A 55,935-nucleotide genomic window follows, 5' to 3' on the forward strand; every position below is an offset into this window, starting at 1 on the left:
GCTGCCGGGCATCGTCGAACAGACGCCGGTGTCCTACGCGGGCTCGGATTTCGAACGTGACACTCTCGCCGTGATCTACGGCGGGGCAACGGGAACCGCTCCGGAGGATGTTCCTTCCTGGGTTACTTCGGCGGGGGCGCCGGCATTGAGGGGTGTGGAGGTGACCATCAAATGAGGGGGCTACTCGCACCGCTCGTCAAGCTGATCGTGTTCGCTGTCGTCACGATTCTGGCGACCGCCACCCTGGCGTTCTCGATCGCGAACATCTCCGGGGGCGGGGGAAAGACGTTCAACGCGATCTTCAGTGACGTTGCATCGCTCAACAAGGGTGACGAGGTCCGCATTGCCGGTGTCCGCGTCGGCGACGTCAAGAACATCGAGATCGTCAACGAGCGCGAAGCCATGGTCGAGTTCTCGGTCGACGGCCGGGATTACCTGCCTGCCTCGGCGACGGCCAACCTCCGTTACCGAAACCTCGTCGGGCAGCGGTACATCGCGATCGAACAGGGTGCTGGTGACCAGGGCGGCAAGATCAACCCCGGTGAAACCATCCCGTTGAGCCAGACCAAGCCCGCCGTCAACCTCACAACTCTGTTCGACGGCTTCAGGCCGTTGTTCCAGACATTGAGCGCCGACGACGTGAACAAGCTGTCCTACCAGATCATCCAGGTCTTCCAGGGTGAGTCCGGAACGATCAGCGAACTGGTTCGAAGTACCGCAAGCTTGACCAATACGGTCGCAGACAAGGACGCGGTGATCGGCGCCGTCATCACCAACTTGAACACGGTGCTGCAGACGGTCAATCAGAACGACGACCAGCTGGATTCCCTGATCACCAACACTCAGGCGTTGGTGTCGGGACTGTCCTCCGACCGCGACGTCGTCGGATCTGCCGTCACGTCTCTCGCCGGCCTGACGGACGCTACCGCGGATCTTCTGGAACCGACGAGGCCGTCCATCCAGGGATCGATCGCCGCACTGAACACTTTGGCGACCACGCTGAACAACCGTGAAGCAGAGGTCACCAAGGTCATCCAGACCATGCCGAAGAAGCTCGACAAACTGATCCGAACGGCCCAGCAGGGTTCGTGGTTCACGTTCTACCTGTGCGGCATCGACATTCAGGCAGGCCCGGGCACGTCGCCCAACCTGAACTTGCCGACCGGGCTTCCGACGGTGAATCAACCGCTGTACACCAACGCGGCCGAGCGTTGCAAAGCTGGGGGGATCAAGGAATGAAAAAGCGTAGCCCGCTCGTGGCCGGCGCGCTCGGCATCATGATCGTGCTTCTGGCTACCGTGTCGGTGTTCTTTCTGGACAAGCTGCCGATCCTGGGAGCCGGCTCGACGTACACGGCGCAGTTCAAGGAAGCGGCCGGGCTCAAGCCCGGCAACGAAGTGAGAATCGCGGGTGTCAAGGTAGGGCAGGTCGATTCCGTCGAGCTCGACGGCGACAGGGTCAACGTCGACTTCCGCGTGCAGGACGCGTGGGTGGGCAACAACTCGTCGGCGTCCATCCAGATCAAGACCGTCCTCGGGCAGAAGTATCTGGCCATCGATCCTCGTGGTGACGACGTGCTCAAGCCGAAGGATCCCATTCCGTTGGAGCGCACGACTTCTCCGTACGACGTCATCGACGCGTTTTCCGACGCAGCATCGACGATCGAGGACATCGACACCACTCAGTTGGCGTCGAGCTTCGAAACTCTGTCGCAGGCGTTCTCGGAGACCCCGGCGGACATCCGTGCCTCGCTCGACGGTGTCAGCCGGTTGTCGCAGACCATCGCGAGCCGGGACGCCGAACTGCAGAGGCTGTTCGAGGCGACAGGTCAGACGTCGAAGGTGTTGGCGGACAGGAACGAACAGTTCACCAGGCTCATCGCCGATGCGGGGCCTCTGCTGGAAGAGCTGAACAATCGCCAGCAGGCGATCTCGCAGCTGCTCAGCGGAACCAGGCGTCTGTCGACGGAACTGACCGGCTTGGTCCGCGACAACGAAGAGCAGATCACTCCGATGCTCGAACAACTGAACGGCGTGATCGACATCCTCAACGAGAACAACGAGGCCGTCGAGCGCGGCCTGCAGCTGTACTCACCGTTCGTTCGCATGTATGCGAACGTGGTCGGTAACGGCCGCTGGCTCGACATCACCCTGGCGAACCTCACGCCTCCTGGTCTGCCGTTGATCCCCGGCTACCGTCAGCCCGCGCGTGATCTGGGAGGCAACTGATGACCGACAGCACAGCTGACGGAACCACGGAGAACACCAAGAAGACCGGTGGCACGCGCGCAGTCATTGCAGGCGTCGTCATCGCAGCGCTGGTGATCGCAGGCGGCCTCTGGTGGCTGTTCACCCGTGCGGGTTCGACCGACATCACGGCATACTTCGACAAGTCCGTCGGTATCTACGAAGGTTCCGACGTCCGTGTCCTCGGCGTCGCAGTCGGCAAGGTCACCTCGGTCGTGCCGCAGGGCGATCAGGTCGAAGTCAAGATGCGCGTCGAGCGCGGCGTCGACGTTCCAGCCGACGTGAGGGCGGCGCAGATCACGCCGTCGTTGGTGTCGGATCGATACGTTCAGCTCGCACCTGCCTACTCGGGTGGGGAGAAGATGTCGGGCGACGCGGTGATTCCGCGTGACCGGACCGCAACTCCCGTCGAGGTGGATCAGATCTATGCCAGCATCGACGAACTGTCCAACGCACTCGGACCCAACGGGGCCAACGCGAACGGGGCGCTGACCGATCTGGTCAACACCGGCGCCGCGAACCTCGACGGCAACGGCGAAGCGCTGGGCAACACCATCACTCAGCTCTCGGAAGCGTCGCGGACGCTGAGTGACTCCCGCGGAGACCTGTTCGACACGGTCAAGAACCTGCAGACGTTCGTCTCGGCCCTCGCGGCCAACGACGCGCAGGTCCGTGAGTTCAACAACCAGCTGTCCGATCTCACCGGATTCCTCGACGGGGAGCGGGAGAATCTCGGTGCGGCACTGAATCAGCTGTCGATCGCCCTGGGCGATGTGGCTGGATTCGTGGCGGACAACCGCGATCAGTTGGTGCGGGCGGCCGACGGACTGGTGCAGCCCACTCAGGCGCTGTCCGACAATCGCCAGCAGCTGGTGGAGACACTGACGATTCTGCCGCTCGCGATCAGCAACCTCGTCAACTCGTACGACGCCGAATCGGGCACTCTGGCCTCACGTGCCAACCTGCAGAACGAGACTCAGGACCCACTCGGAACGGTGTGCCGCCTGATCGACCTCGGCAAATTGGTTCCCGGTGACCCGAGGTTCGAACAGCTCGGTGCCCAGATCCAGCCGATCATCGACCGGTGCGGTGAGATCACGACGCTGATCCAGGGCCCGGTTCGCGATTCCGGACTGGTGCTTCCGTTCGGTGTGCTCACGAACGACACCCAGCAGGGTGACGTCGTGCCGGGGACCGTGCCGGGTGTCGTGTCACCGAGGTTGGGCGAGAACAACACGCTGCCAGGACTGCAGGAATCGCTTGGAGGGGGACGATGAGCGCGTCGATGAGAACGTGGATTTCGTCGAAACGGTCGTTGACGTCCGTCGTCGGCGCAGCCGTCGTGGTCATGTCGGCCACGGCATGCTCGCAGGGCGTGTACGGAATTCCGTTGCCCGGTGGTGCAGATGTCGGCAGCAACCCGATTCGTCTCACGATTCAGTTCCAGGACGTTCTCGACCTGGTCCCGCAGTCGACCGTCAAGGTCGACGGAGTCGAGGTTGGCCGGGTCGACTCGATCAGCGTTCCGGACGGTGAGTGGACCGCGAACGTCGATGTCATCGTCAACGACTCGACCGACCTGCCGGCCAACGCGACGGCGGCGGTCGAGCAGACGTCGATCCTCGGCGAGAAGTTCATTCAGCTGTCGGTTCCTGCGGGTGACGCGGATCCTCAGAAGCTGAAGGACGGGGACACCATCCCACTCGACCGGACCCGCGTGACGACGAACATCGAACAGGTTCTCGGCGCTCTGTCGCTGGTGCTCAACGGCGGTGGCGTCGGGCAACTGGCTCCGATCGTGAAGGAACTCAACGCAGCTTTCTCCGGTCGAGAGGGAACCACCAAGAGTCTTCTCCAGGAAGCGAACACGCTGATCGGTGGACTCGAAGAGCAGCGCGACGACATCACTCGGGCGCTCGACGGTCTCGACCTCCTGACCACGCAGGTCAGCGGGCAGACCGAGAAGATCGACCGGGTCCTGCAGGATCTGCCGATCGCGACGGAGGTCCTCGAACAACAGCGTCCGCAGCTGACGCAGATGCTCGGCCAGCTCGACAGGCTCGGCAGCGTCGGGACGGACGTGATCAACCAGTCCAAGGACAACTTGATCGCGGACCTGCGAGCGCTGCGTCCGACATTGCAGGCGCTCGCGGCGTCGGGTGACGACATCGTGACCACACTGCCGCTGATCCCGACGCTTCCGTTCCCGGACGGAATCGAGGAGATCACCCAGGGCAACTCGGCCAACTTGTATCTCTCGCTCGATCTGTCGATCGGCACCGCTCTGCGCAACTTCGGTGTCGGCGAGGGAGATCCGGTCTACATCCCGCCGAAGTACGGCGACACGCTCCCACTGGTGGATCCGTCGAACCCGTACTACAACGGGAACGGTCCGCGACCGGGGTGGCCCACCATCTCGCTGTTGCCGTTGCCCCCGATCATTCCCAATTCGTCGCCTCCTCCCGGGGTGCCGGTAGCGCCTGGGGCCGAACCGGACGAGGGTGAGACCGGCGCGCCGCTCACTCCGTTCGAGCCCCTGAACGATCTGCTCGAACAACTCGGAGGTGGGCTGTGAGATCGCGGCTGGTGAAGGTGCAGCTCATCTTCTTCGTCATCGTCGCAGTCGTGGGCGTTGTCTACGTCGGCGGAAAGTACGTGCGGCTCGACAATCTGCTCGGCTTCGGCCAGTACAGCGTGACCGGTCAGTTCGCCGATTCCGGTGGAATCTTCACCAACGCCGAGGTCACGTACCGCGGCGTGCCGGTGGGCACCGTCGGCGCGTTGTCGCTCACGAACGACGGCATCGACGTGGAACTGTTGCTGGACAACGGAGGTCCGCAGATTCCGTCGTCAGCGCGCGCTGTCGTGGCCAACCGCTCGGCCATCGGTGAGCAGTACGTAGATCTTCAGCCGACGAGCGACGAAGGGCCGTATCTCGAGAACGGTTCGACCATCGCCACGGCGGACACGCAGACGCCGGTGCCCGTCGAGAACGTCCTCGCCAGCACGGATCAGCTCGTCAAGACCGTTCCGCTCGAGAACCTGACGACGGTTGTCCGAGAGCTCGGGGCTGCGTTCGACGGAAAGGGTGACGACCTGCAGGTGCTCGTCGACTCTCTCGGTGCGTTGTCCGAGACGGGCAACGAAGCACTGCCGCAGACGCTCGCTCTGATTCGCGACAGCCGAACCGTGTTGGACACGCAGTCCGAGCAGTCGTCGGCCATCCGGCAGTTCAGCACGGATCTGGCGTCGGTGACCGCGCAGCTGCGGAGCAGCGATCCGGACATCCGGAGATTGATCAACACCGGAACCGCAGCGAGCGATCAGGTCGGTGCGTTGATCAACGAAGGTGGTGGATCCTTGACGACGGATCTGACCAACCTGCGCAACGTGTTCGAGCTGGCCGCTCCTCGCACTCTGGCGCTCAAGCCTCTGCTGATCTTCCTGCCTGCACTGGCAGCTGGTGCGCAGACATTGACGCCGGGCGATGGGACGATCCATCAGGGTCTGTTGCTCGAGACGAACAACCCGCCTCCGTGCACGTTGGGTTACGAAGGCTCGCAGGCGATTTTGGACGAAGAAAAGGCGAAGAACCCCAACTTCGACCTGACCGAGGAGAACTACCCGCTGAATCTCGACGCGAACTGCACGACACCGCAGGGCAGCGTCACCGGCGTTCGTAGTGCCAACCGGATCGTGTTCGCGGACCCCGATACCCCGCAGCCGTGGGACAGCAAGCCCAAGGTGGATCCGGACAAGCTCAACCTGAATCCGATCGCCTCGCAGCTCGCTCCCCTGATCGGAGTCACTCCGAAGTAACTGTGCACGCTCGTATCGTGTTCGTCGGCGGTGGATCTGCGGAATCCAAGCAGATTCACCGCCGTTTCGTGTTCCACGGTTACTCCGGCGTCGTCGATGCCGGTGTTACCGAAGAGTAAGGTTGAAGTGTGACGTCAAACACCGAGGCCGCAACACCGCGGCCGAAGAAGACACAGCGGCCGAAGAACAAGTCCCGGCCGGTCCTGGTAGCCCTCTCCGTCGTTGCCGTGGTGGCCCTGGCGGCCTGCGTGTGGTTCGGGATCGGATGGAAGAGCGCGTGGGACGAGAAGGCGATTGCGGACACCCGCGATTCGGCGCTGAACGACGCACGTCAGGCCGCGATCAATCTCAGTACCGTCGACTCCGCCGACATGGACGGGTCGCTGGATCTGATGCTCACCTCGGTGACGGGCGACCAGATGACCAGCTATCTCGAGGAGACCAAGAAGGCCGTCACCGACGAGCAGCGTAATTCCGGCCGTAAGATCACCGCCGAAGTGCTCGACGCCACCATCACGGAACTCAACGTCGACGACCGGACCGCCACTGCGATCGCGATCGTCGCGAACAACACGTCTGGGCCGGACGGATTCACCGAACGCACACGCAGTGTGATGCGGATGTATCTCGAAGAAGTCGACGGAACGTGGAAGGTCAACAACCTTCTGCCGGTCGGAGACCGGGTGCCGTTGAATCCCGTCGATGCACCGGCCGATCCGGGCGTGCAGCAGCCCGACGCAGGCGCGACCGACCCCAGCGTGACCGACCCCAGTGTGACGCCTCCCTCGGGAGAGCCAGCGCCTGCTGATTCCGGCGCAACCGAAGGTCCGTAGCCGAGGCCACGCCTTCCGTCCGTCGCACACGTTCCAGTCAGGAGTACCTCAGTGCCCCCACAGCGTCGCAAGATAGTTCCACCCGTCACCACCAGCAAGGTGCGTAAGAAGGTCGCGGGGACCAACCGCAAGCCCACCGATTCCAGTGCACCGGACTCGAGTGCTGTGGATTCGGGTGCGCCCGATTCTGCGGATCTCGACAGCCCCACGTCAGTAGAGGCTGCCAGCACGGTTTCCATCTCGAAGACGCCGGAGCAGAAAGCGTCCGTAGCCGAGACTGCTGAATCTGAGACTCCTGAATCTGAGACTCCTGAATCTGAGACTTCTGTCGCCGAGCCTTCTGTGACCGAGCCTTCTGCAGCCGAGGCAGGCTCATCCGAGGCAGAACCGGCCGGCCGGACCAACTGGGTGCCGACGATCGTGATCGGTGCTGTTGCTGCGTTGTTGGTTGCGTTTGCGGCAGTTGCAGCGCTGAAGCCCGGTACCGAGGTGGACAACGCTGCGTGGGTCGACCAGGGCGAAACGTCCGAGGTGACGCGAGCGACGTCGGACGCTCTGGTCGGGTTGTACAGGTACAACTTCGCCACGATCGACGCCGACATCGCGGCCGGGCTCGAGAAGATGACGCCGGCGTTCCGTGAGGAGTCACAGAAGTTCATCGAGGAGATCAAGTCGACTGCAAACGAGACGCAGACGGCAACGGACGTCGACGTTCTCGACATCGGTGTCGTGAGGCTTCAGGACGACAAGGCCGAGCTCTTCGCCAACATCAACGTGAGTGCGACGAGTGCCGGTGTCGCGTCGGGCAACGTCGTGTTCCCGCTCATCGCCAACATGGAGAAGATCGACGGTCAGTGGCTGTTGTCGGCGACGCAGGACAAATGATCGGTGTGATTTCGGCGACACGACATCGAGTAGATCTCGACATAAACCGACTGTAGGTGCGGTTTTACAGCTTTGATCTGTAGTCGAGGTATTTTCCTACGCTAACTTCGGTCCTCTCGGCAGCTACCATCGCGCTTGCGTCCCACCACGGGGCGAGCTCTGGTTGCGCGAGAACGCCTCCCGGCAGCTCGTGCCACCGGAGGCGGTTTCGCGAGAACACGGAGCTCACATGACCGACTTATCTTTTCGCCCGTCCGGTACTCGACACTCGCCAGGCCGAGAGGGGTTCGCGGAGAACGTCAATCCCGAGCTGCACAGGCTCCTGTCGGCGGTGGACGTGGACATCGAGTACGTGTCCGGCAAAGGTACCGAACTGCTCGATGCGTCGGGCCGCACTCATCTCGATTTCGCCGGAGCGTACGGAGCACTCCCCTTCGGGCACAACCCCGAGAACGTGTGGCGAGCAATGGAAGCCGTGCGGGACTCCGGCGAGGCGGTGTTCGTCCAACCGTCGGTGCTGTATCCCGCGGGCGAGCTCGCTCGGCGACTGGTCGCCGTCGCACCGTCCGGATTGACGAGGGTGACGTTCGTCAACAGCGGCGCCGAGGCCATGGAGGTAACCATCAAGATCGCTCGCGCCGCGACGGGACGCCTGGGCATTCTCAGTACGACCAACAGCTTTCACGGCAAAACACTCGGAGCGTTGTCCGCGACAGGGAACACCATGTATCAGGCTGGATTCGGTGCTCCGATCCACGGATTCGATACCGTTCCGTACGGTGACGCCGACGCACTCCAAGCAATGCTCGTCGCGGCGCCAGAGCAGTTCGCGGCGTTCGTCGTCGAGCCCATTCAAGGTGAGGGCGGCGTCGTCGTTCCTCCCGACGGATACCTGACGCGTGTGCGCGAGATCTGCACCGAGCACGGGGTTCTGCTGGCACTCGACGAGGTCCAGACCGGTTTGGGGCGTACGGGCACGATGTTCGCGTGCGAGAGGGAAGGCGTCGTACCCGATGTTCTCGCCCTGGCCAAAGCGCTCGGGGGCGGAGTGCTACCGAGCGGGGCGGTGTTGAGCAAGCCCGAATGGATGGGGGAGAGCTTTGCGTTGCGGCACACGTCGACGTTCGCCGGCAACGCGTTGACGGCGAGGGTCGGCATCGCGGTGCTCGACGAGCTCGCTGCGAACGGCGGTGCTCTGATCTCCCGAGTGCAGGAACTGGGGGATCTGCTTGTTCGTGAACTGAGGAGGCTCGCCTCCGAGTATCCGACGGTGGTGTCGGATGTGCGTGGTCGTGGCTTGCTGTTGGGTGTCGAGCTCACCGACGACATCAATTTCGTGGGGAGGCAGTCCATTCTGGGTTCGGTTGCGGACCAGGAGAACCTGGCGGTGATGATGTCCTCGTACCTGTCACAGGTGGAGGGGATTCGGCTGGCGCCCACGATGTTCGGGGCGCGAGTGCTGCGGGTGGAACCGCCCCTGACGGTCACCGAGTCCGAATGCATGCGGTTGGTCGAGGCACTCGGTCGCGCGTGCGCGCTCGCGGCGGCAGGTGACCTTGCCGGTTTGATCGGTCATCTGGTCGGACGGGATCGGTCCGGTGGGTTGCCGGCTCGGACCGAACCAGGCCGCTCCGGTAGTTCCGTGGGTGCACGACTCCCGCACACTCCGGTGCAACCTGGTGACAGCCGGTTCGGGTTCGTCGCACATCCGTTGGATCTGAGCATCTTCGAGGCATTCGATCCGTCGCTCGCCGAGTTCTCGCACCCCGAACGTGCGGAGCTCCTGGAGAGGTTCTCCGCGGCGACGTCGGAACTGAAGCCTGCGTCGTACATCATCGGTAGCGGGCGGATCGTGACCGAGCACGACGGCGCAGCGCACGGCAACTTGATCGGGCTTCCCTTCACGTCGAAGGGTCTGCTGACGCTGCCACCGCACGCTGCGGTAGCAGCAGTAGGAGCTGCGGCGAACCTCGCGTTCGAGCGAGGCGCCACCGTCGTCGGACTGGGCGGATACTCGTCGGTCGTCACGGCGAACGGTCTGGCCCTCGGTTCGATGGCGGGCGTTCTCACCACCGGAAATTCCTTCACCGCAGCGGCCAGTATCCGCGCGGTGCACCGAGTGTGCGTGGAACGCGGAATCGATCTCGGGGCAGTTCGGGTGACCGTTCTGGGTGCGGCCGGTGCGATCGGTAAGACCATTGCGCGTGCGTTGGCACCCGACGTCGGCGCGATCGCTCTCGTCGGGCGGCCCGGTGAGCAGGGACGGATCGCGCCGAAACTGTGGGACGCAGCGGGGGAGATAGTCGACGCTGCCGGCGGCGGTGAAGGCGCGCTCGCTGCGGCGGCGAACGGGCGAACCGTCGACGATCTCGTGGCCAGTGGGCACATCGAGTTCTTCGACGATCCGGCCGCCGGCGTCGCTCGAGCGCAGGTGGTCATCGCTGCGACGTCGGCGCCGCACTCGTTGATCGACGCCGCCGATCTTGCGCCTGACGCCATCGTCTGCGACGTGGCGCAGCCACCGAACATCCCGCACGACGTCGGCCTGACGCGGCCCGATGTGACGGTATTCGACGGCGGAATCGTCTCGATGCCCGCAGGATCGGATTTCGGTCTGACGTTCGGTCTCGCGCCAGGGCTCACCTACGCATGCATGGCGGAGACGATGCTGCTGTCGTTGTCCGGCGAATTCGAACTGCGAAGTATCGGAACAGCGTTGAACGGTGCGAACGTTCGACGCCTCGGCGTTCTGGCGGATCGGTACGGGTTCGAACTGGCGGAGTCCACTCGGTGGCGCGAGGGAAAGTAACTGTGCACCGGCACCGGACTCAGTACTGACGTCTCGGCAGGGGCCTGCGGAACCCGGTGACGGAGTTCTGCAGGCCCATGGCGGTGTCGCTGCGGACGCGGCTACGGCCGTGCGATCGGACGGCGATTCATGCGGTGGACGAGTGGCCCGCCCGGACCGATCGTGTCCGTTCCGACTTCCTCGAACCCCATCGCGGTCCAGAAGGGAATGTTGCCCTGCTTGCAGATCCCGAATGTCGTTCGGCCCTCGCGGTCCACTCGTTCGAAGAAGGATCGCGACAGTGCCGCGCCTACCCCGGATCGATGAAGCGTCGGCTCCACCCCGAGATACACCCACAGCACCGCGTCGTCGTCGGGTGCCCCGGCGTCGAGCATCTTGTCCATGTGTATGCCTGCTCGGACACCACTGCGCATGGCCCACAACAAGTGTGGACCGGCGACCAGGATTCGCCACCATGCGGGTGACGCGTCGTGTGGATGCCACAAGCTGACGCCGACAATTCTTCCGCCGAGCACTGCGAGCTCTGCACCTCCCGTGGGCAGGTAGCGGTGCCTGATCAGCGCCGACATCATCCGCCGCTGCATCTTCGGCCGCCGTGCGTCCTTCGGGAAGAAGTAACTGCTCACAGGGTCGTCGGATTGGAAGGCGCGTGCCATCAGGTCGGACATCTCGCGGATGTCGGTTCTCTGTGCGGCTCTGATCTCGACCGTGCTGACGTCAACCGGCATGTTCGATGTCCTTTTCCAGTCGTGTGTCGGGGGGACTGTCGCGCGGAGGCGCTTTCGGGTGCAGCCACCAGTTCGCCTCACCCATCAATGCGACGAGGGCAGGGACCAGAAGCATGCGAACGACCGTCGCATCGATGATCAGCCCGACGATGACGCCTATCCCGAGCAGCCGCATCATCGACAGTTCCGAGAGCGAGAACGCCGCGGTGACGGTGATGAGCAGCAGGGCGGCGGCCGTGACAACTCGGCCGGTGCGTGCAGTGCCGATACGGACCGCGTCGCGGGTCGACTCTCCCCGATCGTGTGCTTCGACCATGCGGGAGAGCAGAAAGATCTCGTAGTCGGTCGAGAGCCCGAAGACGACAGCAAGGATGAGGATGCTCATCGTCGCCTGAAGGGGGCCAGGTGTGATTCCGAGAAGCCCTGCGCCGTGACCGTCGTGAAAGATCCAGGTGAGTACGCCGAACGTCGCGGCGAGGCTGACCATCGCCATGCCGATTGCTTTGACGGACAGTACGACAGAGCGGAAAGCGGCAGTGGTCACGACGAACGTCGACGCGATCATGATCGCGAACATCCAGGGGATCGTGCTGTGGATGGCGGCGATTCCGTCCTGGCTCAGCGCGGTGGGGCCGCCGAGCGATATTCGGGTACCGTCCGGCACGGGAAGGTCGCGTAGTGAATCCACTGCGGCGAGTGCACCTTCCGTTCGGTCGGGCGAGGACAGGATGGCTCGCACGACTGCGTAGTTTTCCGCCGAACCGCCTGGCGCCGCGGCCGCGAATCCGTCGAGTGCGCCGATGTCGTTCGTGATCCGTTGGACCGCACGGGGGTCGGGCGCTGCGCCGTCGGTGGACCGGACCACGACGGTGACTCCGGAGTTGGCGAGCGGGAAGTCCGTGAACAGTGCGTCGGTCGCGATCCGCGCCGGTGAGTCCGACGGAAGCCCGCGGTGGTCGAGATCGCCCAGGGCGACGCCGAACACCGGGGCGCTGAGCAGGGCGAGCAACGCGAGGATGGCGCCGGCGACGATCAACGGCCGCTTCATGACCGAGGTCGCCACCGCGCCCCAGAAGCGTTCGGCGCGTTCGTCTCCGCGTTCGGCGGCGCCCGTCCTCCAACTCAACGAGTCGATCCGAGGACCGAGAAGCGCAAGCGCGGCCGGAAGTGCGGTGAGCGAGACGAACGCGGCGGCCGCAACGGCTGCCATACCGCCGAAACCGAGCGACCTGATCATCGCCTGCGGGAAGATCAGCATCCCGACGAATCCACACACCAGCAGCAAACCGGAGAAGGCGACGGTCCGACCGGCGGTGGACATGGTCGCTCGGACCGCGTCCGGTGCGGTCGATCCGCGCCGAAGCTCTTCCCGGAAACGAGTGAGTACGAACAGGCTGTAATCCACGGCCATACCCAGACTCACGAGAGTAGCGATGTTGGTGGCGAACACACTCACCTCGGTGAACGATGTGAGAATGCGCATCACGGCGAGCGATGCGAGTATGCCGAGACCGCCGATGCACAGCGGAACAGCCGCCGCCGTCACCCCGCCGAAGATGATCAACAACAGCACCATCAGCACCGGGAAGGTGATGAGCTCCGCACGGATCAGGTCGGCGCGAGCCTCGGCGTTGTAGGCGTCGATGATGGTCGAGAAGCCGCCGAACTGCACGTCGACGCCGTCGATCGCGCGTGCATCCTTGATGCTCAGGTATGTCTTGACGCGGTGATCCTCGCTGCCGTTCAGCGTCAGAACGGCGATTGCCGATTTCCCGTCGAACGACCTCAGGCCCTGCTGCAGTGCGGGGGCGATGTTCCAGTACGTCGTGGGAGGGCGCGTCAGCAGAGCCGGGTCGATATCGGCGAGGTCGGCTGCAACGTCGTCGCCGATCTCGTCGATCGACCGCCCGTCGTGTGGGGTGTACAGAACGACGACGTCGGGGACGGTTCGTCCGAACTGTGCGTCCACGATGTCGTCGACGCGAGCAGCCTCGCTCGACGGATCCGAGTATCCACCGAGGCTGAGGTCCTCGATGACGCCGATACCCCAGACACCGGCGGCGACGATCACGACGAGACACGTGGCAACCACCGCTCTGGCATGCCCGATGACGAACTCCATCAGAGGTTTACGAGCCGTAGGGTCGATCAGCGCGCTCTCACGGTTCGATGAATCCTGGGTCAACGGCCGTCCTGTTCGATGCGAGAACGCGAAGCGAATGGGTGAAAGACGTGCTTGATCACAGCAGGGGGTCTTCTCGATGTTGCCGTGACCCTACACCGATAAAATTGCTCCGTCGAGACTGTTCGATCGACTGGTGCGAGGCTACGATACAGCTCGACTCACCGCGCCTGTCGATGCCAGTGAAGTCGTTCTCCCGCTTGTAGTTTCGGGCTCCATCTCTGGTCAAGAATTCAACTTCTGTCGAGCGAACGGACACTCGTGAACATGCCCCCAGTCCCCAGCGTCACCGTCGGTCACTTCACGGACGCCGTGCCACCTCGAACCGTGGACAACGTCGAACTGTGCGCCACCCTCGACACCGACGATCAATGGATCGAAGAGCGCACCGGAATCCGGTCCAGGCGGTTCCTCGACTCCGCACTCGCTGCCTCCGACCTCGCCCTCGACGCTGCCCGAAAGACGCTGCGCTCCAGCGGATCGGTGGCGGCCGACATCGACGCGATCGTGCTGGCGACCGCCAATCCGGATCAACCGTTCCCGTCCACGGCACTGACCGTCGCGCACGGGTTGGGAGCAGCACGCGCAGTGCCGATCGACCTCACCGCAGCCGCGTGCTCCGGTGGGTTGCTGGCCATCGAAGTCGCGTCGTCGATGATCGGCCCCCGCTACCGCACCGTCCTCGTACTGGCGGTCGAGGTGTTCTCCCGGCAGACCGACCCGAACGACAGGACCACGCGAATATTCTTCGGCGACGCAGCCGGAGCTGCCGTGGTGACCGCGGCCCCGGCGTCGGGACGCGGTATCAGGTCGGTGGTTCTGTCGTCCGAACTCGACATGTCCGTCGGGATTCGAGCAGGGGGTTCGCGGCATCCGGTCGACGCCGACTCGGTGGGGCGCGGGGAGCAATACATCTACATGGACGGGCCGCGGGTGTGGACGCTGGCGACGACACTGCTGCCCGAGGTGGTGCGGCAGGCTGTGTCCGACGCGGGAATGTCGTTGAGCGACATCGACAATTTCTGCTTCCATCAGGCGAATCGAAACATCGTGCACGACGTCATGGACACCCTCGAGATCGAGCGATCACGCGCGCCGATCACGCTCGATCGGCTCGGAAACACCGGTGCCGCCAGTATTTTCACCGTGTTGGCGTACCTCGAGCGGGAGGGGCGGACGCTACCCGGCCGCACGACCGTCATCGCGACGATCGGGGCCGGGTTCATCTGGGGTGCGATGGTCGTCGTCCACTGAGTTTCGTCGTCCACTGAGCTGCGTCGGTCACATCCTGTCGAGTACGGACGCCACCGTTGTCAACGCCGTGTCGATCTGCTGCTCGGTGTGCTCGCTGGACACGAACAGACGCAGTCTCTCCTCGCCCAGCGGCACCGATGGGTAGGTGATCGAGTTGACGTTGATTCCTGCCTCGAGAAGCGACACTCCGGCCAGAACTGCCTTCTGAGTGTCTCCGACGATGATCGGCAGAATCGGCGTTCCCTCGGCGAGTCCGGTGCGAAGACCCAGGCGCTGTGCGTGATCGAAGGCATACCGTGCGCGCGCATGCAGGCGAGCAATGCGTTCGGGTTCGGCATCGATGACGTCGAGGGCCGCGGACGCCGCGGCGATGGAGGCCGGGGCTGGTGCGGTGGCGAACATGCTCAGCCCCGGTGCCGAGTATTTGAAGGCTCGGATCAGTTGTCGGCTTCCTGCGAGGAATCCGCCGACGCTGCCGAGCGCCTTGGACATCGTGCCCATCCATACGTCGACGGCATCGCCCGGCAAACCGTACAGGTCCCGGATGCCGTGGCCGTGCTCTCCGAGTACACCGAATGCGTGTGCCTCGTCGATCATGACCGCGCAGTCGTACCTACGTGCGACCTCGACGAGTTGCGGAAGCAGCGCGACGTCGCCGTCCATGCTGTAGTGGCTTTCGAGAATCACCATGGCACGATCGAAACTGTTCCTGGACATCTTCAGAATTGCCTCGAGCGCTGCAGGATCGTTGTGTCGGAACGTTATTCGTCTGGTCCCTGCCCATTCGGTGCCGGAGACGATGCTGCTGTGCACGAGGGCGTCGCACACGGCCAGGTCTCCTTTGCCGAGCAGATATCCCACGGCTGCCGCGTTGGTCAGGTAGCCACTGGTGGTGATCACCGCGTCGTCGACGTCGTAGATGTTCGCGATCCTCGACTCGAAGTCCGCGTACAGCGGGATCTGGCCGGACACGATCCGGCTCGCGGACACCGACGTGCCGTACTCGTCGATCGCGGCCTTCGCCGCCTCCGCCACTCGGTCGTCGTTTCCGAGGCACAGGTAATTGAACGCCCCGAAGTTGATCATGTCGCGACCCTGCTGCCGAATTGTCGCACCGCTCTTGCCGTGGTGCTCCAGGTACAGCGGATTGGTGACACCCAACGACTCGAACATCGAGTCGACTCCGTCGAACTGCGCAACCGTGGACACGATGTCCGGGTGGTCGAGCAATCCGCGTCCACGAACCTTCGCCGCAGGAGTGGCAGGACGAGGTGCCGTGGGTCTCTGCGGGGGCGTCGGGCTGGAGGCGCCGTCGACCTGGACCGTCGAATATCCACTGCGAGAGAGAAGTTGACGTGCAATCTCCCGTGCTTCGTCGGTCATGTCAGACGGCTCCGGACGTGTCGGTCGAGGCCAGGACGGGTTCGGCATCCGTGGGCGCGGAGATCACGTCGGTGACCACCGTGTCCGTTCCGCGTGCGTGGTCCGGGACGGTCGCCTGGCCGACGGTGGGGTCCTGCTCGGCCGGGTCCTCGTCGGCGGGGGTTGTTGCAGGCGGGTGTGCGGGAGTCCGGTCCTCACCGTGGGCTCGTGCGGTCAGTCCTGCGGCGAGCTTTCCTCCGATCGCGGCGAGGCCGAGCCCACGACCGAACTCGAGTACCGACAGTTCCAGTCCGACGGTCTTGCCCACGCGGGCCGCGAACTCGACGGCCATCAGCGAGTCGAGCCCGAGCTCGGGCAACGGTGTCTGCACGTCGACTGCCTCGGCGTCGATGCCCATCACCAACGCCAATTGCTCGGCCAGGATGAACGTCAGCACGTCGGCACGTTGGTCCTCGGGTAGCGCGAGGATTTCGGCGTGCAGCGCGGTGATGCCCGACCCGCCGGTGCTCGCTGCGGCGATGTGTGCCGCGAAACGCGGAATGGTTGCCGACGCCGGGTTGGCGATTCCCCACTGCTCCCAATCGATTCCGACGAGAGCGACGTGCGGAACGTCGAACGTGAGAGCCTCGCGCAGCAGGAGCGTAGCTTCGTCCATGTCGATGTTCTTGAAGCCGAGCATGTCCAGATACCGCACCACTTCTTGTTTGGCCTCGGCCATGCCACCGCCTGCCATCGATCCCCAGCTGACGGTGAACGCCGCCTTTCCGCGCCGACGCCGAGTCCACGCCAGCGCGTCGAGCACCGAGTTGGCGGCCGAGTACGACACCTGCGGCGCACCTCCGGTGAGGCTGCTCATCGACGAGAACATGACGAACACCGACGGGTCGGCACCTGCCTCGTCCAGTGCTCGGTCGAGGTTCACGGCACCGGTCACCTTGGGCAGGAAGATGCTGCGCAGGGAGTCGTCGGTGATGTCGTTGACGGCGTAGTTGTCGACGAGGCCCGCCGTGTGGAAGACACCCGCGATCGCGACACCGCGTGCGTGTACTCGTTCGATAAGGCCGTGGACGGAGGCGTAGTCGGAGATGTCGAGCAGTTCTTCCCCGACCGTCACGCCCTGCGCGGCGAATTCTGCGAGCGTCTGCTTGGCGCGGTCGGTGGTGGCACCGCTGCGGCCGACGAGCACCAGATCACGTGCGCCTTCGTCGACGAGCCATCTGGCCACGGCGGTTCCGAAGGCTCCGAAGCCGCCGGTGATCACGTACGACGCCGCCGGATCGATGTCGACGGTGGGGATCTGTGGCCGTACGACGGGAGCATCGTCGGCCAGCGACAGCACTACACGTCCGGTGTGCGAGGACCGGACGACCGAGTCGAAGGCGTCGCCGACTCGGTCCATCGAGAACGTCGTGTACGGCAACGGTGCGTAGTCACCGGCCGACATCTTGTCCAGAACCTCGCGGGTCACCTGCCGAGCCAGGTCGGGTTTGTGCTGGAACATCCGGTCCATGTCGACGGCGTAGAACGTCAGGTTTCGGTCGAACGGTTTCAGGTCCATGACGCCACCGAAGTAGATGTCGGCCTTGCCGATCTCCACGATCCGGGCGAATTCGCCTGCCACGTTCAGGTTCTGCGCCATGATCTCGCCGGGGGAGGAGTTGAAGACCACATCGACACCCCGGCCGTCGGTCAACGCCATGACCTCGTCCGAATAGTTCAACGACCTCGAGGCCAACACGTCGTCGGCACCGGCATCCCGGGCAACTGCGCGGCGTTCCTCGGTGCCCGCCGTCGCGATGACGCGTGCTCCCATCAGCTTCGCGACCTGCACTGCGGCGAGGCCCATCCCACCTGCGGCACCATGGACGAGCACCGTCTCACCGGGCAGAACGCGTGCGAGGTGCACCAATCCGTACTGCGCGCACAGGAACGGCAGTATCGAAGAGCACCAGCCCGTCTCCCAGTCCGACGGAATGGGCATCGTCCCGCCTTCGTCGATGCCGACGGTGACGTACCGGCGCATCATGTTTCGAGCGCACACACCCATATGGTCGCCCGGAGACACCTCGGTGACTCCCGGCCCGACCCGGGTGACGATGCCCGCGCCTTCGAGCCCGAGCGTGGTCCCGAAATAGGTACCGGCCAGTTCCTTGTCGGTGAGGACACCCATGACTTTGAGCGGATCCTTGTAGTTCACCCCTACCGCTTCCATCCTGACCTCGATCTCACCCGGACCGGGATCGCGACGGGCATGGGCGCGGAAAGTGAGGTCGGACAGCAGTTTCGACGCAGGAACCTCGATGGCGAACGACTGCTCCGGATCGCGCACGACAGTCGGCTGATCGCGAACTGCGAGATGCTCGTCGGCGTTGCTCTGCAGCGTCACCACCCATCGTGACCCTTGCCGGAGAGCGACCTCGTCGACGACGTCGTTCTGGAACGGACCGAACGCGAACGTCTCGGTCGTGATGTCCGACAACGGTGTCGACGGCTCGGTGTCGACGAAACGCCACGCTGCCGGCGATTGCTCGTTGCGCAGCGACCTGCGTGCCCCGACGAGTCCCGCGTGCGCGAGATCGGCACCCCCGGTGTCGCCCGGCATGCAGAACGCTCGCTCGGTGACGATGACGGCCGACACCGATCCGGGATCCGTCGCAGGACCGGTTTCGTCGCCGTAGATCGCGATGTGCACGGCGCGAGCCGCGACGAGCGCCGAGCCGACGGCGGACGCCGGATCGGTGAACGCCCCCGCGACCGCGACGACGGTGGCCCGGTCGACGCCCGGTGTGGCCAACCCTGCGCGGAGAGCGGCCACGATGTCACCCAACGGCGTCTCTGCGGCGTCGAGAACGATCGACGACGGTCGGGATGCGGCGATGGCGTCGGCGCGCGTGCGGGTTGTCGGGGTGGCGTCACCGAGGGTGAGGACGAGGGCGAAATCGCGCGCGGCCTCGTCACCGATCGCCGCCGAGTCTCGGTTGTCACGTAGCTCCCACACCGGCTCGTAGAACACCTTCGACAGGCGCGCATGCAGCGACTGCGGGGGAGCGATGGGCCGGAACTCGACGTTCCCGAGCGTGACGGCTGCGCGTCCCTCGGAGTCGGTCACGGCGATGTCGGCACGCATGGGCTCCGTGCTGGTCCTCGTGACGACGACGGTCGCGTCGTCCGGAACCGGCCCGTATCGCCTGACCGTTCCCACCGAGAACGGGACGACGGCCCCCGACGGCCCGGTGGCCAGCGTCGCGACGCTCTGCAGCGCGGTGTCCAGGACGGCAGGGTGCACGAGGTGGCCCGAGCCTGCGTGGCGCCCGGCGTCGATGGAGGCGACGACGGTGTCCTTGCCGATGCGCGCGGACCTGATGCCCTGGAATGCCGGCCCGTACCGGAGCCCCGCCGACGCGAGCAGCGGGTAGAGCACGTCGCCGGTGATCTCGGTGCTGGTCTCGTCGATCTCCGACGCCACGAACGGAGCGTCGAACTGTCCTTCGACGAGCCGTCCGGTTGCGTTGATCGTCCACACCGAGTCCGTCGCCGACCTGGACCGAATGACGAAGCGCCTCGTGCTGTTCTCGACGGCGACTTCGAGCACGGGCACGTCGTGCTTGTCGACGACGAGAGGCGCGACGAACTCGACGTGTTCGAGGCCGACTTCCTGGCGCCCGGACCGGACTGCGGCGGCGCTCATCGCCGCGTCGAGGTAGGCGGTACCCGGGAGAAGCACGAGTCCGTCGACGACGTGGTCCTGTAGCCACGGCAGTTGCGATACGGCGAGTTCGGCGTGCCATTCCGACGCCAGTGCCGAGGTTCTGTCACCGAGCATCGGATACAGAGTGTCGGTTCCCATCCGATCCGCGACGGTCTTCTCGTCCTCGTGCCAGACGCGCGACTTCTGCCACGGGTAGGCGGGAAGCGGCATGTGAGGTGACGGTTCGGTCCTGCCGCCGACGAACGAGCCGGCCGCGTACAGCGCGGACACCGTCGTGATCAGCGACTCGGCATCGCTCTGCTTGCGGATCAACGTACCGATGGACGTGCCGGGATCACCGGTGCGGATCAGGATCTCGCGAATGTTGCCGGACAGGACAGGATGCGGGCCGACCTCGAGGAACACCCGGTGGCCCCGACCGATCAGCGCAGTCACGGTGTCGGCGAACCGCACCGGCTTGCGCACGTTGTCCACCCAGTACCCGGCGTCCCAGCTCGCGTCGGTGACCTCGCCGGCAGTGACGGTGGAAAACAGCGTCAGGTCGGGTTGCCGCGGGTCGATCGACGCCAGGCTGCCGGCGACGTCGTCGAGAATCGGGTCCATCAGATGACTGTGGTACGGCACCTCGACCTGGAGACGTTTGGCGAAGAACCCTCCCTCGGTGAGGCTTTCGGCCAACTCGGTCAGGTGCTCGGCGTCGCCGGCCAACGTCACCGCGGTGGGGCTGTTGACCGCTGCGATCGACACGTGCGCGACCATGTCCTCGCCTGCTTTCGCGAGGTAGGCCAACGCGTCGGCCTCGGACAGGCCCACCGCCAACATCGACCCCGTGCCTGCGGTCGTCGCCTGCAGCCTGGCGCGATGGCAGCTGACCAGCAACGCGTCGTGCAGGCTGAGGGCGCCGCTGACGTATGCCGCACTCACTTCGCCCACGCTGTGCCCGACGACGGTCTCCGGTTCGATACCCAGTGCTTTCAACTCCGCGACCAGAGACACCTGGACGAGGAAGTTGGCAGGCTGAGCTACCTCCGTGTTCGTCACCCGCGAGTGTTCCTCGTCGCGGCTCAGTTCTTCGATGATCGACCACCCCGCGATCTCGATGAACGCGTCGTCGACGATGCCCGCCGTGCGGGCGAACTCGCCGCCTGCCAGCAGTAGTTCACGCGCCATGCCCCACCACTGCGGACCCATACCGCTGAACACGAACACCGGCGCGCGTCCGCCGGCATCCACGACGTGGGACGTCTGCCCTGTCCCGGACGCGAATTCCCGAAGTGTCGCGGCCAGATCCTGTGCGTCGGTGTAGGGAAACGACGCGCGGACGGGATGGTGGGCACGCCTGGTCCAAGCAGCCGCCGTGAACGCCTCGAGCGCACCGTCGGACCCGTCGAGTCGCTCCAGCGCGTCGGCAAGGGACGTTGCCACGGTGCGGACCGCGGCATCGGTGCGCGCCGAGAGCGGGAAGATCCGGGCCGGGCGAGGCGCGGTCGGGGTCGATGGGGCGGCCGATGGGCAGGCGGGAGCGGCGTCCATCAGCACGTGAGCATTGGTGCCGCCGTAGCCGAAACCGTTGATCGCGACGATGCGGCGGTCGTACTCCTCGGGAAACGGTTCGACCTCGGTGGGGATACGAATCGCCAGGTCGTCGAACGGTATTGCCGGATTCAGTGTGTCCAGCCACGCCTGGGGAACGATGGTGCCGTGGTGCAGGGACAGTGCACTCTTGATGAGACCGGCGATGCCCGCAGCCGCCTCCGTGTGCCCGATCGACGCCTTGACGGACCCGACGACCAGTGGCGTCGTCCGACCGGGAACCGACCCGTACGCACCACCGAGCGCTTCGATCTCGAGCGGATCACCGACGGACGTGCCGGTTCCGTGCGCCTCGACGTATCCGACCTGTGCTGGGTCGATGCCTGCTTCGGCGCAGACCCGCTCGGCCAGCACCCGCTGGGACACGGGATTGGGAACGGGAATGGCGATGGTGCGACCGTCCTGGTTGACGCCCGATCCCCGAACGACCGAGTAGATTCGGTCGCCGTCGGCGATCGCGTCGGCGAGCGGGCGGAGCAGCACCATGCCCGCACCCTCGCCGCGGCCGTAACCGTCCGCGGCGGCGTCGAACGACTTGGAACGGCCGTCGAACGCGAGGAATCTGCCCTTGCACATCGACACGAACGTTTCCGGCCTGATCATCGTGTTGGCGCCGCCGACGAGAGCCATCGTGCATTCACCACGGTCGAGCGCGCGCACCGCCTCGTGTACCGCGACCAGCGACGAGGAACACGCAGTGTCGATCGTCATCGACGGACCCACCAGGTCAAGAGCGTAGGAAATACGGTTGGACAACAGCGTGTGCGACGAGCTGGTCGCGCTGTGTGCATTGATGAAGGCCCTGCCCATCTGCGAACCCCGCAGTCCCGCAGAGTCGTTGGTGAATCCGCCGACGTACACACCGATCGATCGACCAGACACCCGTCCGGCATGGCCGGCGTCGTCGAGAGCCTCCCACGCGACCTCGAGCAGCAACCGTTGCTGCGGATCGGTCACCGCAGCCTCACGCGGGGAAATGCCGAAGAACTCCGGATCGAAATCCCACAGCGACTGGGTCAGAAAACCGCCCTTACGCGTGTACATGCGGCCCGGAGCATCCGGATCGGGGTCGTAGAACCTGTCCGCATTCCACCTGTCTGCAGGAATGTCCACGATGCCGTCGCCCTTGGAGACCATGAAGTCCCAGAAACTCTGCCCGTCGTGCACTCCGCCCGGGAACCTGCATCCGATACCGACAATCGCAATCTCGACCATGATTCTCCCCCGATACAGTGTCGACCAGACCATGGACGGCCCCCCGGAGAGCACACGGACAACACCCGTACCCCCCGGAACAGACGCCCCCCGAAACGCCGTCGAGCACGGAGAACGCCGTCGATGTGCGGTCCGATCTCCGTGCTGGGTGAAATATAAGCAGACTCCACCGACAACCGCCATAGGGAAATCAATTGCGAGCGCGCGGTCTTCGCTGTCTCAATGGTCAATGGCAAGGTCCAGTTTTCAACCGTTTCCCGAACCTCGATCGTCGATGTCCGGAGGACGTGAACGACGAAAACTTGTGATGGTGACCAGTTTTCGAGCACCGGTCGCGGAACTGTCTGTCATTCAGCGGATTTCCAGCCGTCGTCCCCTCCGCGTGCCCCTGGCGCCCTGGTTTTCCGGACCGAACGTGGCGTTCGGTCCGTCTGACTGACCGAACGTGGCGTTCGATCCATCCGAGGGTGCACATGTGCCATGTGGCATGTGCCGCGTGGTCCGGTGGGGCGGTGTCGGTCGGACAGTGTGTTCTGTGTCGGCGGCGGGTGGCCGGGTAGGCATTTCCGACGAGTCCGACTCGTGCCCCCGGAGGAGCGAACGTGGCGTTCGGTCACTTGGAGTGACCGAACGCCACGTTCGGTCAAGACGTCGGCGGTCGGGTCGGGGCGGGGCGGGGCGGGGGAGTCTTCGGACGGACCGATCGGGATGGTCACGAAACGGGCAGCGAGTACGAAACTCGACGGATGTTCCTCTTGACGCCGAGGCGCGCAGGGGTCACTCTTGTCCTGACGAAGGCACCCCGAAGCGATCGTGGAAGTCGATTGCTCGACCGCGACACGCCGTGTTCGAAGGCGACGCCGGTTCTTGGCTCGGGTGCTACTTTTGATGCCCCTGTTGCGCCCTGCGCACATTTGGGGTACCTTTGGACGTTGCGCTGGCTGCCTCCTGTCCACCTCTCGATTGCCGTGTCTGCGAAGTGTTACTTCGAAGAGATTGCAGTGGGGATTCGGTCTGGTTGTGACCAGCGAATTCGCCCCACATTGAAGCAAGCAGATACAGCGGCGGTCGCACTGCACGAGCGGCCCGCGTGAGGTGCTGGAAGGACGCATCTTGGCAGTCTCTAGCCAGACCAAGGCAGTTGTCGGAACACCGGGAGCCCCGAGGAGGGTTTCGTTCGCGAACATTCGCGAACCGTTGGAGGTACCCGGTCTCCTCGATGTACAGACGGACTCTTTCGAATGGCTGGTAGGCGCGCAGAGTTGGCGTGACCGTGCCGCCGCGCGCGGGGACAGCAATGTCTCCGGTGGTCTCGAAGACATCCTTACCGAACTTTCTCCGATCGAGGATTTCTCGGGTTCGATGTCTCTTTCCTTCTCCGACCCACGGTTCGACGAGGTCAAGGCCTCGCAGGACGAGTGCAAGGACAAGGACATGACGTACGCGGCTCCGCTGTTCGTCACTGCCGAGTTCATCAACAACAACACCGGCGAGATCAAGAGCCAGACGGTGTTCATGGGTGATTTCCCCATGATGACCGACAAGGGCACCTTCATCATCAACGGAACCGAGCGCGTCGTCGTCTCGCAGCTCGTCCGTTCGCCCGGCGTCTACTTCGATCACTCGATCGACAAGACGACGGAGAAGGACCTGCACAGCGTCAAGGTCATTCCCGGCCGCGGTGCATGGCTCGAGTTCGACGTCGACAAGCGCGACACGGTCGGTGTTCGTATCGACCGCAAGCGTCGCCAGCCCGTCACGGTGCTGCTGAAGGCTCTCGGCTGGTCCACCGAGCAGATCACGGAGCGCTTCGGCTTCTCCGAGATCCTCATGGCGACGCTCGAGAAGGACAACACCGCCGGTACCGACGAGGCTCTCCTCGACATCTACCGCAAGTTGCGTCCGGGCGAGCCGCCCACGAAGGAGTCGGCGCAGACTCTGCTGGAGAATCTGTTCTTCAAGGACAAGCGCTACGACCTCGCTCGCGTCGGCCGCTACAAGATCAACAAGAAGCTGGGCCTGAACTCGGGCCAGCCGATCGTCGCGTCGACCCTCACCGAGGAAGACATCGTCGCCACCATCGAGTACCTGGTGCGTCTGCACGCAGGTGACACCTCGATGACGGCTCCGGACGGCGTCGAGGTTCCCGTCGAGGTCGACGACATCGACCACTTCGGCAACCGTCGTCTCCGCACCGTCGGCGAGCTGATCCAGAACCAGATCCGCGTGGGCCTGTCCCGCATGGAGCGCGTCGTTCGTGAACGTATGACCACTCAGGATGTCGAGGCGATCACGCCGCAGACCCTGATCAACATTCGTCCCGTCGTCGCCGCGATCAAGGAGTTCTTCGGAACCTCCCAGCTGTCGCAGTTCATGGACCAGAACAACCCGCTGTCGGGTCTGACGCACAAGCGTCGTCTGTCGGCCCTCGGCCCCGGTGGTCTCTCGCGTGAGCGCGCAGGCCTCGAGGTTCGTGACGTTCACCCGTCGCACTACGGCCGTATGTGCCCCATCGAGACCCCTGAAGGCCCGAACATCGGCCTGATCGGTTCGCTGTCGGTGTACGCACGGGTCAACCCGTTCGGTTTCATCGAGACGCCGTACCGCAAGGTCGTCGACGGACAGGTCACCGACGACGTCGATTACCTGACTGCGGACGAAGAGGATCGCCACACGCTCGCGCAGGCCAACTCGCCTGTAGACGCAAGCGGGCACTTCACCGAGGACAAGATTCTCGTCCGTCGTAAGGGTGGAGAGGTCGAGTTCGTCTCGTCCTCGGACATCGACTACATGGACGTGTCGCCTCGCCAGATGGTGTCGGTCGCAACCGCGATGATTCCGTTCCTCGAGCACGACGACGCCAACCGTGCCCTGATGGGCGCGAACATGCAGCGTCAGGCTGTGCCGCTGGTGCGGAGCGAGTCGCCGATCGTCGGAACGGGCATGGAACTGCGTGCTGCCGTCGACGCCGGTGACGTCGTCATCACCGAGAAGACCGGTGTCGTCGAGGAGGTCTCCGCGGACTACGTCACGGTCATGGCCGACGACGGAAGCCGCAAGACCTACCGCATGCGCAAGTTCGCGCGCTCCAACCAGGGCACCTGCGCCAACCAGCGTCCGATCGTGGACGAGGGTCAGCGCGTCGAGTCCGGTCAGGTCCTCGCCGACGGCCCGTGCACCGAGAACGGTGAGATGGCGCTCGGCAAGAACCTGCTGCTCGCGATCATGCCGTGGGAAGGCCACAACTACGAGGACGCGATCATTCTGTCGCAGCGCCTCGTGGAAGAGGACGTCCTCACCTCGATCCACATCGAGGAGCACGAGATCGATGCCCGCGACACCAAGCTCGGTGCCGAGGAGATCACTCGCGACATCCCCAACGTCTCCGACGAGGTCCTCGCCGACCTCGACGAGCGCGGCATCATCCGTATCGGTGCCGAGGTTCGTGACGGTGACGTTCTCGTCGGAAAGGTCACGCCGAAGGGCGAGACCGAGCTGACCCCGGAAGAGCGCCTGCTGCGCGCGATCTTCGGTGAGAAGGCCCGCGAGGTTCGCGACACGTCGCTCAAGGTTCCCCACGGCGAGAGCGGAAAGGTCATCGGCATTCGCGTGTTCTCACGCGAGGACGACGACGATCTGCCTCCCGGCGTCAACGAGCTCGTTCGTGTGTACGTCGCGCAGAAGCGCAAGATCCAGGACGGCGACAAGCTCGCCGGCCGCCACGGAAACAAGGGCGTCATCGGCAAGATCCTCCCGCAGGAGGACATGCCGTTCCTGCCCGACGGCACCCCGATCGACATCATCCTGAACACCCACGGTGTTCCGCGTCGTATGAACATCGGTCAGGTTCTCGAGACGCACCTGGGATGGATCGGCAAGACCGGTTGGAACGTCCAGATCGCCACCGACGGCACGAAGCCCGATTGGGCCGAGCGCCTGCCGGAGGAGATGCTGGCTGCTCCTGCCGACAGCAACATCGCCACCCCGGTGTTCGACGGCGCCAAGGAGCACCAGCTCGCTGGTCTGCTCGAGAGCACGATCCCCAACCGTGACGGCGTGCAGATGGTCGGCCCGGACGGAAAGGCCACGTTGTTCGACGGTCGTTCCGGTGAGCCGTTCCCGTACCCGGTGTCGGTGGGCTACATGTACATCATCAAGCTGCACCACTTGGTCGACGACAAGATCCACGCTCGTTCGACCGGGCCGTACTCGATGATCACGCAGCAGCCCCTCGGTGGTAAGGCTCAGTTCGGTGGTCAGCGCTTCGGTGAGATGGAGTGCTGGGCAATGCAGGCGTACGGCGCTGCCTACACGCTGCAGGAGCTCCTCACCATCAAGTCGGACGACGTCGTCGGCCGCGTGAAGGTGTACGAGGCCATCGTCAAGGGCGAGAACATCCCGGAGCCCGGTATCCCCGAGTCCTTCAAGGTGCTCCTCAAGGAGCTCCAGTCGCTGTGCCTCAACGTGGAGGTGCTGTCCTCGGACGGTGCAGCCATCACGATGGCAGACGGCGACGACGAGGACCTCGAGCGTGCCGCAGCCAACCTGGGAATCAACCTCTCCCGCAACGAAGCTGCCACCGTCGACGACCTCGCGCAGTAGATTTCTCGGTCCCGTGGGCCTCACCGCACTGCCGACACGCAGCAGGTGGGCCCACGGGGCGATCGACTTGATCTGATTCGCACAGCACAACACCCATCACGGGGAAAGGAAGTTACGTGCTCGACGTCAACTTCTTCGATGAACTCCGCATCGGTCTCGCGACCGCGGAGGACATCCGCAATTGGTCCTACGGCGAGGTCAAGAAGCCGGAGACCATCAACTACCGCACGCTCAAGCCCGAGAAGGACGGCCTCTTCTGCGAGAAGATCTTCGGCCCCACCCGGGACTGGGAGTGCTACTGCGGCAAGTACAAGCGCGTCCGCTTCAAGGGCATCATCTGCGAGCGCTGCGGCGTCGAGGTCACTCGCGCCAAGGTGCGTCGTGAGCGCATGGGCCACATCGAACTGGCCGCTCCGGTCACCCACATCTGGTACTTCAAGGGTGTTCCGTCGCGCCTCGGTTACCTGCTCGACCTGGCACCGAAGGATCTCGAGAAGATCATCTACTTCGCTGCCTACGTCATCACCACGGTCGACGACGAGCTCCGCCACAACGAGCTCTCGACGCTCGAGGCCGAGATGGAGGTCGAGAAGAAGGCTGTCGCCGATCAGCGTGACGCCGACCTGGAGGCTCGCGCTCAGAAGCTCGAAGCCGACATCGCCGAGCTCGAGGCGGAGGGCGCCAAGTCCGACGTCCGTCGCAAGGTCAAGGACGGCGGCGAGCGCGAGATGCGTCAGCTCCGTGACCGCGCACAGCGTGAGCTGGATCGTCTCGAGGAGATCTGGAACACCTTCACCAAGCTGGCTCCGAAGCAGCTGATCGTCGACGAGCTCATCTACCGCGAGCTCATCGACCGGTACGGCGAGTACTTCACCGGTGCCATGGGTGCCGAGTCGATCCAGAAGCTCATGCAGAACTTCGACGTCGACGCCGAGGCCGAGAACCTGCGCGAGACCATCCGCAGCGGCAAGGGCCAGAAGAAGCTCCGCGCTCTGAAGCGTCTGAAGGTCGTCGCCGCGTTCCAGGCCGGCCGCAACTCGCCGATGGGCATGGTTCTCGACGCCGTCCCGGTCATCCCGCCGGAGCTTCGTCCGATGGTGCAGCTCGACGGTGGACGTTTCGCGACGTCCGACCTCAACGACCTGTACCGCCGTGTCATCAACCGCAACAACCGCCTCAAGCGACTGATCGACCTCGGTGCTCCCGAGATCATCGTCAACAACGAGAAGCGGATGCTGCAGGAGTCGGTCGACGCCCTGTTCGACAACGGCCGCCGTGGACGTCCGGTCACCGGACCGGGTAACCGTCCGCTGAAGTCGCTGTCCGATCTGCTCAAGGGCAAGCAGGGTCGTTTCCGTCAGAACCTCCTCGGAAAGCGCGTCGACTACTCGGGCCGTTCGGTCATCGTCGTCGGCCCGCAGCTGAAGCTGCACCAGTGTGGTCTGCCGAAGCTGATGGCTCTCGAGCTGTTCAAGCCGTTCGTGATGAAGCGTCTGGTGGATCTCAACCACGCGCAGAACATCAAGTCGGCCAAGCGCATGGTCGAGCGTCAGCGTCCGCAGGTGTGGGACGTTCTCGAAGAGGTCATCGGCGAGCACCCCGTACTGCTGAACCGTGCACCTACCCTGCACCGGTTGGGCATCCAGGCGTTCGAGCCGCAGCTCGTCGAGGGCAAGGCCATCCAGCTCCACCCGCTCGTGTGTGAGGCGTTCAACGCCGACTTCGACGGTGACCAGATGGCTGTCCACCTTCCGCTGTCGGCCGAGGCTCAGGCCGAGGCACGCATCCTGATGCTGTCCTCGAACAACATCCTCTCGCCGGCTTCGGGCCGTCCGCTCGCCATGCCGCGTCTGGACATGGTGACGGGTCTGTACCACCTCACGCGTCTCGACGCGGGTGCCGTGGGCGAGCGCGTCGATGCCAAGACCGACGAGCCGGAGTTCGGTGCGTACTCGTCGCCGGCCGAGGCTCAGATGGCAGTGGACCGTGGCGCTCTTCGGGTGCAGTCGCAGATCAAGGTTCGTCTGACGAACCAGCGTCCGCCGCTGGACCTCGAGGCCGAGCTGTTCCCGAACGGCTGGAACCGCGGTGATGCATGGACCGCGGAGACCACTCTGGGACGTGTCATCTTCAACGAGCTGCTCCCGGCGGACTACCCGTTCGTCAACGAGCAGATGCCGAAGAAGCGTCAGTCGACCATCATCAACGATCTCGCCGAGCGTTACCCGATGATCGTCGTCGCACAGACTGTCGACAAGCTGAAGGACGCAGGCTTCTACTGGGCCACGCGTTCGGGTGTCACCATCTCGATCTCCGACGTCCTCGTGCCGCCGGAGAAGCCGCAGATCATGGAGACCTTCGAGGCTCAGGCCGATCAGATCGAGAAGAAGTACCAGCGTGGCGCACTCGACAAGGTCGAGCGCAACTCTGCGTTGGTCAAGATCTGGCAGGACGCGACCGAGCAGGTCGGTAAGGCCATGGAGGCGCACTTCCCCGACGACAACCCCATCCCGATGATCGTGAAGTCCGGCGCAGCCGGAAACATGACTCAGGTGCGGTCGCTCGCCGGCATGAAGGGTCTGGTGACCAACCCGAAGGGTGAGTTCATCCCGCGTCCGATCAAGTCTTCCTTCAAGGAAGGCCTGACGGTCCTCGAGTACTTCATCAACACGCACGGTGCTCGTAAGGGTCTGGCCGACACGGCGCTTCGTACCGCCGACTCGGGTTACCTGACGCGTCGTCTCGTCGACGTGTCGCAGGACGTCATCGTTCGCGAGGTCGACTGTGGCACCGAGCGCGGAATCGTCACGACCATCGCCGAGAAGCTCGCCGACGGCACGATGATCCGCGACGCGCACGTGGAGACCAGCACGCGTGCTCGCACGCTGGCCACGGACGCGGTCGACGAGAACGGCAACATCATCGTCGCTCGTGGACACGACGTCGGCGATCCTGCCATCGATGCTCTGATCGAGGCCGGCATCACCGAGGTCAAGGTCCGTTCGGTGCTCACCTGCACCACCGGCACCGGCGTCTGCGCTACCTGCTACGGCCGTTCGATGGCCACCGGCAAGCTCGTCGACATCGGTGAGGCCGTCGGTATCGTCGCCGCACAGTCGATCGGTGAGCCCGGTACCCAGCTGACCATGCGTACCTTCCACCAGGGTGGTGTCGCCGGAGATGACATCACCGGTGGTCTGCCTCGTGTGACGGAGCTGTTCGAGGCACGTGTGCCGAAGGGCAAGGCTCCTATCGCGGACGTGTCGGGACGCATCCAGCTCGAGGACGGCGATCGTTTCTACAAGATCACCATCATCCCGGACGACGGCGGCGAAGAGGTTGTCTACGACAAGCTCTCCAAGCGTCAGCGTCTGCGTGTCTTCAAGCACGACGACGGCACCGAGCGCCTTCTGGCGGACGGTGACCACGTCGAGGTCGGCCAGCAGCTCATGGAAGGTGCTGCCGATCCGCACGAGGTGCTGCGCGTGATGGGTCCTCGCCAGGTCCAGATTCACTTGGTGAACGAGGTCCAGGAGGTCTACCGCAGTCAGGGTGTGTCGATCCACGACAAGCACGTCGAGACGATCGTGCGCCAGATGCTCCGTCGCGTGACGATCATCGACTCCGGCTCCACCGAATTCCTGCCCGGTTCTCTGACCGAGCGCAGCGAGTTCGAGGCGTCGAACCGTCGTGTCGTCGCCGAGGGTGGCGAGCCCGCAGCCGGCCGTCCGGTCCTGATGGGTATCACCAAGGCGTCGCTGGCCACCGACTCGTGGCTGTCGGCAGCGTCCTTCCAGGAGACCACTCGTGTGCTCACCGATGCGGCTATCAACACCCGCAGCGACAAGCTCATCGGTCTCAAGGAGAACGTGATCATCGGTAAGCTCATCCCGGCTGGTACCGGCATCAACCGGTACCGGAACATCCAGGTGCAGCCCACCGAGGAGGCACGCGCTGCGGCATACGCAGTGCCGTCGTACGACGATCAGTACTACAGCCCGGACGGCTTCGGCCAGAACACCGGCGCCGCAGTGCCGCTCGACGACTACGGTTTCTCGAACGAATACCGCTAGGACTCACAGCAAGAGCCCCGCATCCGATTGGGTGCGGGGCTTTTGCGTGTCCCCAGCCGTGTTCTCAGCCGTGTTCTCAGCCGTGTTCTCAGTCGTGGTGGCAGACGGCTTCGAGATCGATGCCGTTGAGATCGCGTACGAACGAACCGTAGTAGGTCGCGTGGTACTCCGGTTGCAACCCGGGAGCCCTGAGTTCGGTGGCGCCGGCTGCGAGTGCGGCCACGTGAAACGCGTCGACCGACGCCCGGTCCGGTGCACTGAAGGCCAAGTGTGTGTGCGGACCGATCCGTGAGCCTGGTGCGTCGACAATCCAGAAGAACGGTTTCACCGCGGCCCAACCGAACGCGATCATTGCGAGCTGATCGGGTCCGACCGGCACTCGCATGATCTCGGTGACGCCCAGCGGTTCGAGGGCTGCACTGTAGAACTCCGCGCTGGCCGCGAGATCGTGAACGCCGAAGTTCAAGTGGTCGATCTGGGATCCGGTGCGATCGAGTGATGTCATGAGTCCAGAATGCACGGTATTGCGGACACCGACAGTCCGCGTTCATCGAAATGTCGGACGCCCGACAAGTCCAGTTCGTGCCCACGGGAGAGCCTCGGAGGATGGGGCATCGAGACGTGAACATCGGACGGGACATCTCTCTGCGAGGAGGGGCGACGAGGCGACAGTTTCTGACGTGGAGTGCGCTGGTCGGGGCGTTGGCGTTCGCGCCGGAACTGAACCCCGCCAAGGCGAGCGCGCAGTCGGGGACGCCCAGCAGCTATCCGTTCCGGCTCGGAGTCGCGTCCGGTGATCCTCTGCCGGATTCGGTGGTGCTGTGGACGAGGCTCGCCACGGATCCGTTCGCTCCTGCCGGTGGTATGACGCCGGGTGTGGTGCCGGTGCAGTGGCAGATCGCGGCCGACGAACGCTTCACCCGGGTGACGGCGCAGGGCGTCGAACTCGCGACGGAGTTCGACGGGTGGTCCGTCCACGTGGATGTGCGTGGCCTGGAGCCTGCGCGCGAGTACTTCTACCGGTTCCTGGTCGGCCCGCATGCCAGTCCGGTCGGTCGGACGAAGACTGCGCCGTCCGCTGGGCAGCCGCTGAGCAGGCTCGATTTCGGGTGGGCGTCGTGCCAGAAGTGGGAGGACGGGTACTTCGGTGCCTACGCGGATCTGGCGGCGTCGAACCTCGACGTCGTGTTCTTTCTCGGGGATTACATCTACGAGTACGCGATCAAGGACGAGGGCGCCCGGGCCGGTCGACCGAGGCCGGAGTCCGCGAGCCGAGAAACCATGCAGCTCAGCGACTATCGCGACCGGTACGCGATGTACAAGGCCGACGAGAACTTGGCGGCAGCGCATGCGTCGGCGCCGTTCGTGTCGGCGTTCGACGATCACGAGGTGGACAACAACTGGGCTTCGCAGATCAGTCAGGACAATGACGATCCGGTGTTGTTCCTGAACAGGAGGGCTGATGCGTTCAAGGCGTGGTGGGAGAACACTCCGGTGCGGGCGAATCTGAAGCCGCAGGGCCCGGACATGAAGGTCTACCGCCGTTTGAGTTTCGGTGACCTCGTGGATTTCTCGGTGTTGGACACGAGGCAGTACCGCAGCGACCAGGCCAACGGAGACAAGGAACACGCGCAGAACGCGGAGACGGCCGATCCGTCGCGCACCATCACCGGCGCCGAGCAGGAGAAGTGGATTCTCGACGGTTTCGCGTCGCCGTCGAAGTGGAATTTCCTTGCGCACCAGACGGTCATCTCGGATCTAGCGCAAGGCTTGGACGGCGATCGCAAGGTCGGAATGGATCCGTGGAGCGGATACGAGGCGTCCCGTCATCGGATTCTGGACGGCGCACGGGAGCGCGGCACGACGAATGTCGCGTCGATCGTCGGCGACATCCATCGCACGATCGTGTCGGAACTTCGGCGGGACTACCAGGATCAGGCGTCTCCGGTGGTGGGTGTCGAGATCGCGACGACGTCGATCGCGTCGGGCAAGGACGGTGCCGACGTGGACACGACGGGTGCGGCCATCGCGAACGGCTCGCCCCACGTGAAGTACGGCAATGCGCGTCGCGGTTATCTGCGGTCGACGCTCACTCCGGACGAATGGCGTTCGGAGGTAAGGGTTCTCGACGCGGTGTCGAGGCCGGGGGCTGCGGTCCGGACGGCGGCGACGGTCACCGTTCCGGACGGTCGCCCGGAGATCCAACTGGGTTGATCGGCACGGGCGTCGGAGCCGCTCTACCGCCCGTCGGCGATGATCCGGGCGATGTTGCGCTCGGCCAACGCCGTGATGGTCAGTGAAGGGTTGGCGGCGCCCGTGCTGCCCGGGATGAGGGCGCCGTCGACGACGTACACGCCGTCGTGTCCCTTGACGCGGCCGTAGGAGTCGGTGACGTCGCCGATGACTGCGCCGCCGAGGGGGTGGGCGGTGAAGGTGTCGTCGACGTCGCGGGTGAACGGCTCGGCGGAGACGACGGTGCCGCCGGCGTCGGCCATCCGGTTCTGTACTGCGCGTAGTGCTTCCACGGTGTCTCGGCTGCCGCCCTTGGGCCACGACAGTGACATCGAGTCGGTGGCCGCGTTGTAGCTGAAGTTGGCGCGCAGCGGGTCGATCGTCATACCGAGGGATCCGATGAACCCGAGATCCCACGGGACTCCGGGCACGTACCAGTTCTCGACGGTCAAGGGTAGGCCGGAGTCGTCGACGATGCGTGACGCGCACGGCGCGGCCTGCGGGACTCCCGCCGCGGGCCCGAGGGATCGGGTCATGGACGCGTCGCCGTTGGTTCCCCACCCGCGTCCGACGAATTCGTTGAGGTTGCCCAGTGCGCCGGTGGCCTGTGCGCGCAGCAACAGTTCGGTGGTGCCGATGGATCCGGCGCCGAGTACCAGCTTGTCACACGTCAGGGTGCGCGTTTCGAGTACGTTGCCCTCGGGATCGACTCGGCGTACCTCGACGCGGTATCGGCCACCGGATTCGGTGCCGATGGACGCGACCTCGTGGCTGTGCGCGACGAGTGCGTTGCCGGTGGCTTCGGCCTGCGGGATGTAGTTCTGGGTGAGGTCGTGCTTGGCGCCGTTGGAGTTGCCGAACGTGCTGGCGCCGACGGTTGCCGACGGGCGGGATCGACCGGCGATCTCGTCGCGGACGACGTTCCAGTTCCAGTTGCCGTCGACGGCCTCGGGAGTGAAGCCTGCTCGTCGGGCATGGTCGTCCCATGTGCGCGAGTGCGCGAAGTTGGGACTGCCCAGGATGTCGGCAGGGATCGGCGACGGCAGCAGCATCGACCGGGCTTTCGGGTACCAGGTGCCTGCCATCTCGTCGTAGGACAGGCGTCCGCCGAAGGACATGTCGAAGAATCGGCGATCCGGTGCGATGGTGACGCCGGTGTAGACGACGGAACCGCCGCCGACAGCGGCGGCGCGCCAGACCGACAGGTTCTCGAAGCGGGTGGTGTCGAGGACACCACCGAAGTGATCGACCGGCCCGACGGGCAGTCCGGTGATGTTGGTGAACGAGCTCTGACGCCACAGGCCGCGTCCGTCGGCGGTCATGTCGGAGGTGAAGATGTCCCGCCACGGGTCACGCGGCCACCGCAGGCCGCGTTCGAGGACGGTGACCTTGGTGCCGGACTGGGCGAGGCGCAGCGCCGCAGCGCTGGCTCCGAAGCCGGATCCGATCACGATGACGGGGGAATGGTCCGGTGGGCGAGGGGGATCGGCGAAGAGTTCGGGAACGAGGCCACGGATGGACCCGACCCCGATGGGAATGGCACCGGCTCGGCCTGCCGAGGCCAGCGGCGGTACTGCCAATCCGACGATTCCAGCTGCCGCCAGTTGCAGCAGTTGACGTCGCTTCACGTGTGTAGCCCCCTGCAGTTCGAAAACCCTGTGTCCGTCCCGACCACCGGCCATTGTTCCTCATTCGGACACCGAAAAGCGACCGGATGTCCGTGACCTTGGGAAATTTCCAGATCGGCCGTGCCGGGGCGTCAATACTGTGGCAGCTGCTGGACGGCCCACTTGTTGCCGTCGGGGTCCGCGAAGAACACGAACTTGCCCCAGCCCATGTCGACGACGGGGTCGATGTCGAGTCCGGCGTCGATGAGGTGTGCTCGGGCTTCCTCCGCGTCGGCGACGACCACCTGGAGGCCCTCGACGCTTCCGGGGGCGGCGTCGGTGATGCCGCGTCCGACGGCGATGGAGCAGGCGGATCCCGGGGGAGTCAGCTGCACGAACCTGATGTCCTCGGTGGGACTCGAGTCGTGATCGGCGTTGAATCCGATCTTCACGTAGAAGTCCTTCGCGCGGTCGACGTCGGAGACGGGAATGATGACGAGTTCGAGTTTGATGTCCATGACGATCAGTCTGAACGTGATCGCGGACAGAAACGGTCCTCTTCGGTGACTTCGTCGTGAAGAAATATGCCCGACGCGATACTGGTTGGCGTGAAGGTGCGCGTCTCCGTTCTCGATCGTTCTCGAACCCGGCTGGGGTCGCCGGACGCTGCTGCGTTGACGGCGACGATCGAACGTGCTGTCCACGCGGAGCAGCTCGGCTTCCACCGATTCTGGGTGGCCGAGCATCACGGTGTTCCCGGTATCGCCAGCGGCGCTCCTCCGGTGCTGCTCGCGGCGATCGGAGCCAGGACGTCGACCATTCGACTCGGGTCGGGCGGGGTGATGTTGCCCAACCATCAGCCGTTCGTCGTGGCCGAGCAGTTCGCCATGCTCGAAGCGTTGTATCCAGGTCGTGTCGACGCCGGGGTCGGGCGGTCGTTGGGATTCACCGGCCCCGTGCGCGAGGCCCTCCGCACCGGCGCTGCGGATACGTTCGAGGACGATCTGGGCGAGCTACGGCGGTATCTCGACGGGTCGGGCCCGGTGACGGTGCGGCCGGCGACGGCGGCACCCCCGCTGTTCGTACTCGCAACGGGTCAAGGTCTAGCGATCGCGGCTCGTGCCGGGTTGCCGGTGGTGGTGGGTGGACCGATCCTGAAGGGCGACGCGTCGGCGATCGAGGTGTACCGACGTCGCTTCCAGCCGTCCGAGTCCAATCCCGAACCGACCGTGATTGTTTCGCTGGACATCACCATCGCCGATACTGCCGAGCGAGCGCGTGAACTGGTTCTCCCCGAGGCCTGGGCCATGGCCCAATCCAGGCGCACCGGAGAATTTCCGCCGCTGACGCCGCCGTCGGACATCGACCTCGATTCTGCGCCGCCACGGACGCGGGAACGTGTCGAGCGATCGATCGCGGCGGGGGTCCACGGCACACCGGACGAGGTGGCGTCGCAACTCGAGAAGCTGATCGACCGGACCGGCGCCGACGAGATCCTCGCGTCGACGTCCACGTACGACAGAGATGCCCTGTGGCACGCCGACGCCGAGCTGATTCAGCTGGTGAGTTCGCTGTCCGGATAGGCCGACCGTGCTGCGGCGGCACCGCGTCGATGCGCGCTACTGTGGGGAACACGGCATAACGGACTCGCCTCGGACGTCCGCGACACAGGGAGGTTCCCCATGGCTGGCAAGAAGATCGATCGCGTTCATGCGCAGACGGCACTCGAGACGGTTCGCGAGAACCCGGGCATCGCCCTGATCGCCGCAGCGCCTGCCCTTGTGGTGTTCGCCGTGGTGTGGTGGCTCGCCGGTTTCGGAACCGCGCTGCTGTTGTTGATTGCTCTCGGCGTCGTCGGTTTCGTGGCCGCCAAGCTCAAGAGCTGACGAGCGCTAGCGGGGAACGTGGTACCGGGTCAGTACCCCGGTACCACGGCCGATCTCGGCCCACGACGCGTCGAATGTCAGAACGGCGATCGCCGACGTCGGGAACTTCCTGCCGATCTCGATAGCGGCTTCGGACCCGTCGGCTTCGGCCAATTCCAGTGCCGTGAACGGGATCCCGGGGGCATGCCCGACGACGAGGAGTGTATGCACCGCGTCGTCGGTCAGAGCGATCTCGTCGATGATCTCGTCCGGTGACGCGCCGTAGATGCGCTCCTCGAAGGTCACGGGGGCCTCGATTCCCGTCGCGACGAGGGTCTCGCGGGTGCGGGTGGCCGTCGAACACAGGATTGCGTCGACCGTGCCGACGTCCGAGATGATCCACTGGCCACCGAGCGCCGCTTCACGCTCTCCTCGCTCGGCGAGCGGACGATCGTGGTCGGGAACACCGTCGGGGTAGCCGGACTTGCCGTGTCGCATCAGGACGAGGGTGCGCGTCATGGATACCACCGTATCGGCCCGCGCGAGCCTCGCTCGGTCTACATTGTCACTCGATCAGGGGTGGATCGTGTCGAGGGGGGAATCTCGTGCGTAGTTCGGTGACGACAGTTGTTGCTGCGGTTCTGCTGGTTGTCGTAGGCAGTCCGGCGGGAGCGGTGCCTGGGGTGTCGGGCGCCGAGCGCAGGAGCGAGACGCCGGTGGTGTCGAGTTCGCCCGTCACGGAGGTGGAGGCGTCGGTGGTCTCGGTGTTCGCGCCGCTGCCGCCCGACGCGTTGCCTCATCCACCGGAGTGCGACACCCTGTCCTATCTGCGGTGGAAGTCCGTCGACGGCCCCACCGAATCCGCCGACGCCGACCGCATCCTCGTCGCTCAGCCCGGCATCTTCGAGGGCGCGAGCGCGTTCGAGTCGGTCGCCGGAAACACCGTGTCGGCTGCCGCCGCGCAAGGATCGTACGTCGAGTTCTGGGCGCTCGATCGTCGGTCGAACTGCCTGGAGGATCACACCGGTACCCGGGCGGCGCTGGCAACCGGCAACCTCGAGACGGCCACCAATTACTACTACGGTGGCGCGGAGATCGACGGCCGAACCTTCGACGGTTTCGCGGACGGTGGCCGCACTGCGTGGTTGTCGAATCAAGGCATCGAGCAGACAGTGCGTGACCAGTACGATCTGTTGCGCTTCGAACTGCCGGATCAGAAGCTTCGTAAAGAGAAAGTGTTGTGTGGTGGCCACTCGCTCGGCGGGTTCGTCACCGGGTACTTCGCCGAATGGGACTTCGACGGAAATCCTGAAACACTCGACGACGCCGGCTACAACCAGTGCGGCGGCTACTTCGCCCTCGACACCATCGTCAAGGCCGGCACCCCGCCACTTGTTCGCGGAATCCCGGATCTCGATCTGCCTGCGGCTGTTGCCGATCCGATTGCGGATCTCACAGGCCTCGTGGACAGTGCGCTTCCGGTTCTCGCGCTGCCCGCCGTCATCAATCCCGAGACCACCAATTTGCTCGCGATGGCCGGAGTAGCGGCGAGGCTGGACCCGGGCGGTGTGAACGATCTGGTGAACGTGTTGCCGAACAACGTCAACATCGACGCGACATTGAGGGCGCTGCTGTCGAAGGACGCACTCATGGCAACCACCGGGAATCCGTCGGTACGCACGTTGTACGCCACGAACGACGCTGTCCTGGGTGCGTTGCTCGACGACAATTCACAGCCGTTCGGCTTCCTGCAGGCCAGTGTCGGGTTCATCGGTGCACAACCTGTGGTCGACAAAGCATTTCCCACGTTGCCGGGAATGGAGAACCTGCCGGTGGTCGGGAGTGCACTCGGTGACGCGAAGAAGGCGGCCCCTGCGCTCTACGGCGACCCGAACACCGTGTACACCTGGAACGATTACGACTCGCTCGACAGCTCGCCGCAGACCGCGCGTTACACCGATTCCAGCAGCGAGGTCACGTCGATTTCACAGCTGGCGCGCAGTCTCGCCGAGCCGCCGCTCGACTTCACCGAGTGGTACTTTCCCACGAAATTGAGCACAGACCTGGCGCAGTCGAGTTCGACGGCCATTCGCGAGCATCGCCTGCACCGTGACGGAGTGCACCGCAATCCAATCCTCACTCTGCAGGGGACCGGCGGGATCGAGCTCCCTCCCTCCGGTCGCCCTGGCGACCGTCCGATCGTTGTGCAGGGGTACAACCACCTCGACGTGCTGACGGCTGCACGCACCCAGAACAACGGGCTGCCGGAGGTGGTCAGCACCGAACTCGCACGGTTCGCTGCGAACCCGTCGTAGGGACGCGCGTGTCGCCACCCTCGTCGACCTGCTACCTTGAACGCCGTTCAAGTTTGCATCACGAGGAGTGGTCATGTCAGGTTCCGAAGGCGTACAGGAGTCACCGGTGGCGAGTTCGAGGTTTCACGTCTCCGCTCGAGACATGGCGCAGGTCGCAGTGTTCGCCGCGCTCATCGCAGCTCTCGGGCTCGCCGGGGCCATCACGGTCGGCTTCAGTGGCGTTCCGATCACGCTGCAGACCCTCGGTGTCATCCTGGCGGGCGCCGTTCTCGGACCACGCAAAGGCGTCATCGCGGTAGCAGTGTTCATCGCGTTGACCCTGATCGGGCTGCCGCTGCTCTCGGGCGGACGCACCGGGCTCACCGCGCTGGCAGGGCCGAGCGCCGGCTACCTCGTCGGCTGGATACCTGCCGTCTTCGTGATCGGGTTGCTGACCGTACGGATCCTGCCCAAGTACCCCGTCGTGCTCGGACTGCTCGCCAACGCGATCGGCGGCATCGTCGTCGTCTACATCTTCGGGACCATCGGCTTGCTGCTGCGCACGGACCTGAGTGTGTGGGCCGCCGTCTCCACCAACTTCGCCTTCGTTCCCGGTGACCTCGTCAAGGTCGTCATCGCCACCGTCGTCGCGAAGAGTGTTCACCGGGCGTACCCGGGCATCGTCCACACGTGAAGTTGCCGCACGCCGCGGACGCTCTCGCGATCGACTGGGCAGGCACCCGGCTGACCTACGCGGAGTTCGACGCCGCGGTCGACGCCTGGCCCGCACCTCGTCTTCACGAACACTCGGCACACGACGCGTCGGAACTCGCTGTTCCCGATGCCTTGATCTGCGTGTTCGCGGCAGCCAGGCAGGGCCGAGCGGTGCACGTCGAGGACCCGGCAGCCAGGCCCGAGCGCCAGTCCGTGCCTGCGGGCGCATGGTTGCTGATCGGCACGTCCGGGTCGACGGGCAGGTCTCGGCCGCTCGCCCGGACAGTGCAGTCCTGGACGGACAGCTTCGACGAGTTCACCTCCATCACCGGTATCGACGGGACCGACCGAGTGCTCGTCACCGGTCCGTTGCACGCGACCATGCACTTGTTCGCCGCCGTCCACGCCCTGTGGGTCGGTGCATGCGTGACCGACGATCCGCGAGGTGCGACGGTCGCTCACGCAGTGCCCGCTGTCCTCCGAACTCTCGTCGAGACCGCCCCGGAACTGCGCCTCGCCGTCGTGGCAGGCACGACTCTCGATTCCCGGGCAGCCGAGGGCTGGAGTGGAGACGGCAGGAACGACCGATTCGATCGACTACATCTCCGTGTGGTCGAGTACTACGGTGCGGCCGAACTGTCGCTCGTCGCTGCCCGCGTGGTCCCGGAGCCGCTGCGGTTGCTTCCCGGCGTGGACGCGGAGATCCGCGACGGTCTGCTGTACGTCAGGTCGCCGTACCGCGTCCTCGGCGCCGACGAGTGGGTCTGCGTCGGCGACCTGGCCGAGCTCGGGCCCAACGGTGACCTCGTCGTCCGCGGCCGAGGTGACGCAGCCGTCGACGTCGGTGGTACGACGGTCATCGCCGAGGACGTCGAACGACTACTCGACGCCATCGACGGAGTGCGCGCGTCGGCGGTCGTCGGGACACCACATACGATCCTCGGGGCGACGGTGACTGCCGTCCTCGAACTGGACGACCCGGTCGTCCTCGATTCCGTCAAGGCCCGTGCTCGCGCCGCATTGCAGAAGGAAGCAGTCCCGAGGCGGTGGGTCGTCGTCGACCGTCTACCTCGCACCGGTAGCGGAAAGATCGCCCGCGCCCGAGTGAGAGACTCGTTGTCATGAGTCGGTCTGCGTACAGTGCTGCTGCGCCGGTTCTCGTGGCACCACGTCGAACGCCGATCGGCAACGCGGGCCACGGATTCTCCGCGCTGACGACGACGGATCTCGCGGCTCCGGTCCTCACCGCCGTACTCGAGACGTTGCGCGACGCCGGGGCGCCACACCAGGTGGACGACGTCGTCCTCGGCAACTGCCTCGGTCCCGGCGGCGACCCGGCGCGAATCGCATCCCTGGCCGCCGGGCTCGGCGTCGACGTGCCCGGCGTGACAGTGGACCGGCAATGCGGTTCCGGCCTCGACGCCGTCGCGCTCGCCGCCGCCCGAATCCGCAGCGGCGAGGACAACCTGATCCTGGCCGGCGGCGTCGAATCCGCCAGCACCGCACCGTGGAGACTCTGGCCGGACACGCGCGAGCGCTACACCCGTGCACCGTTTGCTCCTCCCGGTTTCCCCGACCCCGACATGGGAGTCGCGGCGGACGATCTTGCCAGGATCCGAGGGATCAGCCGAGAACGTCAGGACGCCTATGCGGCCCGTTCGCATGCGCTGGCCGCGGCGACGGATTTCTCGTCCGAGATCGTTCCGATAGCCGGCGTCGATCGCGATCAACGCATTCGGTCGAACATGACCGAGGCCAGGTTGGGCCGACTCCGTCCGGCATTCACGCCGGACGGCACCGCGACCGCGGGAAACTCGTGCGGAATCTCCGACGGCGCAGCCGTTCTCGCCGTGACGACGCAGGCGGGTTCGAAAGGTCTTCCGGCGCTACGTGTTCTGGGGTCCGCGGTGGCGGGATCCGATCCGTCGCTGCCCGGTCTCGGCCCGGTTCCCGCCATCGAGAAAGTGTTACGTCGCACCGGGGTTGCGCTGTCCGACATCGGCGTCGTCGAGATCACCGAGGCGTTCGCATCCGTCGTGCTCGCAGTCGCCGACGAACTGGACATCGACGAGGATCTGCTGTGCCCGCAGGGCGGTGCCATTGCGATGGGGCACCCGTGGGGCGCATCGGGCGCAATCCTGCTCGTGCGGTTGGCGACTTGGATAGTCGCGTCGGACGGGCCGGAACTGGGACTGGCCGCGTGCGCCATCGGCGGCGGCCAGGGGGTAGCGATGATCGTGGAGCGTGTGCAGTGAGCGAGATCGTGTTCGAGCAGGTTCGTCATGCCTTCGGTGAACGAGAAGTGTTGCGGGGCATCGATCTCACCATCACCGAGCGGCGTGTCGGCATCATCGGGTCCAACGGATCCGGCAAGTCGACGCTGGCGCGGACGATCAACGGGCTGCTCGCGCCGACATCCGGAAAAGTGACCGTCGACGGCATCGACGCGGCGAAGAAGGGCGCACAGGTCCGTAAGAAGGTGGGGTTCGTCTTCACCGATCCGGACACGCAGATCGTCATGCCCACGGTCGCGGAGGATCTCGCGTTCTCACTCCGCCGATCGGGGCTGAGCAAGCCCGAGATCGCCGAGCGAGTCCAGGACATACTGACGAGGTTCCGCCTCGACGGTCACGCCGAGCATCCCGCGCATCTGCTGTCCGGCGGTCAGAAGCAGCTCCTGGCAATCGGAGCCGTCCTGATCCGCAGGCCGGAGGTCGTCGTCGCCGACGAGCCGACCACTCTCCTCGATCTCCGCAACGCCCGAGTCGTCGCCGACGCGTTGGACTCCATCGACCAGCAGGTCATCGTCGTCACCCACCAGCTCGCTCTTCTCGAGTCGTTCGAGCGCGTCATCGTCGTCGACGACGGTGCGGTTGCGTTCGACGGCACCCCCGACGCGGCGGTTCCGGCGTACCGGGAGTCGGTCCTGTGATCGGGCTGTACCGGCCGGGGAGCTCTCTGTTGCATCGGTTGCCTGCGGGTACCAAGCTGCTATTGCTCCTGGCGTCGATCATCCTCGCCACGATCTTCGCGCGCACACCCGTGCACGTCGGCGCGGTCGCACTCGTCGTTGCCGGGTTGTTCGTCGTGGCACGTATTCCGCTGAAACTTGCTGCGGCGCAGCTACGTCCCGTGCTGTGGATGGTGCTGATCATCGGTGTCTTCCAGGTGATCATCACCGACTGGCAACGCGCGGTGGTGGTGTGCGGAGTGCTCGTGATCTCCGTTGCCCTCGCCGCACTCGTCACGTTGACGACCCGAGTGACGGACATGCTGGACACCGTCACTCGCGCGCTCGGACCACTCCGTCGGTTCGGCGTCGACCCCGACCGCATCGGTCTGATGCTCGCCCTGGCCATCAGGTGCATCCCGGTGCTGGCCACCATCGTGCACGAGGTGTCCGAGGCGCGCAAAGCACGCGGATTGCAGTGGTCCATGACTGCCCTCGCCACGCCTGTCCTCGTCCGTGCACTCCGCACCGCCGACGCGATGGGCGATGCCCTCGTCGCTCGTGGCGTCGACGATTAGAGGGGCGATCAGCGCGTGAGCCCGCTACTCACCGACCGCATAGCCGGTCACGCACGCGAGAATCCCGACGCGATCGCCGTCGTCGACCGTCGGGAATCGGTGACGTACGGCGACTTCTGGGAACGTGTCCGCCGCACCGGCGCCGGGATGAACGGCATGCGACGCGTTGCGGTCCTTCCCACCTCGGACGTCGGCTCGCTCGTCGCGGTGACCGCGGCGATGGCGTCGGGAATCGGTGTGGTGCTGTTGCACAGGCATTTGCTGCCCAGCCAGTTCGGCAGGGTCGTCGAACTCGCCGCGCCGGACGTGGTGATCGCCGCGGAGCAGCAGCATCGACGGGTGGCATCGCTCGGCTGGTCCGACCCGGTCGCCGGTCTGGACGGCCGAGGGCCGCACGGGAGCCCCACCGCGGGCAGTGAATTGTTGGTCGGGATCACGTCGGGAAGCACCGGCGAGCCCAAGCTCTTTCTACGCAACCAGCGTTCGTGGGCCAGGACGCTGGACCGCAGCGACGCCGTGTTCGACGTTCAGCGGGGAGACCGCGTGTCGACGCCGGGGGTGCTGGACCACACGCATTTCCTGTACGGCGCGCTGCACGGGTTGACGCGCGGCGCATCCGTGGACGTCCGGTCTGCGGTCGACGCACTGAACAGTGGCGCGACACATCTCTATTCGGTGCCGACGATCGCGTGGGACGTCGTGCGCGCCGATGTCGGCCCGGTAGGGAGTGTGCGTGAAGTGCTCTCCAGTGCGGCCCGTTGGCCGGAGTCGGGGCGTCGAACGCTGCAGAACGTGCTGCCGAACGCGTCGCTGGTTCACTTCTACGGCGCCTCGGAGCTGAGCTTCGTGTCCTACGACCGCGGCGTCGATCCCGGCCCGGGAATACTGTTCGACGGTGTCGAGGCGCGGATCGTCGACGGGATCGTTCATGTGCGCAGCGATATGCTGTTCGACGGCTACCTGACCGACGAGGGACTTGCAGGCGGGCCGGTCGACGGCTGGATGACGGTGGGAGACCGAGGAAGTGTGGACGGGTCGTCGCTGACTCTGTTCGGTCGTGATTCCGAGACGTTGATCCGGGGTGGGCTGAACGTCGAGCTCGCACCGATCGAGCATGCAGCCCTGAGTATTTCCGGTGTTCTCGAAGCGGGAGTCGCTGCGATTCCCGACGCACGATTCGGTGAAGTACCCGCGCTCGCACTCGTCGTGGGCGCGGGCGCACCGCCCGTCGAGCGCATTCGTAGGTTGTTGCGCGAGGCCCTGCCCGCCCCCAGTGCGCCGACGCGGATCCTCGTGGTGCCCGCCCTGCCGCGCACCCCGCGCGGCAAGTTGGACCGTCAGGCCCTCGGGGCGACCTTGGCCACGGAGCGCACCGCATCGTCGACGACGAACCACACGGTGAGTGCGCCGCCCTCGTAGCGGTGACGAATGGTCACGTGGTCGCCCGCCAGAATGGGGGAGAGGTACTCGATGACGGCCCGGTGCGGGGCGTGCAACAGGTCGGCGTGATCGACCAACAGCTCCTCGACGGCGTGCCAGTACGCGGCGTTGTTGACGTGGTTGAACGGGTCGATGTCGGTGGCGCGCAAAGGAAACTGCACGTCGGTGTGTGCGGGTGACGGCACCGGCTCGGTCAGCCAGGCCTTCCACCGCAACCGATGCTCGTCGGTGGTGCGTGCCAGCAAGGCCAAGGCCTCGTCGCTGATCCGGGTGGGCATACCGGTACTGGCACTGATGTTGATCCAGAATCCCTCGGTCTCGATCGACGCGCCCTTGTCGGTGGTGATGTTCACGCGCATGTTCGACCACCTCGTCGACATCGACGAGCACCACCGTCTCATGTGCACTCGGTCCGGGAACTCGACCGGGGTGTGCACGTCGATGACCGTGCGCCGCACGATCCAGAACGGGTCCGTGACGCCGAGCGAGGTGGCGTCGAGATTGTCCGACCCGATGTCCTGCAGGTAACGGGCCATACCGTCGAACCGCAGGCGGTTGTTGGGGTCGACGTCTCCGGTGCGGACGGTCCAGTTGGTCTCGAAGCCCTCGCCGTCGGCCGGTGCCGGGGCAAGAGGGTCGTCGAAGCCGACAGGTTCGGGGCTTCGCCGTGCTGCGCTGGTTCCGTCGGTCATGGTGACCGAACCTACCCGGCCCGGCGCGTCACAGGACCCGGCGCGCCTTCATTCCGTCGAACACCGGCCCGATCTTGACGACGTCACCGAAGGTGGGCGCGTGCACCATCTGCCCGTTGCCGACGTAGATCGCGACGTGCCCGGGACCACCCGCCTGCCAGTTGCCGAACAGCAGGTCGCCAGGCTGAGCCAGCCCGAGCGGGATTTCCGTGCCGACGTTCCACTGTGTCTCCGAGGTCCGCGGGAGGGTCACCGTGCCTCCGGACGCCTTGAAGATGGCGTAGGACGTCAGACCGGAGCAGTCGAACCCGCCGCCCGACGGTCCGTTGATGTTGCCGCCGCCCCACACGTACGGCAGACCGAGATAGTTCATGGCGGACCGGACGGCATTGGCGCCTGCACCGGCGATGTCCAGGGCGGAGAACGGGTTCAGTATCGCGGAGAACTGCATTTCCGTCGCGCGAATCTTCGCGACGTACGGCTTCGTCTGATTCTCGTAATCCGGTGTTCCGGAGGGCATCCCGCCGGAACGAAGGACTGCGCCCGCACCTGCGTTGTACCCGGCAATGGTCAAGTCGAGGGTGTCACCACTGACCCGTCCTTCGGACTTCCACTGGGAAACCTGACTGTGGATGTCGCACAACATGTTTCCCGACGCCATCACCGAATCCGCGATCCCGTTGATGTCGGCCACACCGTCACCGTCGGCGTCCTTGCCGTAGGTCGCCCACGTTCCCGGCATGAACTGCCCGGGGCCACGTGCCCCGCTCGAGGACACCGGGGCCGTCGGACCGTGCCGGAACCCGTTCTCCGCGGCGTACAGCGCGGCGATGACCGGTGCCCCCACGCCGTCGCAGATGGCCCCGGCCTTCATGAGCCAGGGAACGAACGCGGTGATCGCACCGATAGGCGACGCGGATACTCCGGTGAACGTGGCAGGTACCCCCGGGAACAGCGCACGCCGAAGTGCCTCGGCGGCGGGCATGAACGCCGTCTGCGACACCAGATCGCCCAGGGAAAACGTCGACGTACCGAACTGCATGGCGCCGCTCGCGCTCGGAATCAGTGCCCCGAGTGAGGTGATGGGCGAACTCGCCACCGAGGTGACGGGCACCTGCGGCAGGGGCGGCGTCGGCGGTGTTTCCGGCGCGGCGCCCGAGTCCGCCGGTTCGGTCTCCTCGGTCTTCTCGGTGTCCGGTTCGTCCGGGAGCATCGGGTCGGCCGCGGATTCGATCGCGGACGCGGCACCGTCGAGCATGGCGGAGGCGTCGTCGCGCTGGGTGTCGGGAAGGGACCCGAGAAGGTCGTCGAGTTGCTGTTGCAGACCGGGTGCGGCGTTCTCCGCGGATTCGGCGACGCCTGCAGCTCCGTCCTGGATCGGTGGGGGAAGGTCGGTCCCTGCTGCCGCCCCCGCTGCGGACACGATGACGGCCACGATGACTGCGATCGGATCGCCTGCCATGTAACAACTCCTGGTGCTGTGCGTCTCTCCCCGAACTGCTGCCGTGCCCACTCATCCCCGCGTGAGGTGGCTCACATCATCATGCCCTGCGACAGCGTTCTGTGGTTCGGAATGCGCGGACGCAACCTACGCGTCGCACCTTCCATTGCGGCCGCGGTGCGTAGGTTGGCGGTGCGGACGAGAGGAGAACGAATGGACAAGCGAGTGGTGTCACCGGTGAGCGTGTGGGATCCCGGCGCTCAGTTGTTGTCTCAGTGCGTTGCGGTGGAGAACGCGTCGACGACGCTGTATCTGTCGGGCCAGACGGCAATCACGGAAGACGGTGAGTTCGCGGGAATCGGGGATGTCGAGGCGCAGATTCGTCTGGCGTTCGAGAACATTCGCCTGATCGTCGATGCGGCCGGTGGAACCCTGGAGAACGTGGTCAAGCTGACCGTGTACTTCGTCGACATCGCACACCTCGACACCTACACCGCGGTTCTCGGTGAGCTGTTTCCCGAGACCAGGCCCGCGCAGACCGTCGTCGAAGTTGCTCGGCTTGCAATGCCGGAGTTGCTGATCGAGATCGACGCCGTCGCGGCCCTCTAGACGAGCGTCGACCAGTAATCCGAGAACCTGATGCCGACGAGGGCGATCACCACGGCGTACCAGAGCGCGAGGATCGTCCAACGCCATTCGAGCAGCAGCCTCGGGACGGTGCCCGCGCGCTCGCGGTCGACGAGTTGGGACAGCGTGACGACGAAGATCGGCATCGTGACCGCCCAGACGACCATGCAGTAGGGGCACAGTGCGCCGATCTCGTAGAGGCTCTGGTCGATCAACCAGTGGATGAACACCTCGCCGAGCAGGGTGCCCAGCGACAGTCCGAGCCAGTACCAGTGCGGTAGTGCGACCTTCGCGAGGGTCAGGATTCCGGTGACGAGCACGACCGTGAAAGCGACGATCCCGATGATGGGATTGGGAAACCCGAACAGTGCGGCCTGATCGGTGGTCATCACCGAACCGCACGACAACACCGGATTCAAGCTGCACGACGGCACGTAGGACGAGTCCTCGAGCAGCTTGAATCGTTCGATCGTCAGGGTCAGTGCCGCGAGGAGTCCGAGTATGCCGCCGACCGTGAGGACCCAGGCGGTGACCTTGCTGGTGGGCACTGCTCTACTGTGCCGCGGTGATCGCGGCCCGCAGGTTGTCCGGCGTCGGGACGTCGACGACGGTGCCGTTGACCGACACGGTCGGGGTTCCGGTGACGCCGGAGTCGATGACGTTCTGCGTCTGGCTGGTGACGTAATCGGTGTAGGTGCCGTCGGTGATACAGCTGCCGACGTCGACCTGAAGTGTCCGGGCGATTCCGTTCAGGTCGTCGTCGCTGAGGCCGGCGCCGCCCTCGGCCGGTTGCTGCTCGAACATGGCCTTGTGCCATGCAGGCCACTTGGAGATGTCGGCCTCGGCGACGCACATGCTTGCGTTGGCTGCGCGCGACGAGTAGTTCGTCGACGACATTCGGTCGAGAATCGCGATCGGCTTGTAGTCGACGGCGATGGTGTTGTCGGCCACGAGCTCGGAGAGGGTGTCGCCGGAGATCGCCTCGAACTGCTTGCAGGCAGGACACTGGAAGTCCTCGACGGCGGTGACGACGACGGCAGCATTCGGATCACCGATGCGGATCGCACCGTCCTCGGTGACGACCGACGGCGTGGCGGCCGGCGTTGCGGTGGTGTCGTCGGAATTCTTCGACGCGATGTTGAAGCCGATGACGGCGACCAGCGCCACGAGAACGACGGCGACGCCGACCTGGATCAGGGTGCGTCGCTGTTTGTCCTTCTTGCCCTGCAGGGCAGCCGCAGCTGCCTGTGCCTTCTTCTTGCTGTTGTTGCTCGCCCTGTCTTTGCTCACCGATATCCCTCGTTCAGCCGAAATGCTCGACCCAGCATATGCAGGCGAACCTGAGGACTAGGTGAGAGAGACGAGCCGTTCGATGGCGAATCCGTAGCCCGCGATTCCGAGTCCGGCGATGACCCCGGATGCGATGGGGGAGACGAACGAGTGGTGACGGAACTCTTCTCGCGCGTGAACGTTGCTGATGTGGACCTCGATGATCGGTACTTCCGGGATCACCAGTGCGTCGCGGAGGGCGACGGAAGTGTGGGTGAGGCCACCGGGGTTGATGACGATTCCCGACACGCGCCCCCTGGCTTCGTGGATCCAGTCGATCAGGTGGCCCTCGTGGTTGGACTGCTCGGCTCGGACGGTTCGTCCGTGCGCGGCGGCGGTCTTCTCGCACAGTGCGACGACGTCGGCGATCGTCTCGTGGCCGTACACCTCTGGCTGACGCGTTCCGAGCATGTTCAGGTTCGGTCCGTTCAACACCAGGATGGGGTCGGCCATGGGCTTGCTCACTTTCGTCTCTGTCGCGTCCTGTCGGATTCGATCCTTGCACAGGGCACCGGGCAGAATGTGGGCAGTGAGAAGCGCGTGGGTGGTCTGGGGTGTCGGTGTCTTCGCGTACATCGTTGCCGTGCTGCACCGCACCGCGTTCGGTGTCGCAGGGCTCGACGCCGCCGACCGGTTCGTGATCAGCCCGTCGCTGCTGTCGTCGTTCGTCGTTCTTCAGGTCGTCGTTTATGCGGCGATGCAGATCCCGGCGGGTGTGGTGCTGGATCGCGTCGGGTCTCGGAAGATGATCGCGCTCGGTGCGTTGTTGATGACCGTCGCGCAACTGGTACTGGCATTCACCGATTCGCTTCCTCTGGCTGTGGCGGCTCGTGCGTTCGTCGGAGTCGGGGATGCTCTGACGTTCATCTCGGTGTTGCGTCTGGTCCCACAGTGGTTCCCGCCGAGGCAGGTTCCCATCGTGTCCCAGCTGACGGGTCTGCTCGGCCAGATGGGACAGATCCTGTCTGCAGTGCCGTTCCTCGTACTGCTCAACGGGCCGGGCTGGACGGTCGCGTTCGGCAGCGCCGCGTCCCTGGGACTCGTCGCCTTGGTCCTGACGCTTGCCCTGGTTCGAGATTCTCCTCCCGGCACCGAATTCACCGAGAAGGCGACGTCGATGCGCGAGACGTTCGCGACGATCGCACAGGTCTGGAAGCGTCCCGGCACGCGACTAGGGTTCTTCTCCCACACCGGTACGCAGTTCTCGATCACCGTGTTCGCGCTGTTGTGGGGCATTCCGTACCTGACGTCGGCACAGGGTTTGTCGTCGTCGACGGCTGGAGCACTGTTGTCGATCTCGGTGGTGTCGGCAGTGTTCTCCGGCATCGGACTCGGCATCCTCACCGGGCGGTATCCGATGCGCCGATCGTGGATGGTGCTGACCATCATGATCAGCAACGCGGCGATGTGGGGGATCGTGCTCGCACTCCCAGGTCCGGCTCCGCTGTGGCTGTTGGTCGTCCTCGTGGTCGTGATTTCCGTGGGAGGTCCCGGATCGGTCATCGGTTTCGACTACGCACGTACGTTCAATCCGAGCGCCAACCTCGGCACCGCGCAGGGCATGGTCAACATCGGCGGATTCACCGCGTCGCTTCTGGTCATCGCCTCGATCGGATGGATCCTCGACGCGTTCGGCGGGTACACGTTCGAGGGCTTCCGGGTCGCGTTCCTCGTCCAGTACCCGGTGTGGATCGTCGCGATCACCGGCGTCGTGTTGACCCGTCGCAAGACCCGCAGGCAACTCGCCGACGAGGGGATCTACCCGCACACGATGCGCGAAATCCTCCAACGCTTCCGAGACCGCTGAGCCGCGGAGACCGCTGAGCGTCGGAGACCGTCGAGACCGCTAAGCGTCGGAGACCGCCGAGACCTCGACCGGAGTCTGATATCCGCGCAGCTCCACCGGCCCGGTCGACTGCCAGTGACGTGCTTCATCCGCGCCGGCGTCGTCGACGAGTCGACTGCTGACCAGCACCCTGCCCGGCGCGAGTTTGGCGAGATCGGACAACCTCGCTGCACAGTTCACCGGCTCTCCGATGACGGTGTACTCGTATCGCTGCAGTGCTCCGATGTCCCCGGCGAACACATCACCTGCAGCAACGCCGATCCCGAAGTCCATAGGAGCGGAGCCGGCGGAGTGACCGGGGGTGGCAGGAGCGGAGCCGGCGGAGTGACCGGGGGTGGCAGGAGCGGAGCCGGCGGAGTGACCGGGGGTGGTGCGGGTGTCGAGGGATCCGAGCGCGAGGCGTAGGCGTCGGGCAGCTTTCAAGGCGGCGGCAGCCGGGTTATCGATGGGTTGGGGCGCGCCGAAGACGGCGAGTGCGGCGTCGCCTTCGAATTTGTTGATGAAGCCGAGGTTGTCGTCGACGGTGTCGACGACGATGGCGAGGAATTCGTTGAGTACTTCGGCGACGCGTTCGGGCGGATGGTCGACGGCGAAGGCCGTCGACCCGACGAGATCGATGAACAGGACAGCGGCGTACTGGACGTCGTCGCGGGGGAAGTCGGATTGTTCGAGTGCTCTCGAGGCGACCTGGGTGCCGACGTGACGACCGAAGAGGTCTCGTAGTCGCTCGCGCTCGGTGAGTCCGCGCGACATGCTGTTGAACCCGCGTTGCAGACTCCCGATCTCCGACGAGTCGTAGACCGGGACGGCGACGTCGGTCCGTCCCTTCTCGATCTCCGTCATCCCTTGGCTTACTTCTCGCACAGGCTCGGACACCGATCGAGCGACGAGGATGGTTCCGCGCAGCCCGGTTCCGAGGGCAATTGCGGACACGATGAGGATGGGGAGCTCGATCGGGGCGGGGATTGCGATGGGCTTTCCGGTCGAGTGCACGATGACGATCAGCGTGATCGCAGCCACCGGAATGGCCGTGCACACCAACCAGGTGAGGATCAGTCGTGCGAGCACGCTCAGCTCACGTCGTGCCGGGGTGCCCGTCGACGCCAGCACGGTGACGGGACGCAGTGACCTCTCGGTCAACAGGTATCCGGTTCCGGCAGTGGTGACCGCACCGAACACGGTGCCGATGACGATGAGGACCGTCACGTCGTGTTCCGCGTCGTGCGTCAGCGCTGCCATCGAGAACCCGAATGCCAGCCACAGCGCGAGGTGCGACGCGGTGTGGTGCAGCGGAATCCGCGTCGCACGTTTCGATTGCTCGACCGTCGGGATGTCCTCACGTGCGAACCACCGCAGGGTGGGCAGGATCAACACGATGCCTGCGAGGGCTCCGACCGTGATCCCGAGCGGGACGATCCATCGGAATGCGCTGAATGCAGGGTCGGTCAGAATGCTGCCGACCGTCGCGGTCTCGGATCTGGCGAGCAACGCCACAACGAAGATCACCTGCACCGCAGCCGCGATGTTCAATGCGATCAGCGACGCCCCGTACTTGACGGCGACGCGTCGGGCTTGCCGGGCGGTCACCGGAGTTCCCGAGGCGGTGACGGGGTGATTGCTGCGACGAGGGCGGTCATCGCGGACTGCGCGCTGTCGGTTTCCGTCGGCCCGAGCGCGGCGAGGGCCGCGATCAACGCGACGATCTCCTCGAACGACAAGTTCAGGGGAGAGGGCTTGTCGTGGCTGGGAAGTCGGCTGCCGCCGCCTGTTCCCGGTACCGACACGATGGGAACGCCGGAGTCGACGAGACGACGGCGGTCGCGTTCCACAGTTCTGGCGCTGACCTGTAGTTTCTCGGCCAGAGCGTCCGTCGGAACGGGCAGTGGCGAGTCGGCGAGGATTTCGATGAGACGTTGCTGACGCACCACGCGTCGCAGCGTCAGGTGGTTGTCGCGTGAGTCGGAGCTCGTTTCGCGGGGCACAATCGGAGATTCTTTCCGATTACCGTCACTGGCGTGGCGGGAATGCGTCGTAGGTTGTTCGTTCATGACCTCCACCAGCACCGAATCGATAGAGGACTTCTTCGACCGCTACACCGGTTACCTGTCTTCAGGCGACATCGACGCCCTCGCGGACATCTACCACTATCCAGCTCTCGCGGTGTCGCCGCGTGGGTGCCTCGCCGTCACCGATCCACAGCAGACGCGTGGCTTCTTCAGCCAGGGGCAGCAGTTCTACCGATCCCGCGGAATCCAGGGCGTCCGAGCGAAGGACATCGTGACCGACATCGAGGGCAACGGGATCTGGGTGGGACATCTGCTGCTCGAGAACCTCGATGCCGACGGCAGACCCGTCGGCGTGGAGCGCAATGCCTATCAGATCGTGCTCGACGCCGATGGCGCTCGCCGTATCGCGGTCACCACCCCTCTGGACGGAGTCTGACGCGATCGACGGAGTCTGACGCGTTCGACGGTGTCTGACGCGTTCGACGGTGTCTGACGCGTTCGACGGTGTCTGACGCGTTCGATCTTGTTTGCGGGCGTTCACAGCATTTCTCGAGGTTGTTCCCAGCGGGGTCGAACCCGGTCCGGTCACTCTGGTCTTCGATACCACCGACGGAGGACTTTCTCGTGACCACAACGCTTCTGCCGCCGACTCCTGCGGAACCACAACCCCGGCATCGTAAGACCGTGCGGTTCTCACCGAACCGTCACCACGTACTGCTGGGCGTGCTCCTCGCGGCGACCGCCGTGCTGTACCTGTGGAACCTGACCGCCAGCGGATACGCCAACACCTTCTATGCCGCTGCGGCGCAAGCTGGTTCGAAGGACTGGACTGCATGGTTCTTCGGTTCGCTCGACTCGGAGAACTTCATCACCGTCGACAAGCCGCCGGCATCGCTGTGGGTGATGGGATTGTCGGCTCGGATCTTCGGGTTCTCCAGCGCCAGCCTCCTGGTGCCGCAGGCATTGATGGGTGTGGGTGCGGTCGCTGTCGTCTACGCCTCAGTCAAGCGTGTCGCAGCGCCCACGGCAGGGCTCCTGGCCGGTGCGGTCTTGGCGTCGACGCCGGCGGCGGCGTTGATGTTCCAGTTCGACAATCCCGATGCACTGCTGGTGTTGCTGATGTCGATCGGCGGATACTTCGTCGTGCGCGCCCTGCAGACGTCTGTCGGTCGACGGGCGGCGATGTGGCTCGCGTTCGCCGGCGTCGCGCTGGGTTTCGCGTTCCTGACCAAGATGCTCCAGGGCCTGCTGGTGCTCCCTGCTTTCGGGTTGACGTATCTGGTTGCAGGACAGGCGCGTCTGCGCGCAAGGTTGTTGCATCTTGTCGGTGCGTTCGCCGCGCTCGTCGCCGGAGCCGGGTGGTGGGTTCTGACCGTTGCGCTCTGGCCTGCCGACGCACGCCCGTACATCGGAGGTTCGACGGACAACACCGTCATGGATCTGGTGCTCGGCTACAACGGACTCGGCCGCATCTTCGGATCCGACGGCAATGCCGGTGGCGGAATGGGCGGCGGTGGAATGGGAGGGGCCGCGGGTTCCAGTTTCGGCGGCAGCACGGGACTGGACCGGCTGTTCGGTAGTGAGATGGGCATCCAGATCTCGTGGCTGATCCCCGCCGCGTTGGTGGCACTGGTGTTCGGGCTCATTGCTCGGGGACGCGCACCGCGCACCGATCTGCTGCGCGCTTCGCTCGTTCTGTGGGGTGGTTGGTTCCTGGTGACGGGTTCGATCTTCAGTTACATGTCCGGAACCATCCACCCGTACTACACGGTGGCCCTCGCGCCGGCTGTTGCAGGCATGGTCGGGACCGGCGGCTATGCATTGTGGATCGCACGCGAATCCGTGTGGGCGCGTCTCGGTCTGGCGTCGATGATGCTCGCGGCAGGCGGATGGGCCTGGGTTCTGTTGCACCGCAACGCTGACTGGCTGCCCGCTCTGAAGTGGATCCTGTTGCTCGGAACCGTCGTCGCTGCTGTCGCGATCCTCGGTGCGGGTCGGTTCCGTGTACTCGCCGTCATCGCTGCCCTCGTCGGCTCGATCGCAGGTCTCGGCGGCGGTGCGTCGTATGCCATCGCCACCTCGTCCACCGTCCACAGCGGATCCATCCCCACCGCGGGTCCCGTCGGTGCCGTCTCGGACTCCGGCATGGGCGGCGGTATGCCGGGTGCAGGTATGCCGGGTGGCGGAATGCCGGGTGGCGGTATGTCTGACGGCGCAGTTCCCGCGGGTGGGATCCCTGAGGGTGGTATGCCCGAGGGAGAAATGGTTGAGGGTGAAATGCCCGGTGCTGCCGCAACAACCGATGGTGACGGCGCAGGTGCTGACGGCCAAGTCCCGGACAGTCCGGTGGCCGGAGACGAAGCCGGTGTCATGGCTGGTGGTGGCCCCGGTATGGGTGGCGGTTCCGCTTCCAGTGATCAGGTGAACGCTCTGCTCGAGTCGGCCGACACCAAGTGGTCCGCTGCGGTGAACGGATCGCAGACAGCCGCGACCTACGAGTTGGCTACGGACACAGCGGTCATCGCTATCGGAGGGTGGAGCAGTGATCCCGCGCCGACTCTCGATCAGTTCATCTCCTACGTCTCGAATCACGAAGTCAAGTACTACATTTCCGGTGGCCGGGGCGGCGGAATGGGCGGCGGCATGCCCGGTGGTGGTGACTCGCAGTCCACATCGTCCGACATCGCGGAGTGGGTCGCAGCGAACTTCACCGCTACCGCCGTGGATGGCGTCACCGTGTACGACATGAGCGGATACACAGGCTGACCGACAGTCCATGGACGCCGATTCGTCCGAGTCCCTGCACCGTTCAGAACGGTGCGGGGTCGTCGGTGTCGTTTGTCGGCGGGGTGTGGGTTGGGTTGGTGGTGGTGTGGGTCTTGTTGGTGGTGGGTCTGCGTTTGCGGGGTATGTGGGGGATGAGTGATTGTGCGGTGAGGTCGGTTGTTCCGTAGGTGTTTCCGGGGAGGGTGACTGCGGAGTT

General features: G+C 65.1%; 40 protein-coding genes and 1 pseudogene. 26 read left to right on the top strand and 15 right to left on the bottom strand.

Features of this window, described 5'->3' with window-relative positions; genetic code table 11:
- From CH293_RS28605 to CH293_RS16375, 9 genes and pseudogenes are all read left to right on the top strand, one after another.
- Positions 1-175: pseudogene (locus tag CH293_RS28605) on the top strand (mammalian cell entry protein); the annotation flags it as partial.
- Positions 172-1,239, top strand: a complete 1,068-nt coding sequence (locus CH293_RS16340; protein WP_037105619.1) for an MCE family protein — start codon at positions 172-174, stop codon at positions 1,237-1,239. The pseudogene CH293_RS28605 and the gene CH293_RS16340, both read left to right, overlap by 4 nt.
- Complete coding sequence (locus CH293_RS16345) at positions 1,236-2,228, top strand: MCE family protein (RefSeq protein WP_037105621.1); 993 nt, start codon at positions 1,236-1,238, stop codon at positions 2,226-2,228. The genes CH293_RS16340 and CH293_RS16345 overlap by 4 nt, the downstream gene beginning before the upstream one ends.
- Complete coding sequence (locus tag CH293_RS16350) at positions 2,228-3,523, top strand: MCE family protein (protein WP_094720816.1); 1,296 nt, start codon at positions 2,228-2,230, stop codon at positions 3,521-3,523. The genes CH293_RS16345 and CH293_RS16350 overlap by 1 nt, the downstream gene beginning before the upstream one ends.
- On the top strand, positions 3,520-4,821 hold the full coding sequence (locus CH293_RS16355; RefSeq protein WP_094720817.1) for an MCE family protein: 1,302 nt from the start codon (positions 3,520-3,522) through the stop codon (positions 4,819-4,821). Before CH293_RS16350 ends, CH293_RS16355 begins: the two co-directional genes overlap by 4 nt.
- Positions 4,818-6,065 (top strand): MCE family protein, encoded by a 1,248-nt coding sequence (locus tag CH293_RS16360; protein WP_094627417.1) that lies wholly within the window; start codon positions 4,818-4,820, stop codon positions 6,063-6,065. Before CH293_RS16355 ends, CH293_RS16360 begins: the two co-directional genes overlap by 4 nt.
- Before the next feature lie 128 nt (positions 6,066-6,193).
- Positions 6,194-6,898: a hypothetical protein gene (locus CH293_RS16365; protein ID WP_094720818.1), complete on the top strand. Its 705-nt coding sequence runs from the start codon at positions 6,194-6,196 to the stop codon at positions 6,896-6,898.
- A gap of 342 nt (positions 6,899-7,240) precedes the next feature.
- Positions 7,241-7,783: a hypothetical protein gene (locus CH293_RS16370; protein ID WP_255122886.1), complete on the top strand. Its 543-nt coding sequence runs from the start codon at positions 7,241-7,243 to the stop codon at positions 7,781-7,783.
- 229 nt (positions 7,784-8,012) lie between these two features.
- A complete protein-coding gene (locus CH293_RS16375) occupies positions 8,013-10,592 on the top strand; it encodes an aminotransferase class III-fold pyridoxal phosphate-dependent enzyme (RefSeq protein ID WP_094720820.1) in 2,580 nt (859 codons plus the stop codon).
- A gap of 101 nt (positions 10,593-10,693) precedes the next feature.
- On the opposite strand, the gene CH293_RS16380 is transcribed toward CH293_RS16375, so the two are convergent.
- Positions 10,694-11,320: an N-acetyltransferase gene (locus CH293_RS16380; RefSeq protein ID WP_037105641.1), complete on the bottom strand. Its 627-nt coding sequence runs from the start codon at positions 11,318-11,320 to the stop codon at positions 10,694-10,696.
- Positions 11,310-13,505, bottom strand: a complete 2,196-nt coding sequence (locus CH293_RS16385) for an MMPL family transporter (protein ID WP_255122887.1) — start codon at positions 13,503-13,505, stop codon at positions 11,310-11,312. Before CH293_RS16385 ends, CH293_RS16380 begins: the two co-directional genes overlap by 11 nt.
- Positions 13,506-13,769: 264 nt before the next feature.
- Between CH293_RS16385 and CH293_RS16390 the strand changes: the two genes are divergently transcribed.
- The gene (locus CH293_RS16390) at positions 13,770-14,756 is read left to right on the top strand and encodes a 3-oxoacyl-ACP synthase III family protein (protein WP_255122888.1); all 987 of its coding nucleotides are present in this window, start codon (positions 13,770-13,772) and stop codon (positions 14,754-14,756) included.
- Positions 14,757-14,783: 27 nt separating this feature from the next.
- Here the strand turns inward: CH293_RS16390 and CH293_RS16395 are convergent, their stop codons facing one another.
- Positions 14,784-16,139: an aminotransferase class I/II-fold pyridoxal phosphate-dependent enzyme gene (locus CH293_RS16395; RefSeq protein ID WP_094720822.1), complete on the bottom strand. Its 1,356-nt coding sequence runs from the start codon at positions 16,137-16,139 to the stop codon at positions 14,784-14,786.
- Between the two features lies 1 nt (position 16,140).
- Positions 16,141-22,656: a type I polyketide synthase gene (locus CH293_RS16400; RefSeq protein WP_094720823.1), complete on the bottom strand. Its 6,516-nt coding sequence runs from the start codon at positions 22,654-22,656 to the stop codon at positions 16,141-16,143.
- 1,095 nt (positions 22,657-23,751) lie between these two features.
- Here CH293_RS16400 and CH293_RS16405 point away from each other — a divergent pair.
- Positions 23,752-27,258 (top strand): DNA-directed RNA polymerase subunit beta, encoded by a 3,507-nt coding sequence (locus CH293_RS16405; protein WP_037105654.1) that lies wholly within the window; start codon positions 23,752-23,754, stop codon positions 27,256-27,258.
- Positions 27,259-27,374: 116 nt separating this feature from the next.
- Complete coding sequence (locus CH293_RS16410; protein WP_019665535.1) at positions 27,375-31,331, top strand: DNA-directed RNA polymerase subunit beta'; 3,957 nt, start codon at positions 27,375-27,377, stop codon at positions 31,329-31,331.
- A gap of 88 nt (positions 31,332-31,419) precedes the next feature.
- On the opposite strand, the gene CH293_RS16415 is transcribed toward CH293_RS16410, so the two are convergent.
- The gene (locus CH293_RS16415; RefSeq protein WP_094720837.1) at positions 31,420-31,836 is read right to left on the bottom strand and encodes a VOC family protein; all 417 of its coding nucleotides are present in this window, start codon (positions 31,834-31,836) and stop codon (positions 31,420-31,422) included.
- A 101-nt stretch (positions 31,837-31,937) separates the two neighbouring features.
- On the opposite strand from CH293_RS16415, the gene CH293_RS16420 reads away from it, so the two are divergent.
- The gene (locus tag CH293_RS16420) at positions 31,938-33,545 is read left to right on the top strand and encodes an alkaline phosphatase (protein ID WP_094720838.1); all 1,608 of its coding nucleotides are present in this window, start codon (positions 31,938-31,940) and stop codon (positions 33,543-33,545) included.
- 23 nt (positions 33,546-33,568) lie between these two features.
- Here the strand turns inward: CH293_RS16420 and CH293_RS16425 are convergent, their stop codons facing one another.
- The gene (locus tag CH293_RS16425) at positions 33,569-35,191 is read right to left on the bottom strand and encodes a GMC oxidoreductase (protein ID WP_037105662.1); all 1,623 of its coding nucleotides are present in this window, start codon (positions 35,189-35,191) and stop codon (positions 33,569-33,571) included.
- A gap of 131 nt (positions 35,192-35,322) precedes the next feature.
- Positions 35,323-35,688: a VOC family protein gene (locus CH293_RS16430; RefSeq protein ID WP_026347865.1), complete on the bottom strand. Its 366-nt coding sequence runs from the start codon at positions 35,686-35,688 to the stop codon at positions 35,323-35,325.
- 96 nt (positions 35,689-35,784) lie between these two features.
- Between CH293_RS16430 and CH293_RS16435 the strand changes: the two genes are divergently transcribed.
- Positions 35,785-36,753 (top strand): LLM class flavin-dependent oxidoreductase, encoded by a 969-nt coding sequence (locus CH293_RS16435; protein ID WP_170945263.1) that lies wholly within the window; start codon positions 35,785-35,787, stop codon positions 36,751-36,753.
- A 99-nt stretch (positions 36,754-36,852) separates the two neighbouring features.
- Positions 36,853-37,056, top strand: a complete 204-nt coding sequence (locus tag CH293_RS16440; protein ID WP_037105667.1) for a hypothetical protein — start codon at positions 36,853-36,855, stop codon at positions 37,054-37,056.
- A gap of 6 nt (positions 37,057-37,062) precedes the next feature.
- On the opposite strand, the gene CH293_RS16445 is transcribed toward CH293_RS16440, so the two are convergent.
- Positions 37,063-37,554 carry a histidine phosphatase family protein gene (locus CH293_RS16445; protein ID WP_094720824.1) on the bottom strand — a complete coding sequence of 164 codons (492 nt, stop codon included), beginning with the start codon at positions 37,552-37,554 and terminating at the stop codon, positions 37,063-37,065.
- Positions 37,555-37,652: 98 nt separating this feature from the next.
- Between CH293_RS16445 and CH293_RS16450 the strand changes: the two genes are divergently transcribed.
- From CH293_RS16450 to CH293_RS16480, 7 genes are all read left to right on the top strand, one after another.
- Positions 37,653-39,350, top strand: a complete 1,698-nt coding sequence (locus CH293_RS16450) for a hypothetical protein (protein WP_217900765.1) — start codon at positions 37,653-37,655, stop codon at positions 39,348-39,350.
- 142 nt (positions 39,351-39,492) lie between these two features.
- Positions 39,493-40,023, top strand: a complete 531-nt coding sequence (locus CH293_RS16455) for a biotin transporter BioY (protein ID WP_019665527.1) — start codon at positions 39,493-39,495, stop codon at positions 40,021-40,023.
- A complete protein-coding gene (locus tag CH293_RS16460) occupies positions 40,020-41,168 on the top strand; it encodes an AMP-binding protein (protein WP_094720826.1) in 1,149 nt (382 codons plus the stop codon). Before CH293_RS16455 ends, CH293_RS16460 begins: the two co-directional genes overlap by 4 nt.
- Positions 41,165-42,298, top strand: a complete 1,134-nt coding sequence (locus CH293_RS16465; protein ID WP_094720827.1) for a thiolase family protein — start codon at positions 41,165-41,167, stop codon at positions 42,296-42,298. Before CH293_RS16460 ends, CH293_RS16465 begins: the two co-directional genes overlap by 4 nt.
- Positions 42,295-42,975, top strand: a complete 681-nt coding sequence (locus tag CH293_RS16470) for an energy-coupling factor ABC transporter ATP-binding protein (RefSeq protein WP_037105680.1) — start codon at positions 42,295-42,297, stop codon at positions 42,973-42,975. Before CH293_RS16465 ends, CH293_RS16470 begins: the two co-directional genes overlap by 4 nt.
- The gene (locus CH293_RS16475) at positions 42,972-43,571 is read left to right on the top strand and encodes an energy-coupling factor transporter transmembrane protein EcfT (protein ID WP_094720828.1); all 600 of its coding nucleotides are present in this window, start codon (positions 42,972-42,974) and stop codon (positions 43,569-43,571) included. Before CH293_RS16470 ends, CH293_RS16475 begins: the two co-directional genes overlap by 4 nt.
- Positions 43,572-43,586: 15 nt before the next feature.
- Entirely contained in the window at positions 43,587-44,990 is a 1,404-nt protein-coding gene (locus CH293_RS16480; RefSeq protein ID WP_094720829.1) for an AMP-binding protein, read from the top strand.
- Here CH293_RS16480 and CH293_RS16485 read toward each other — a convergent pair.
- Together CH293_RS16485 and CH293_RS16490 are read right to left on the bottom strand one after the other, a co-directional pair.
- The gene (locus tag CH293_RS16485; protein ID WP_037105688.1) at positions 44,909-45,703 is read right to left on the bottom strand and encodes an acyl-[acyl-carrier-protein] thioesterase; all 795 of its coding nucleotides are present in this window, start codon (positions 45,701-45,703) and stop codon (positions 44,909-44,911) included. The genes CH293_RS16480 and CH293_RS16485 overlap by 82 nt on opposite strands.
- 28 nt (positions 45,704-45,731) lie before the next feature.
- A complete protein-coding gene (locus CH293_RS16490; RefSeq protein ID WP_094720830.1) occupies positions 45,732-47,165 on the bottom strand; it encodes a bifunctional lytic transglycosylase/C40 family peptidase in 1,434 nt (477 codons plus the stop codon).
- 192 nt (positions 47,166-47,357) lie between these two features.
- Between CH293_RS16490 and CH293_RS16495 the strand changes: the two genes are divergently transcribed.
- Positions 47,358-47,753 carry a RidA family protein gene (locus CH293_RS16495; protein WP_094720839.1) on the top strand — a complete coding sequence of 132 codons (396 nt, stop codon included), beginning with the start codon at positions 47,358-47,360 and terminating at the stop codon, positions 47,751-47,753.
- On the opposite strand, the gene CH293_RS16500 is transcribed toward CH293_RS16495, so the two are convergent.
- Genes CH293_RS16500 through aroQ form a run of 3 tightly spaced genes read right to left on the bottom strand, consistent with a single transcriptional unit; the run spans position 47,750 to position 49,553 of the window.
- A complete protein-coding gene (locus CH293_RS16500) occupies positions 47,750-48,319 on the bottom strand; it encodes a vitamin K epoxide reductase family protein (protein WP_094720831.1) in 570 nt (189 codons plus the stop codon). The genes CH293_RS16495 and CH293_RS16500 overlap by 4 nt on opposite strands.
- A gap of 4 nt (positions 48,320-48,323) precedes the next feature.
- A complete protein-coding gene (locus CH293_RS16505; protein ID WP_094720832.1) occupies positions 48,324-49,061 on the bottom strand; it encodes a thioredoxin domain-containing protein in 738 nt (245 codons plus the stop codon).
- 57 nt (positions 49,062-49,118) lie between these two features.
- Entirely contained in the window at positions 49,119-49,553 is a 435-nt protein-coding gene (gene aroQ / locus CH293_RS16510; RefSeq protein WP_170947486.1) for a type II 3-dehydroquinate dehydratase, read from the bottom strand.
- 67 nt (positions 49,554-49,620) lie between these two features.
- On the opposite strand from aroQ, the gene CH293_RS16515 reads away from it, so the two are divergent.
- Positions 49,621-50,907, top strand: a complete 1,287-nt coding sequence (locus CH293_RS16515) for a nitrate/nitrite transporter (RefSeq protein WP_094720833.1) — start codon at positions 49,621-49,623, stop codon at positions 50,905-50,907.
- Positions 50,908-50,946: 39 nt separating this feature from the next.
- On the opposite strand, the gene CH293_RS16520 is transcribed toward CH293_RS16515, so the two are convergent.
- Both CH293_RS16520 and CH293_RS16525 read right to left on the bottom strand, forming a co-directional pair.
- Complete coding sequence (locus CH293_RS16520; RefSeq protein WP_094720834.1) at positions 50,947-52,533, bottom strand: adenylate/guanylate cyclase domain-containing protein; 1,587 nt, start codon at positions 52,531-52,533, stop codon at positions 50,947-50,949.
- Positions 52,530-52,928: a YafY family protein gene (locus tag CH293_RS16525; RefSeq protein ID WP_255122889.1), complete on the bottom strand. Its 399-nt coding sequence runs from the start codon at positions 52,926-52,928 to the stop codon at positions 52,530-52,532. The genes CH293_RS16520 and CH293_RS16525 overlap by 4 nt, the downstream gene beginning before the upstream one ends.
- 64 nt (positions 52,929-52,992) lie before the next feature.
- Between CH293_RS16525 and CH293_RS16530 the strand changes: the two genes are divergently transcribed.
- Together CH293_RS16530 and CH293_RS16535 are read left to right on the top strand one after the other, a co-directional pair.
- Positions 52,993-53,388 (top strand): hypothetical protein, encoded by a 396-nt coding sequence (locus CH293_RS16530; protein WP_094720835.1) that lies wholly within the window; start codon positions 52,993-52,995, stop codon positions 53,386-53,388.
- A gap of 278 nt (positions 53,389-53,666) precedes the next feature.
- On the top strand, positions 53,667-55,718 hold the full coding sequence (locus CH293_RS16535; protein ID WP_094720841.1) for a glycosyltransferase family 39 protein: 2,052 nt from the start codon (positions 53,667-53,669) through the stop codon (positions 55,716-55,718).
- Positions 55,719-55,935 lie beyond the last annotated feature (217 nt).

The organism is Rhodococcus sp. 14-2470-1b (assembly GCF_002259415.1).
Lineage (GTDB): Bacteria > Actinomycetota > Actinomycetes > Mycobacteriales > Mycobacteriaceae > Rhodococcoides.

Bases quoted from the DNA above. Each gene is read 5' to 3' on its own strand.
- CH293_RS16340 (WP_037105619.1), top strand. From the start codon at position 172: ATGAGGGGGCTACTCGCACCGCTCGTCAAGCTGATCGTGTTCGCTGTC.
- CH293_RS16345 (WP_037105621.1), top strand. From the start codon at position 1,236: ATGAAAAAGCGTAGCCCGCTCGTGGCCGGCGCGCTCGGCATCATGATC.
- CH293_RS16350 (WP_094720816.1), top strand. From the start codon at position 2,228: ATGACCGACAGCACAGCTGACGGAACCACGGAGAACACCAAGAAGACC.
- CH293_RS16355 (WP_094720817.1), top strand. From the start codon at position 3,520: ATGAGCGCGTCGATGAGAACGTGGATTTCGTCGAAACGGTCGTTGACG.
- CH293_RS16375 (WP_094720820.1), top strand. From the start codon at position 8,013: ATGACCGACTTATCTTTTCGCCCGTCCGGTACTCGACACTCGCCAGGC.
- CH293_RS16380 (WP_037105641.1), bottom strand. From the start codon at position 11,320: ATGCCGGTTGACGTCAGCACGGTCGAGATCAGAGCCGCACAGAGAACC.
- CH293_RS16390 (WP_255122888.1), top strand. From the start codon at position 13,770: ATGCCCCCAGTCCCCAGCGTCACCGTCGGTCACTTCACGGACGCCGTG.
- CH293_RS16395 (WP_094720822.1), bottom strand. From the start codon at position 16,139: ATGACCGACGAAGCACGGGAGATTGCACGTCAACTTCTCTCTCGCAGT.
- CH293_RS16400 (WP_094720823.1), bottom strand. From the start codon at position 22,656: ATGGTCGAGATTGCGATTGTCGGTATCGGATGCAGGTTCCCGGGCGGA.
- CH293_RS16415 (WP_094720837.1), bottom strand. From the start codon at position 31,836: ATGACATCACTCGATCGCACCGGATCCCAGATCGACCACTTGAACTTC.
- CH293_RS16420 (WP_094720838.1), top strand. From the start codon at position 31,938: ATGGGGCATCGAGACGTGAACATCGGACGGGACATCTCTCTGCGAGGA.
- CH293_RS16430 (WP_026347865.1), bottom strand. From the start codon at position 35,688: ATGGACATCAAACTCGAACTCGTCATCATTCCCGTCTCCGACGTCGAC.
- CH293_RS16440 (WP_037105667.1), top strand. From the start codon at position 36,853: ATGGCTGGCAAGAAGATCGATCGCGTTCATGCGCAGACGGCACTCGAG.
- CH293_RS16445 (WP_094720824.1), bottom strand. From the start codon at position 37,554: ATGACGCGCACCCTCGTCCTGATGCGACACGGCAAGTCCGGCTACCCC.
- CH293_RS16455 (WP_019665527.1), top strand. From the start codon at position 39,493: ATGGCGCAGGTCGCAGTGTTCGCCGCGCTCATCGCAGCTCTCGGGCTC.
- CH293_RS16465 (WP_094720827.1), top strand. From the start codon at position 41,165: ATGAGTCGGTCTGCGTACAGTGCTGCTGCGCCGGTTCTCGTGGCACCA.
- CH293_RS16485 (WP_037105688.1), bottom strand. From the start codon at position 45,703: ATGACCGACGGAACCAGCGCAGCACGGCGAAGCCCCGAACCTGTCGGC.
- CH293_RS16490 (WP_094720830.1), bottom strand. From the start codon at position 47,165: ATGGCAGGCGATCCGATCGCAGTCATCGTGGCCGTCATCGTGTCCGCA.
- CH293_RS16495 (WP_094720839.1), top strand. From the start codon at position 47,358: ATGGACAAGCGAGTGGTGTCACCGGTGAGCGTGTGGGATCCCGGCGCT.
- aroQ (WP_170947486.1), bottom strand. From the start codon at position 49,553: ATGGCCGACCCCATCCTGGTGTTGAACGGACCGAACCTGAACATGCTC.
- CH293_RS16515 (WP_094720833.1), top strand. From the start codon at position 49,621: ATGTGGGCAGTGAGAAGCGCGTGGGTGGTCTGGGGTGTCGGTGTCTTC.
- CH293_RS16530 (WP_094720835.1), top strand. From the start codon at position 52,993: ATGACCTCCACCAGCACCGAATCGATAGAGGACTTCTTCGACCGCTAC.